At 70.8% G+C, this 50499-nt stretch carries 81 protein-coding genes and 2 pseudogenes (1 of these 83 only partly in view); 16 read left to right on the top strand and 67 right to left on the bottom strand.

What is annotated here, in order from left to right:
* The 38 genes and pseudogenes from M1P99_RS28010 to M1P99_RS27825 form a co-directional block, all read right to left on the bottom strand.
* Positions 1–96 (bottom strand): annotated as a pseudogene (locus M1P99_RS28010) (hypothetical protein); its annotated part reaches 443 nt to the left of the window's first position; the annotation flags it as partial.
* A 39-nt stretch (positions 97–135) separates the two neighbouring features.
* Positions 136–1857: pseudogene (locus M1P99_RS28005) on the bottom strand (NYN domain-containing protein).
* A gap of 159 nt (positions 1858–2016) precedes the next feature.
* Positions 2017–2322 carry a hypothetical protein gene (locus tag M1P99_RS28000; RefSeq protein ID WP_304455931.1) on the bottom strand — a complete coding sequence of 102 codons (306 nt, stop codon included), beginning with the start codon at positions 2320–2322 and terminating at the stop codon, positions 2017–2019.
* 156 nt (positions 2323–2478) lie between these two features.
* On the bottom strand, positions 2479–2958 hold the full coding sequence (locus M1P99_RS27995; RefSeq protein ID WP_304455930.1) for a hypothetical protein: 480 nt from the start codon (positions 2956–2958) through the stop codon (positions 2479–2481).
* Entirely contained in the window at positions 2955–3656 is a 702-nt protein-coding gene (locus M1P99_RS27990) for an ATP-binding protein (RefSeq protein ID WP_304455929.1), read from the bottom strand. Before M1P99_RS27990 ends, M1P99_RS27995 begins: the two co-directional genes overlap by 4 nt.
* A complete protein-coding gene (locus tag M1P99_RS27985) occupies positions 3649–4788 on the bottom strand; it encodes a hypothetical protein (protein ID WP_304455928.1) in 1140 nt (379 codons plus the stop codon). The genes M1P99_RS27990 and M1P99_RS27985 overlap by 8 nt, the downstream gene beginning before the upstream one ends.
* Positions 4788–5096, bottom strand: a complete 309-nt coding sequence (locus tag M1P99_RS27980; RefSeq protein WP_304455927.1) for a hypothetical protein — start codon at positions 5094–5096, stop codon at positions 4788–4790. Before M1P99_RS27980 ends, M1P99_RS27985 begins: the two co-directional genes overlap by 1 nt.
* A 77-nt stretch (positions 5097–5173) precedes the next feature.
* Positions 5174–5824, bottom strand: a complete 651-nt coding sequence (locus M1P99_RS27975) for a hypothetical protein (RefSeq protein ID WP_304455926.1) — start codon at positions 5822–5824, stop codon at positions 5174–5176.
* Positions 5825–5838: 14 nt separating this feature from the next.
* Positions 5839–6180: a hypothetical protein gene (locus tag M1P99_RS27970; RefSeq protein WP_304452863.1), complete on the bottom strand. Its 342-nt coding sequence runs from the start codon at positions 6178–6180 to the stop codon at positions 5839–5841.
* A gap of 49 nt (positions 6181–6229) precedes the next feature.
* A complete protein-coding gene (locus tag M1P99_RS27965) occupies positions 6230–6532 on the bottom strand; it encodes a hypothetical protein (RefSeq protein ID WP_304455925.1) in 303 nt (100 codons plus the stop codon).
* A gap of 16 nt (positions 6533–6548) precedes the next feature.
* Positions 6549–6734 carry a hypothetical protein gene (locus M1P99_RS27960; RefSeq protein ID WP_304455924.1) on the bottom strand — a complete coding sequence of 62 codons (186 nt, stop codon included), beginning with the start codon at positions 6732–6734 and terminating at the stop codon, positions 6549–6551.
* On the bottom strand, positions 6731–6991 hold the full coding sequence (locus M1P99_RS27955; RefSeq protein ID WP_304455923.1) for a hypothetical protein: 261 nt from the start codon (positions 6989–6991) through the stop codon (positions 6731–6733). The genes M1P99_RS27960 and M1P99_RS27955 overlap by 4 nt, the downstream gene beginning before the upstream one ends.
* Positions 6988–7299 (bottom strand): hypothetical protein, encoded by a 312-nt coding sequence (locus tag M1P99_RS27950; RefSeq protein WP_304455922.1) that lies wholly within the window; start codon positions 7297–7299, stop codon positions 6988–6990. Before M1P99_RS27950 ends, M1P99_RS27955 begins: the two co-directional genes overlap by 4 nt.
* Positions 7296–7439 carry a hypothetical protein gene (locus tag M1P99_RS27945; protein ID WP_304455921.1) on the bottom strand — a complete coding sequence of 48 codons (144 nt, stop codon included), beginning with the start codon at positions 7437–7439 and terminating at the stop codon, positions 7296–7298. The genes M1P99_RS27950 and M1P99_RS27945 overlap by 4 nt, the downstream gene beginning before the upstream one ends.
* Complete coding sequence (locus tag M1P99_RS27940; RefSeq protein WP_304455920.1) at positions 7436–8500, bottom strand: hypothetical protein; 1065 nt, start codon at positions 8498–8500, stop codon at positions 7436–7438. Before M1P99_RS27940 ends, M1P99_RS27945 begins: the two co-directional genes overlap by 4 nt.
* A complete protein-coding gene (locus M1P99_RS27935; protein WP_304455919.1) occupies positions 8493–9032 on the bottom strand; it encodes a hypothetical protein in 540 nt (179 codons plus the stop codon). The genes M1P99_RS27940 and M1P99_RS27935 overlap by 8 nt, the downstream gene beginning before the upstream one ends.
* Positions 9025–9411, bottom strand: a complete 387-nt coding sequence (locus tag M1P99_RS27930) for a hypothetical protein (protein ID WP_304455918.1) — start codon at positions 9409–9411, stop codon at positions 9025–9027. Before M1P99_RS27930 ends, M1P99_RS27935 begins: the two co-directional genes overlap by 8 nt.
* Positions 9408–9758, bottom strand: coding sequence for a hypothetical protein (locus M1P99_RS27925; RefSeq protein ID WP_304455917.1), 351 nt, complete (start codon positions 9756–9758; stop codon positions 9408–9410). The genes M1P99_RS27930 and M1P99_RS27925 overlap by 4 nt, the downstream gene beginning before the upstream one ends.
* Positions 9758–10279, bottom strand: coding sequence for a hypothetical protein (locus M1P99_RS27920; protein ID WP_304455916.1), 522 nt, complete (start codon positions 10277–10279; stop codon positions 9758–9760). Before M1P99_RS27920 ends, M1P99_RS27925 begins: the two co-directional genes overlap by 1 nt.
* The gene (locus M1P99_RS27915; RefSeq protein WP_304455915.1) at positions 10276–11253 is read right to left on the bottom strand and encodes a helix-turn-helix transcriptional regulator; all 978 of its coding nucleotides are present in this window, start codon (positions 11251–11253) and stop codon (positions 10276–10278) included. The genes M1P99_RS27920 and M1P99_RS27915 overlap by 4 nt, the downstream gene beginning before the upstream one ends.
* Positions 11237–11563: a hypothetical protein gene (locus M1P99_RS27910; RefSeq protein WP_304455914.1), complete on the bottom strand. Its 327-nt coding sequence runs from the start codon at positions 11561–11563 to the stop codon at positions 11237–11239. The genes M1P99_RS27915 and M1P99_RS27910 overlap by 17 nt, the downstream gene beginning before the upstream one ends.
* Positions 11560–11847 (bottom strand): WhiB family transcriptional regulator, encoded by a 288-nt coding sequence (locus tag M1P99_RS27905; protein ID WP_304455913.1) that lies wholly within the window; start codon positions 11845–11847, stop codon positions 11560–11562. The genes M1P99_RS27910 and M1P99_RS27905 overlap by 4 nt, the downstream gene beginning before the upstream one ends.
* Positions 11840–12406, bottom strand: a complete 567-nt coding sequence (locus tag M1P99_RS27900) for a hypothetical protein (RefSeq protein ID WP_304455912.1) — start codon at positions 12404–12406, stop codon at positions 11840–11842. Before M1P99_RS27900 ends, M1P99_RS27905 begins: the two co-directional genes overlap by 8 nt.
* Positions 12396–12944, bottom strand: coding sequence for a hypothetical protein (locus M1P99_RS27895; protein ID WP_304455911.1), 549 nt, complete (start codon positions 12942–12944; stop codon positions 12396–12398). The genes M1P99_RS27900 and M1P99_RS27895 overlap by 11 nt, the downstream gene beginning before the upstream one ends.
* Positions 12945–12946: 2 nt before the next feature.
* Positions 12947–13192, bottom strand: a complete 246-nt coding sequence (locus M1P99_RS27890; protein WP_304455910.1) for a hypothetical protein — start codon at positions 13190–13192, stop codon at positions 12947–12949.
* A complete protein-coding gene (locus M1P99_RS27885) occupies positions 13192–13635 on the bottom strand; it encodes a hypothetical protein (protein ID WP_304455909.1) in 444 nt (147 codons plus the stop codon). Before M1P99_RS27885 ends, M1P99_RS27890 begins: the two co-directional genes overlap by 1 nt.
* The gene (locus tag M1P99_RS27880; protein WP_304455908.1) at positions 13632–13856 is read right to left on the bottom strand and encodes a hypothetical protein; all 225 of its coding nucleotides are present in this window, start codon (positions 13854–13856) and stop codon (positions 13632–13634) included. The genes M1P99_RS27885 and M1P99_RS27880 overlap by 4 nt, the downstream gene beginning before the upstream one ends.
* Positions 13853–14494 (bottom strand): hypothetical protein, encoded by a 642-nt coding sequence (locus tag M1P99_RS27875; protein ID WP_304455907.1) that lies wholly within the window; start codon positions 14492–14494, stop codon positions 13853–13855. The genes M1P99_RS27880 and M1P99_RS27875 overlap by 4 nt, the downstream gene beginning before the upstream one ends.
* Complete coding sequence (locus M1P99_RS27870; protein ID WP_304455906.1) at positions 14487–15365, bottom strand: Rad52/Rad22 family DNA repair protein; 879 nt, start codon at positions 15363–15365, stop codon at positions 14487–14489. Before M1P99_RS27870 ends, M1P99_RS27875 begins: the two co-directional genes overlap by 8 nt.
* 92 nt (positions 15366–15457) lie before the next feature.
* A complete protein-coding gene (locus tag M1P99_RS27865; RefSeq protein ID WP_304455905.1) occupies positions 15458–16036 on the bottom strand; it encodes a hypothetical protein in 579 nt (192 codons plus the stop codon).
* A complete protein-coding gene (locus M1P99_RS27860) occupies positions 16033–16500 on the bottom strand; it encodes a hypothetical protein (RefSeq protein ID WP_304455904.1) in 468 nt (155 codons plus the stop codon). Before M1P99_RS27860 ends, M1P99_RS27865 begins: the two co-directional genes overlap by 4 nt.
* A gap of 5 nt (positions 16501–16505) precedes the next feature.
* Positions 16506–16850: a hypothetical protein gene (locus tag M1P99_RS27855; protein WP_304455903.1), complete on the bottom strand. Its 345-nt coding sequence runs from the start codon at positions 16848–16850 to the stop codon at positions 16506–16508.
* Positions 16847–17050, bottom strand: a complete 204-nt coding sequence (locus tag M1P99_RS27850; protein WP_304455902.1) for a hypothetical protein — start codon at positions 17048–17050, stop codon at positions 16847–16849. The genes M1P99_RS27855 and M1P99_RS27850 overlap by 4 nt, the downstream gene beginning before the upstream one ends.
* Positions 17047–17199, bottom strand: coding sequence for a hypothetical protein (locus M1P99_RS27845; RefSeq protein ID WP_304455901.1), 153 nt, complete (start codon positions 17197–17199; stop codon positions 17047–17049). The genes M1P99_RS27850 and M1P99_RS27845 overlap by 4 nt, the downstream gene beginning before the upstream one ends.
* Positions 17192–17656 carry a hypothetical protein gene (locus M1P99_RS27840; RefSeq protein WP_304455900.1) on the bottom strand — a complete coding sequence of 155 codons (465 nt, stop codon included), beginning with the start codon at positions 17654–17656 and terminating at the stop codon, positions 17192–17194. The genes M1P99_RS27845 and M1P99_RS27840 overlap by 8 nt, the downstream gene beginning before the upstream one ends.
* Before the next feature lie 72 nt (positions 17657–17728).
* Positions 17729–17944: a BldC family transcriptional regulator gene (locus M1P99_RS27835; RefSeq protein WP_304455899.1), complete on the bottom strand. Its 216-nt coding sequence runs from the start codon at positions 17942–17944 to the stop codon at positions 17729–17731.
* A 30-nt stretch (positions 17945–17974) separates the two neighbouring features.
* Positions 17975–18289 carry a helix-turn-helix domain-containing protein gene (locus M1P99_RS27830; RefSeq protein WP_304455898.1) on the bottom strand — a complete coding sequence of 105 codons (315 nt, stop codon included), beginning with the start codon at positions 18287–18289 and terminating at the stop codon, positions 17975–17977.
* Positions 18286–18531 (bottom strand): helix-turn-helix transcriptional regulator, encoded by a 246-nt coding sequence (locus M1P99_RS27825; RefSeq protein ID WP_304455897.1) that lies wholly within the window; start codon positions 18529–18531, stop codon positions 18286–18288. The genes M1P99_RS27830 and M1P99_RS27825 overlap by 4 nt, the downstream gene beginning before the upstream one ends.
* A gap of 152 nt (positions 18532–18683) precedes the next feature.
* Here M1P99_RS27825 and M1P99_RS27820 point away from each other — a divergent pair, with 152 nt between their 5' ends.
* The 6 genes from M1P99_RS27820 to M1P99_RS27795 all read left to right on the top strand — a co-directional run bounded on the left by M1P99_RS27820 (position 18684) and on the right by M1P99_RS27795 (position 22946).
* The gene (locus M1P99_RS27820) at positions 18684–19238 is read left to right on the top strand and encodes a hypothetical protein (protein WP_304455896.1); all 555 of its coding nucleotides are present in this window, start codon (positions 18684–18686) and stop codon (positions 19236–19238) included.
* 226 nt (positions 19239–19464) lie between these two features.
* Positions 19465–19773 carry a hypothetical protein gene (locus M1P99_RS27815; RefSeq protein WP_304455895.1) on the top strand — a complete coding sequence of 103 codons (309 nt, stop codon included), beginning with the start codon at positions 19465–19467 and terminating at the stop codon, positions 19771–19773.
* Complete coding sequence (locus tag M1P99_RS27810) at positions 19770–20108, top strand: hypothetical protein (protein WP_304455894.1); 339 nt, start codon at positions 19770–19772, stop codon at positions 20106–20108. The genes M1P99_RS27815 and M1P99_RS27810 overlap by 4 nt, the downstream gene beginning before the upstream one ends.
* A gap of 88 nt (positions 20109–20196) precedes the next feature.
* The gene (locus M1P99_RS27805) at positions 20197–21969 is read left to right on the top strand and encodes a hypothetical protein (protein ID WP_304455893.1); all 1773 of its coding nucleotides are present in this window, start codon (positions 20197–20199) and stop codon (positions 21967–21969) included.
* Positions 21970–22287: 318 nt separating this feature from the next.
* Positions 22288–22605 carry a hypothetical protein gene (locus tag M1P99_RS27800; RefSeq protein WP_304455892.1) on the top strand — a complete coding sequence of 106 codons (318 nt, stop codon included), beginning with the start codon at positions 22288–22290 and terminating at the stop codon, positions 22603–22605.
* A gap of 137 nt (positions 22606–22742) precedes the next feature.
* Complete coding sequence (locus M1P99_RS27795) at positions 22743–22946, top strand: DUF397 domain-containing protein (protein ID WP_304455891.1); 204 nt, start codon at positions 22743–22745, stop codon at positions 22944–22946.
* A gap of 69 nt (positions 22947–23015) precedes the next feature.
* Here M1P99_RS27795 and M1P99_RS27790 read toward each other — a convergent pair whose 3' ends face one another.
* From M1P99_RS27790 to M1P99_RS27780, 3 genes are all read right to left on the bottom strand, one after another.
* Positions 23016–23774 carry a PP2C family serine/threonine-protein phosphatase gene (locus M1P99_RS27790; RefSeq protein WP_304455890.1) on the bottom strand — a complete coding sequence of 253 codons (759 nt, stop codon included), beginning with the start codon at positions 23772–23774 and terminating at the stop codon, positions 23016–23018.
* A 222-nt stretch (positions 23775–23996) separates the two neighbouring features.
* Complete coding sequence (locus tag M1P99_RS27785) at positions 23997–24212, bottom strand: DUF397 domain-containing protein (protein WP_304455889.1); 216 nt, start codon at positions 24210–24212, stop codon at positions 23997–23999.
* A 12-nt stretch (positions 24213–24224) separates the two neighbouring features.
* A complete protein-coding gene (locus tag M1P99_RS27780; RefSeq protein WP_304455888.1) occupies positions 24225–25076 on the bottom strand; it encodes a helix-turn-helix transcriptional regulator in 852 nt (283 codons plus the stop codon).
* A gap of 195 nt (positions 25077–25271) precedes the next feature.
* Between M1P99_RS27780 and M1P99_RS27775 the strand changes: the two genes are divergently transcribed.
* From M1P99_RS27775 to M1P99_RS27755, 5 genes are read left to right on the top strand one after another with little or no spacing between them, the layout of a single operon-like run.
* Positions 25272–25556 (top strand): hypothetical protein, encoded by a 285-nt coding sequence (locus M1P99_RS27775; RefSeq protein WP_304455887.1) that lies wholly within the window; start codon positions 25272–25274, stop codon positions 25554–25556.
* Positions 25553–25723: a hypothetical protein gene (locus tag M1P99_RS27770; protein WP_304455886.1), complete on the top strand. Its 171-nt coding sequence runs from the start codon at positions 25553–25555 to the stop codon at positions 25721–25723. The genes M1P99_RS27775 and M1P99_RS27770 overlap by 4 nt, the downstream gene beginning before the upstream one ends.
* Positions 25723–25950 carry a hypothetical protein gene (locus M1P99_RS27765; RefSeq protein WP_304455885.1) on the top strand — a complete coding sequence of 76 codons (228 nt, stop codon included), beginning with the start codon at positions 25723–25725 and terminating at the stop codon, positions 25948–25950. The genes M1P99_RS27770 and M1P99_RS27765 overlap by 1 nt, the downstream gene beginning before the upstream one ends.
* Positions 25947–26219, top strand: a complete 273-nt coding sequence (locus M1P99_RS27760; RefSeq protein WP_304455884.1) for a hypothetical protein — start codon at positions 25947–25949, stop codon at positions 26217–26219. The genes M1P99_RS27765 and M1P99_RS27760 overlap by 4 nt, the downstream gene beginning before the upstream one ends.
* 5 nt (positions 26220–26224) lie before the next feature.
* Positions 26225–26488: a hypothetical protein gene (locus M1P99_RS27755; RefSeq protein ID WP_304455981.1), complete on the top strand. Its 264-nt coding sequence runs from the start codon at positions 26225–26227 to the stop codon at positions 26486–26488.
* Between the two features lie 71 nt (positions 26489–26559).
* Here M1P99_RS27755 and M1P99_RS27750 read toward each other — a convergent pair whose 3' ends face one another.
* Entirely contained in the window at positions 26560–27762 is a 1203-nt protein-coding gene (locus M1P99_RS27750; protein WP_304450835.1) for an IS110 family transposase, read from the bottom strand.
* Between the two features lie 206 nt (positions 27763–27968).
* Between M1P99_RS27750 and M1P99_RS27745 the strand changes: the two genes are divergently transcribed.
* The 4 genes from M1P99_RS27745 to M1P99_RS27730 all read left to right on the top strand — a co-directional run bounded on the left by M1P99_RS27745 (position 27969) and on the right by M1P99_RS27730 (position 30044).
* Positions 27969–28316, top strand: a complete 348-nt coding sequence (locus M1P99_RS27745) for a hypothetical protein (protein WP_304455883.1) — start codon at positions 27969–27971, stop codon at positions 28314–28316.
* Between the two features lie 305 nt (positions 28317–28621).
* Complete coding sequence (locus M1P99_RS27740; RefSeq protein WP_304455882.1) at positions 28622–29446, top strand: hypothetical protein; 825 nt, start codon at positions 28622–28624, stop codon at positions 29444–29446.
* Positions 29447–29514: 68 nt separating this feature from the next.
* Entirely contained in the window at positions 29515–29640 is a 126-nt protein-coding gene (locus M1P99_RS27735) for a hypothetical protein (protein WP_304455881.1), read from the top strand.
* Between the two features lie 17 nt (positions 29641–29657).
* Positions 29658–30044, top strand: coding sequence for a hypothetical protein (locus tag M1P99_RS27730; protein ID WP_304455880.1), 387 nt, complete (start codon positions 29658–29660; stop codon positions 30042–30044).
* Positions 30045–30056: 12 nt separating this feature from the next.
* On the opposite strand, the gene M1P99_RS27725 is transcribed toward M1P99_RS27730, so the two are convergent.
* From M1P99_RS27725 to M1P99_RS27700, 6 genes are all read right to left on the bottom strand, one after another.
* Positions 30057–30338, bottom strand: coding sequence for a hypothetical protein (locus tag M1P99_RS27725; protein ID WP_304455879.1), 282 nt, complete (start codon positions 30336–30338; stop codon positions 30057–30059).
* Positions 30339–30611: 273 nt separating this feature from the next.
* Entirely contained in the window at positions 30612–31748 is a 1137-nt protein-coding gene (locus M1P99_RS27720) for an IS30 family transposase (RefSeq protein WP_304455660.1), read from the bottom strand.
* Between the two features lie 536 nt (positions 31749–32284).
* Positions 32285–32533: a hypothetical protein gene (locus M1P99_RS27715; RefSeq protein WP_304455878.1), complete on the bottom strand. Its 249-nt coding sequence runs from the start codon at positions 32531–32533 to the stop codon at positions 32285–32287.
* Positions 32517–33038: a hypothetical protein gene (locus M1P99_RS27710; protein WP_304455877.1), complete on the bottom strand. Its 522-nt coding sequence runs from the start codon at positions 33036–33038 to the stop codon at positions 32517–32519. The genes M1P99_RS27715 and M1P99_RS27710 overlap by 17 nt, the downstream gene beginning before the upstream one ends.
* A gap of 83 nt (positions 33039–33121) precedes the next feature.
* Positions 33122–34126 (bottom strand): DUF932 domain-containing protein, encoded by a 1005-nt coding sequence (locus M1P99_RS27705; RefSeq protein ID WP_304455876.1) that lies wholly within the window; start codon positions 34124–34126, stop codon positions 33122–33124.
* Between the two features lie 151 nt (positions 34127–34277).
* Positions 34278–34763, bottom strand: a complete 486-nt coding sequence (locus tag M1P99_RS27700; protein ID WP_304455875.1) for a hypothetical protein — start codon at positions 34761–34763, stop codon at positions 34278–34280.
* Between the two features lie 173 nt (positions 34764–34936).
* Here M1P99_RS27700 and M1P99_RS27695 point away from each other — a divergent pair, with 173 nt between their 5' ends.
* Positions 34937–35851 (top strand): Ku protein, encoded by a 915-nt coding sequence (locus M1P99_RS27695; protein ID WP_304455874.1) that lies wholly within the window; start codon positions 34937–34939, stop codon positions 35849–35851.
* 69 nt (positions 35852–35920) lie between these two features.
* Here the strand turns inward: M1P99_RS27695 and M1P99_RS27690 are convergent, their stop codons facing one another.
* From M1P99_RS27690 to M1P99_RS27600, 19 genes are all read right to left on the bottom strand, one after another.
* Positions 35921–36931: an N-acetylmuramoyl-L-alanine amidase gene (locus M1P99_RS27690; RefSeq protein WP_304455873.1), complete on the bottom strand. Its 1011-nt coding sequence runs from the start codon at positions 36929–36931 to the stop codon at positions 35921–35923.
* A gap of 3 nt (positions 36932–36934) precedes the next feature.
* Positions 36935–37234, bottom strand: a complete 300-nt coding sequence (locus M1P99_RS27685; RefSeq protein ID WP_304455872.1) for a hypothetical protein — start codon at positions 37232–37234, stop codon at positions 36935–36937.
* A 93-nt stretch (positions 37235–37327) separates the two neighbouring features.
* On the bottom strand, positions 37328–37669 hold the full coding sequence (locus M1P99_RS27680) for a hypothetical protein (protein ID WP_304455871.1): 342 nt from the start codon (positions 37667–37669) through the stop codon (positions 37328–37330).
* Positions 37662–37895, bottom strand: a complete 234-nt coding sequence (locus M1P99_RS27675) for a hypothetical protein (protein WP_304455870.1) — start codon at positions 37893–37895, stop codon at positions 37662–37664. The genes M1P99_RS27680 and M1P99_RS27675 overlap by 8 nt, the downstream gene beginning before the upstream one ends.
* Entirely contained in the window at positions 37892–38212 is a 321-nt protein-coding gene (locus tag M1P99_RS27670; protein WP_304455869.1) for a hypothetical protein, read from the bottom strand. Before M1P99_RS27670 ends, M1P99_RS27675 begins: the two co-directional genes overlap by 4 nt.
* A 3-nt stretch (positions 38213–38215) precedes the next feature.
* Entirely contained in the window at positions 38216–39757 is a 1542-nt protein-coding gene (locus tag M1P99_RS27665) for an SGNH/GDSL hydrolase family protein (protein ID WP_304455868.1), read from the bottom strand.
* A 13-nt stretch (positions 39758–39770) separates the two neighbouring features.
* A complete protein-coding gene (locus M1P99_RS27660) occupies positions 39771–40697 on the bottom strand; it encodes a hypothetical protein (protein ID WP_304455867.1) in 927 nt (308 codons plus the stop codon).
* Positions 40698–40700: 3 nt separating this feature from the next.
* Complete coding sequence (locus tag M1P99_RS27655; protein WP_304455866.1) at positions 40701–41861, bottom strand: siphovirus ReqiPepy6 Gp37-like family protein; 1161 nt, start codon at positions 41859–41861, stop codon at positions 40701–40703.
* 1 nt (position 41862) lies between these two features.
* Positions 41863–43092, bottom strand: coding sequence for a hypothetical protein (locus M1P99_RS27650; protein WP_304455865.1), 1230 nt, complete (start codon positions 43090–43092; stop codon positions 41863–41865).
* Between the two features lie 12 nt (positions 43093–43104).
* Positions 43105–46836: a phage tail tape measure protein gene (locus tag M1P99_RS27645; protein WP_304455864.1), complete on the bottom strand. Its 3732-nt coding sequence runs from the start codon at positions 46834–46836 to the stop codon at positions 43105–43107.
* A gap of 116 nt (positions 46837–46952) precedes the next feature.
* Positions 46953–47276: a hypothetical protein gene (locus M1P99_RS27640; protein WP_304455863.1), complete on the bottom strand. Its 324-nt coding sequence runs from the start codon at positions 47274–47276 to the stop codon at positions 46953–46955.
* 15 nt (positions 47277–47291) lie between these two features.
* Positions 47292–47576, bottom strand: a complete 285-nt coding sequence (locus tag M1P99_RS27635; RefSeq protein ID WP_304455862.1) for a hypothetical protein — start codon at positions 47574–47576, stop codon at positions 47292–47294.
* A 2-nt stretch (positions 47577–47578) separates the two neighbouring features.
* Entirely contained in the window at positions 47579–47947 is a 369-nt protein-coding gene (locus M1P99_RS27630; RefSeq protein ID WP_304455861.1) for a hypothetical protein, read from the bottom strand.
* Between the two features lie 137 nt (positions 47948–48084).
* Positions 48085–48444, bottom strand: coding sequence for a hypothetical protein (locus tag M1P99_RS27625; protein WP_304455860.1), 360 nt, complete (start codon positions 48442–48444; stop codon positions 48085–48087).
* Positions 48445–48459: 15 nt separating this feature from the next.
* A complete protein-coding gene (locus M1P99_RS27620; RefSeq protein ID WP_304455859.1) occupies positions 48460–48789 on the bottom strand; it encodes a hypothetical protein in 330 nt (109 codons plus the stop codon).
* Positions 48790–48866: 77 nt separating this feature from the next.
* Positions 48867–49058, bottom strand: a complete 192-nt coding sequence (locus tag M1P99_RS27615; protein ID WP_304455858.1) for a hypothetical protein — start codon at positions 49056–49058, stop codon at positions 48867–48869.
* A gap of 2 nt (positions 49059–49060) precedes the next feature.
* Positions 49061–49708, bottom strand: coding sequence for a hypothetical protein (locus tag M1P99_RS27610; protein WP_304455857.1), 648 nt, complete (start codon positions 49706–49708; stop codon positions 49061–49063).
* A 69-nt stretch (positions 49709–49777) separates the two neighbouring features.
* The gene (locus M1P99_RS27605; RefSeq protein WP_304455856.1) at positions 49778–50158 is read right to left on the bottom strand and encodes a DUF3168 domain-containing protein; all 381 of its coding nucleotides are present in this window, start codon (positions 50156–50158) and stop codon (positions 49778–49780) included.
* A gap of 17 nt (positions 50159–50175) precedes the next feature.
* The coding region (locus tag M1P99_RS27600; RefSeq protein ID WP_304455855.1) for a hypothetical protein at positions 50176–50499 on the bottom strand (324 nt) is incomplete at its 5' end.

The following is a 50499-nucleotide window of genomic DNA, read 5'->3' as shown; positions in this document are numbered from 1 at the left end:
CAGCTCCAGTAGCTGGGCGGCGACTCCTCCGTGTTCGCCGGACCTGACGGCATGGAACTCCAGACGATCGAGCTCCGCCGTCGTCACGTGCGTCAACCCATCGCCGCCATCCCCTACTCGCACTCCCAGCGCCGCTCAGGGCCTGGCGCGCTCCAGTGCCTGCCAGAACCCCTGGCGCAGTCCGTCCCGGACCTCGTCGCGCAACAGGTGGTCGATCGGTAGCGAGGACCCCTGGAGCAGACGCGCCTCCAGATCGGAGGGCATCGGGGCCTACGCGCGAGACGGCCTCCACCCACAGGGCGGGCGCCTCGCGGGCGATCGACTCCGCGAAGTCGTTCCCTTCTTTGTGCGCGACATGCACCGCTTCGTCAACGGTATTCGCGCCGGGACCGCTCTGCTGGGGATATCCAGGACTTGAACGCGGTTCCTGATAACCGTCGGTACCGTACCGGACGGTGTCGTGGTCGGGACCAGTAGGCGGCCGCACCCCGTATCCGGGTGCCGGCCCGCCGCGTCGTGCGGCGTCAGTTTCCGTACTGGTCCCATAGGTAGGGTTTGTCTCGTGCCCACCCCGAAACCGGAGTCGTCCCCCGGGTCCGAACCGCTGTTCCGGCGGTGGCGCGCTTCTCTGCGGTGGCGCGTGTCCCGTCTGGGGGTCGGCGGCGAACGAGGGCTGTGGTCCCGTCCCCGACGCGAAGGACTGTTGTGGCCCGGTCCCACCGGCGAAGGACTGTTGCGGTCCGGTACCGCCGCGAAGGAGCGCTGCGGGCCCGTCCCCGGCGAGTACGGTCGCTGGGCCCCGGTCATCGGCTGCCCGTTGCCCATCGGCTGGCCGTTCCCCGTGGGGGCCTGTCTGCCCGGCAGGGTGTAGCCCTCCGGCCGGCCCAGACCGCCGTGGGAGCCCGTCTCGGGTAGTTCCCCTGGCCGTTGGGGTCGAGGGCGCCCCGCCCGCGGACGTGCCCGGATAGCGGCCGCCGCCCATGGCGGGCTGTCCCCCGGACGGAAACCCGTTGGCGTCGATCGGACCGGACGGCTGGGAGTCGGCAACCGCGCCGGCCAGGTGGTCCCCGCCGCCGCGCTGCTGTGCGAGCGACCTGCGCATGGCGCGCAGCTGGTCCATGGCGCTGCCCTGGGGCGCGGGCTGCCCGCCGGTTTCGGCGAACATCGCCTCCAGGCCCCCGCTGGACGTGTGTGGCCGGCTCGACCCGGCTCGCACCGGCTGGGCGACCACGGGCTGGCGGGGGGTCTCGGGCGCCGAGCGGGCGCGGCCGTTGGCGAACGGCGTGGTGTCTTGGAGGCGCTCTCCTGGGAGGCCTCACTGCCGGTGAGCAGGTTCACGTGCGGCCGGAGGTGGCCGGCGCCGATCTCGATGAGGTCGCGCATTCGCGGCGCAGCTGGCGGGAGATCGTCCAGTTCCTCGACGGAGATGTGCACGACGGTGACGCGCACGCCGGGTCCATGCACGTCCGCGACGACCGACGCCATGTCCTCGTCCCCGCTGACCAGGACGGCGTCGCACAGGACGCCGGTGCGGGCCAGGGTCGTGAGGTCCCGTTGGACGTAGCTCTCCACGCCCCGCGCCGTCCGGCCTGATCCGCGCCGCGCGGAACTTGATGCCCGGGATGTCGGCGATGCCGTCCTGTTCCTGCGTGCGGCGATCGTCGGCGACGGCCTCGTACCAGTAGCACCGCAGCAGCGGCAGGCCGGTGCGGTCGCGCGCGACCTCGTTGAGGAACTGGACGAGTCCGGAGTAGTCCCAGGAGACGGAGTCCCGGTTGCGGGTTCCGTGTACGGCCATCGGCCGTCAGCGAGAAGGTACCCCGCGTCGACGAACAACGCGCGCGGTCCACGTGACACCGCCCCCTTCCCTATCAACTCTGGCCATATCCATGGCCGGGGCACAGCCTAGCCAAAACTGTCTCGTTTTTGTGTGCCACCTTCAATACTGAGAGTTACTTACTAGGCACGCATAGTCGGATTTCGGCATCCGTCCCGGTGAGCCGGGTCCACGGAGCGTCACCGCGGCGGCACCGGCGGACCCGCTGTCAGGTCCGCATGGGCGCCGTCACCGCCACGACACCGATCAGCACGGCGTCCCCCTCCGAGGCGACGCGCAACTCCGACTCGCGCCCGAGCACCCGGCGCGGTCCGGAGCACGTCGGTTCCGAAGGCCATGGGGTCGCCGACCGCGCCGCGCGCCGACCCGACGAAGGCGTTGTCGCCGGTCGCGTACCCGTCCTGGGGGACCAGCACCCGGCCGTCCACGGTCACCCGGTCCCCGTGGAGCTCGTCGTCGCCCTCCCAGGCGACCACGTCGACCACGGCCGGAACCGAACGCCGGCAGCAGGCCCGACACCGGGAAACCGAGCCCGTCCGGGTCCTCCGGGTCGGCCCTGTCGGCCCAGGCGGCGTGGTCGCGCTCGGAGATGCGGCGGGCCATCAGCTCGATGGCCTCGGCGCGGGCCTGCTCCCTCGTGGTCACGTCGGACTCGCCTCCCCGGCGGTGTCGGTGGCGGTCAGCTCGATGGCGACCCAGTCGACGTCGTCGTCTCCGAGGAGCAGGCCAACCTCGGTCGGCTCGTACACGGCGCCGGTGCCGTCGGGGTCGGTGTCGGTGAGCACGACGGGCAGGTGCCCGTGGCCTTCGGCGAGGAGCACACCGAGTTCCTCGTGGAGGTCGGCGGCGGTCATGGCGGTTCCCTTCGTCGGGGCCGGCGCCTGGGCGGCGGGCTGGGTCCACCCGAGGGTGAGCAGGCGGCCGATGATCCGGCGGGCGGTGGACTCGGCCGTGGGCGTGGCCCCGTAGATGGGGCACGCGGCCGGGTCCTCCAGGCGGCTCACGGTGACCTCGTCGGCGACCTCGATCTCGATGGCCGCGCGGCGCACCGCGTGCTCGACGGGGTCCTCGCCCTGGGCGTAGGCGTGGCGGGCGATACCGTCCTCGATGTGCTCGGTCACGTCGTCCTCCGGTCGGGGCCGTCGAAGTGGTAGCGGACGGTCATGCCGAGCAGCCGGGAGGCGATGCGGTCGTCGCACACCTGGGCCAGGCCGCCCGGCGGGATGTTGCTGGTGAAGACGGTGGGCAGCATGTGGGTGTCGCGGTGGTTGACGATCCGGTAGGTGATCTCCTCGGTCCACACCGAGTCGCTCGCGGTGCCCAGGTCGTCCAGGAGCAGCAGCGGGATCGTCATGATGCGGCGCATCCGGCGCTCGCGCTCCAGGCCGTCGCCGGCCCCGGGGCGCAGGGCGGCGTACAGGTCAGGGAACGTCGACCCGATGAACCCGAACCGGGTCGGGCCGGACAGGGCGATCCGGCGGATCGCGGCGTAGGCGGCGTGGGTCTTGCCGGTGCCGGTGTTGCCCCACAGCAGCAGCGACGGCGCGGTCTTGGGTGAGGCAGCGACCTGGTCGGCCCACGCGAGCACGCCGGGGTGGTCGGTGGTGGCGCCCGTGTACCGGGGCGGGCAGGCGGCGTCGAACCGGCCGAGCGCGCTGAGGACGCGCTGCCGGTGGTGGTACTCGGGGTGGCCAGGCTCGTCCGGCGACGGGAAGTCAGCGACCGCGCCGGGCGTGGTGTCCTCGCCGCGCTCGGCGATGATCCGAGACAGGCGGGCGAACAGGTCGCCGCTGGCGGTCAGGGTGGTGGGTTCAGACATGGGTTCCTCCTCCGTGCATCGACCACGAGCCCGCCTGCGGGAACGGGTCGGGGTCGCCCTGGAAGGCCTGGTTGCGGTAGGGCTGGCGGCCGTTGCGGGCGGCCGACTGTGCGGGTTCGTCCTCGTCGTCCCAGCGGCCCTGGTGAAGCCAGGTCGCCGGGTGCGGGATGAACTTGGGGTCGGCGCGCGCCTGGGCTGCGGCGAACCGGTGGGCGGCGTCGATGATCACCTGCGGGTCGACGGTCTTCACGGCCGTCCGGAACTTCTGCTCCGCGGCCTTGCGTCCGACCTTGCGCGGGTAGGCGTCGTAGAACTCGGCGAAGCGGGCGTTGCGTTCCCGGGTGATGACGGCCTTGGTCGTGGGGTCGCTCTCGTGAGCGGAGCGGACGCCGGGGTCTTCCTGCGCGGCCGAGTCGACAGCGTGCGAGCCTCCCCCCGCACCCCCCTGCTCCCTGCCACCTGCCACCTGCCACCTGCTACCTGCAAAAGCGGCAGTCGTCCCGGACTCGTCCGCGCCGCGCGCAGACTCATCCGCGCCGATCTGCGCAGACCCGTTGACCTGCGTGTTCGCCTGGTCCAGGTCGGATTCGTCCGTGGGCGTCCCGCTGGTGGGCTCCGCGGCGGCCGCCTGGCCGCTCTGGGGCTGCTGCATGCCGGGCGCGGACCCCTCCCGAGCGCCCTCCGAGGCGTCGCGGGTGTTCGATTCGCGGCGCGCAGCCTCATCCGAGCCGCGCGCGGACTCGTGTGCGCGAGGCGCGGGCGGCTCCGAGTCGGGCTCGGGAGGATCGGCGTCCTCCGGAGCGGGCAGGCGCGACGGGACCTTCGCGGCCTCCAGACGCTGGTGCTTGGAGAGCTTGGGCAGGAACAGGTACGGGTCACCGTCCGCGACGTAGCGCACGATGCGCCCCGCGGCCGCCAGCTCCTCCAGCAGCTCCTCGACGGCTTCGTCGTCGAGGTCGTCCTCGTAGGGGAACACCCGGCCCTTGATGAGTCTGGCGTCGCCCTGCACCCGGGCGTGCTCGTCCGAGTGGTTCCACAGGCCGATGTACAGCAGACGGCCGTCCCGGGACACCGACCGCGCCAGCTTGCGGTCGTCCCAGAACTCCGGCTTCACCGAGCGAATGCGAGCCATCAGCGACCCCTGTGCCGGACGCGCTGCCAGAGGGTCGCCGGACGCCACCGCAGCCCGATCGTGCACACGCCCCGGTCGTGGTAGCCGTAGCGGTCGCACCAGTCGCAGGCGTCGCCGAGGCGCCACAGGGCGCGGCAGGTGTCGCACCTCCACAGGTCGCCCTGGTCGCCGTCGGCGAGGGTCTCGGTGTGGCTGTCCGGGAGCGTGCTGGCCGAGCCGTCGGCCGGCACGGGCAGCTTCCAGGTGACCTCACGCGTCGGCAGGTCGCACTCGTGCTTCTGGGATGGATCGCGGCGGCGTACCCACATCGCGGGCCTCCTCTCTACGGTTGGTCCGCGCCCGCCGGGGAGTCGGGCTCACCCAGCAGACGCGGGGGTCAGTGGGTTCAGGGCAGACGGGGCTCAACGTGGCCGTACCGGTAGTGCGGGATTGGGTCGGGCACTCGGAGCGGAACGCGCTGGTTGCGATCGAGCTCGTTGCCATCGGCGTCGTAGAACACTTCGGCGTCACACGCCTTGTCGTAGGCGGCTTCGTGAGCGTCGAACTGTTCCTCGGTGGGGTCCTCAGGCATGTCCGGGAAGTCGTCCATGCTCGAGGTGACGCCGAGCTTCTTGCGCTGGTCGTCGTCCAGATCTTCCACAATCACGAATTTGCAGGGGTGCACCTCGAAGCTCGGCGGGTGCTCGAGGTGGGAGTAGGCGGCGTGGAGCTGCTCGAGGCGGTTAACGAAGGCGAGCTGCCACCAGCGCGGCATGTGCTCGAGCAGCACCCGGTGGAGCACCAGGAAGTTGCTGTAGCTGAGCGAGAACCAGGTGCCGATGTCGTGGCCGACGTCGTGCACGGGGTCCTCGAGCCGCTCCGCCATCAGGTCGAGGTACTCGCTGACGGCCTCGGGGGCGTGGTGGGCGTCGTCAGGTTCGCCGCACTGGGTGGCGCCGTTGGTGACCTGGGCGCAGCAGTTGTCGTCCTCGTGCCCCTCGATGGGCAGGAACTCGTGGCCGAGCGGTGAGCGCAGTCGGTCGATGTCGATGAGCATGGGTTCTCCTTGTGTCAGGTCTGCGAGCGAGGGATGCGGCGCTGTGCCCGCACCACGGCGGAGGCCGCCGCCAGCCCGTCCGGGCCGGGGGCCTGGACGTTGACCACGTGCGTGGCCTCGCCCCACGTGCGCGACCGCGGGCTGGCGGCCATGTGGGCGGCGGCCAGCGCGAGGGTCGCGTGGATCTGGCCTTCCGCGGCCAGGGCGGCGCCGGTGACCGGGTCGCCGCCGTCGCCGTAGGTGTAGTGGTGGGCTCGGTCGGCGAGGCGCTCGGCCTCAGCGACGTGCTGCTCGTAGTCGCGGACGTGGGCGTCCCGCGGGTCCGGGCGCTTCTCGATCCTCTTGGCCTTGGCCATGTCGTCCTCCAGATGGTCAGGTTCGTCAGGTCAGTCGGGGCCGGCCGTGTCAGAACGGGAGCGTGTCCGCGGTCTCCCAGTCCGGGCAGTGGGTCTTCAGCCCGCCGGTGATGTCGATCCCCTGTCCGCAGGACTCGTCGGTGACGTTGCAGTCGCAGTCCTGTCCGGGGATGCAGCCGCCCCTCTTGCCTCCGGCGGGGGTGTGGAAAATGCAGGTCTTGCAGCCGTGGTTGTCGGGGTTCTTCCAGCACCGGCCGATGTGGACGGTGGCGGGGTACCGCTTGGCGTGGCCGCGAGAGCAGTAGGGGCACACGTACCGCGTGACCGTGATCTGTCGGGGCTCGGTGGCCATGTGGTCCTCCAGGTGGTCAGGCGCCGTGGTCGCGCAGGTAGCGGGACAGGCGGGCGGCACGGCGGTCGAGTCGCCGGCGGGCGACCGGGTTGTCCTCGCGGACGCGCTGCCGGTCGATGCGGGTGAGGAGCACGCGGGCGACCGCGATGCGGTCGGCCCGGCACTCCAGGTAGAAGGCCGGAGGCTCCAGGTCGCCAGTCACTGTCCGGCCTGCTTCCTCAGGGCGTCGCCGTGCTCGCGGAACGCCACGGACAGCTCGGTCGGCATGCCGTAGCCGTTGCCGCCGTTGGCCTGCATGTAGTCGCGGGCGACGCCCTTCATCTCGTCCATGGACGTGGTGGCGCGGACCTCGGCCACCCAGTCACGCTCAGCCGCGGCCGGAGGATCGAGCAGGGTTCCGCTCAGGAACGCGTCCATGGCGTCGGTGAAATGGCGGTGGTGCGCACGGTTGTCGGTCATGAGGTGGCCTTCTGCTTGGTCGGGATCATGGTGATGACCTCCACGGGCACGCCTTCGTAGGAGCCCTTGATGGACAGGTGGTCGTAGTCGCCCGCTGTGGAGTGGCGGACATGCCCGGCGCCGAGGACGCGCTGCCACGCGGCCAGACCTTCGAGCTGGGCGCGCTCGTCGTGGTCGGCGAACACGTGCCCGTACAGGCCCGGCTCGTCGGCGGACAGGGTCCACTCGGCGGGCGGGGCATCCTCGGTGACGAGCGCGAGCAGGGTGGTCGCCGCGAGCTTCTGGCGCAGGCGCTGGTTGACGGTCATGGGGTCACCACCAGGAGAAGGTCGACGGGTCCGCGCGGCCCGAGCGCGGCCTGGATGAGGGCCAGGGTGATCACGAACGAGCAGATGCCGGCGAGGACGGCCTGACCCCAGGACGGGGACCAGCGGCGGTATGGGGTCACTGTCCGTCACAGCCTTCGACAGGGTCGCGGTGCGGGCTGCATCGGCCGTCGTGGCCAACTCGGCGCGCGCACGCGTACTCGTCGCCGCTCGGCAGTTCGCTGGTCGCCCCGCAGTGCCGGTACTCGTCGTCATCGCCGGGCTCGCCGTCGACGCGCGTCCCGGCGGGCACCTTCTCCCCGCGGTCGGTGCTCTCCAGGACATCGAGGCGCTCGACTGCGGCGGCCAGCTGGCCGGCCAGCGCGTGCTCCCGGCACGGCTCGGACTCGATGGGCTGCCCGCAAATGCCGCTGGGTGTCGGGGCGGCGCACACGTACCCGCCGGGGGCAGCCTCGTCGGACCACACGACGGGCCCCAGGTCGGCCTCAGTGCTGCGGACGCGGCCGTCGAGTAGCGCGAGTCGGGCCTGGTCCTCGGCGCGGTCACGCTCCAGCCGCCCCACGTCCTTCTCAAGCTGAGCGACCCGATGCGCGGTTCCGTGTTGCTGCACAGTCAGGTGCTCGGCACGCTCGGCGGTCAACGCCTTGCCGAGCTCGCGCAGGGCCACGTCTCTCTCGCTCCTGAGCTTGTCCACCTGCTCGCCGCGCTCCACAGCGATCACCCGCAGGCACTCCACGCACGTGACCTCGGCGAGCAGGCCAGCGACGGTGACGTCGTGGTGTCCTTCCCCGCACGGGGTGATGCCTTCCGGGGTGGCCACGTGGACATCAGCGCCCCGGGCGGTGTCGCCGGACAGTAGGGGCAGGGCGCGAACCGGTTCGGTCGGGTCCTCGTCCCAGTTGCCAGCTCGGAGAGCCGCCACGGCCCGCTTGCGCATGGACCGGGCTGCGTCCTTGGCGGCCCGCTGCTCCCACGCCTGCCGGTCGGCCTCGGAGACGACGGTGTGCGAGACAACTCCACCGGCGAGCAGGGAGGCTTCGGCCAGGCCGACGGCGTCAGGGCCGTAGGGGGCGTTGAGGGCCGCGACTCGGTTGCCCTTGTGCAGGGAGATGAGCCCGGAGGCGACGATCATCTCGTCGCCGTCCTCGTCCTTGTAGCGGTACGGCAGCTTGACGTCAGCCACGGCCGGCCTCCTCGACTTCGGCGGCCTCGCGGGCCAGGTGGTAGGTGGACAGCGGGATCTCGCGCCAGACCGTGCCGTCGATGCGGCCCTGGATCTTCTCGGGCAGTTCCCGGGGCCAGCCCACGAACAGGTGCCCATCGAGGACCTCGACGGAGGGGTGCATGAGTACGTGGCCTGCGAGGCAGTGGTCCGGCATGCCGCCGGGCAAGAACTTGCGGCCGTTGGCGTGCGGAATCCCAGCCAGCTGTTCGTCGATCTTCTTGCCGTGCCTGGTGCGCAGGTTCGGGACGATGGCGTCAGAGTGCCGCCGGTCGACACGCCACCCATAGGGAGTCACGTCAGGGTGGCTGTTCCGGACGCCGACAACGCGGTCGGTTCCCTCGTCCCGGGCGTAGACCTCGGTGTCGAGGTGGAAGCCGTGGCGTTCGAGGAAGGCGGCGAGGGCGGCCTTGCGGTCCTCGATGGCCTGCCCGTAGGCGGTCGAGTAGACGGACGTCGCGGCGTTGGTAGCGCGGTAGACGACCTCAACCACGGCTGGCCTCCTTCTGACGGCGGTGCGCGCCGCGGCGACGGGGCGCGGGCGCAAGTTCGGGGTCGTCGTCCGCCCACGCGGTCTCGCCCGGCAGCAGCAGCGCGCCGATGAGCGCCTCGCGCCGGGCCGCGGTGAGGTTCAGCTCGGTGGGTCGGCCGTCGGCCGTAGCCAGGGAGACGACTGCGGACCCGTCCGGGTAGAAGGTGACCTCTTCCTCCCAGACCAGCTCCCGGCCGGTGACGCCGATCTCGGTCGGCCAGGACACCCCGCCGTGCGCGGAGGTGTAGTGGTTACCGGGCGGGTGGCCGGCCTCGCGGCCGCACACGACCTCGACGCCCTCGTGGGTGTGCGATGATCCGCACTCGCGCAGCCGGTTCATGGCGCACCTCCCATCTGCGCGAGACCGACCTCGGTCTTGCGCGCGGAGAAGATCGACCGGCCCACGTCCACGCGGGCATGCAGCGCCCGCAGGTGCGCCTTCTGAACGGCAACGGTCGACTCGGCGAGCGACCAGGTGCGCCACAGGGCATCGCACGTCTCGGTCGCCTGCTGCTTGCGGTCCTCCACGGACCCGGACGCGTTCCGGAACGCGCGGGAGTAGGCGAGCTTGTAGTCGCCCTCCGCGGCGATGCGGACGGCGTCGAGTTCGCCGAGCTTGGCGACGGCCTTGTCCAACTCCCGGGACAGGACAGCAAGGTTGTCGACGACGATCTGGGTCTCGGTCATCAGATGCCCGCCTCGTCGTCGAGGCTGTCGTCGCGGGCGTGGTCGAGCCCGGCGGTGAGGCCCTGGGCTACGGCGTCGAGCTCGTGCCGGACCTCGGTGATGGTGAGCTGCTCGGTGCGGTTGACCCTGCGGATGTATGCGGCCCAGTGCCGCAGCACCGCGGTGAGCCGGGCGGCCTCGACGGCGTGGAGCATCCCGGCGGTGAGTTCGAGGGTGCGCTCGTCGAGCTGCAGCTCCCCGTCCTCGTCGAGCGTCCCAGCCGCGGTGCGCTGGAGGAAGAGTGCGCGCTGGGCCTCACGGAGGGTCCCCTCCTGCTCAGGGGTGGCGATCTCCACGGAGGAGATGCGGGCCTTGACCCACAGTCCGGCCTCGCTGTCCGGGGCGGGCGCGTTCTTGTCGTCCTGCTTGAGCTCGACGACCGCCATCAGGCGCATGCCGGGCGTGGTGTAGAGCTTGGCGACGTAGGGCTGCAGGGCGGCCTCGGCGGCCGAGCCGAGCTTCGGGTCGATCTTGAGCTTCATGCGGCGGTGTCCTCGGTGGTGGTGTGGGCGGTGGGCTGGAGAACTACGTCGAGGCCGACGGCGGCGGCGTAGTCGTCGAGGTTGTCCAGGTTGGGAGCGGACTTGCCGGACTCCCAGGAGCGGATGGTCTGCTCGCTGTAGCCGCCGCGGGCGGCGAGCTTGGCGACGGACAGGCCCATGGCGGTGCGGGCCGCCTTGAGCTGGGTGATCAGTGGGTGCGGCTCGGACACGGGCCCTTCCTTCGGTGCGGGGACGGCGCGGACGGTGAGTGGCTGGCCGCCGAGGTGGCCGGTGAGGGTGATGTGGGACAGCCCGTCGGGGTAGCGGTAGGTCCGCTCGGGCCGGTCCTCGTCGAACCACAGCACCCACTCGGCGAGCCAGTCCTTGACCCACCGCAGGGGCGGGTGGCCGCGGCCGTGCAGGGCGGCGTCGACGAGGTCGCGCTCGCGTGCGCCGTGCGCGTAGGTGTAGGTGACCGTGGACCCGTCCGCCTCGACTCGGCCGGCGGCCAGGGACGGGCGGGCGGCGAGCACGGCGTCGATGGTGCGGTCCGGCCGCTCCGGCGTGCCGGACGGCCCGAGCAGCTGCTCGAAGTCGTCGAGGATCGCGACGGCCCGGTCGGCCATCTCCTGGTAGCCCATCGGGCGGATGCCGCTGGCGGGGTCGGGGCGGCGCGGGCATCCGGCGTGGTCGCGAGTGCACCAGTGCACGCCGAACGCATCGCAGGTTCCGTGGAGGTGGGCGGCCGCGGCCAGGCCACGCGCGAGCGCGTTGAAGGCGTGCGCGGTGGTCCGGCGTCCGGCCGTGGACTTCGCGGGGAACTGGAGGCTGTCGCCCTTGTGGCCGGCCTCCTGGCCCGCCCCGGCAGCGATGGCCAAGAGTTCGGCGCGCGAGTGTCCGGTGAGCTGCAGGATGTGCAGCGGCACCGCCACCCGCAGTCCCTCCACGAGGGCATCGTCAACGTCGGCTGCCACAGTGCCACCCCCCGTCGGGCATGGCGGGCAGGACACGGACCACGAGCGGCTTGCCACCCATGTGACCGCCGAGGGTGGCGTAGTCCAGGCCTTCCACCTTGGTGATGCGGTGGATCTGTCGGGCGCCGGCGTCCAGGGCCGCGCGCCACTCGGACAGCCACGCCTGGATGTCGTCCAGCGTGGGCAGGGTGTCGTCCGGGGCGGCGTCGTGCGTGTAGGAGTAGATGACGCACGCCCCCTCGCCCGTCGGCCGCACGGACCCACGGTTCAGGTACGGGCGGGCGGCGAGGAACTCGCGGATGGCGTTCATGCGGCGGCCCTCGCTCTCGCAGCCCGGATGCGGCGCCGACGGACTGCCCTCTGTTCGTCGCCGTTCAGGCCTCCGCGCACGCCGCACAGCTCAGTGGGGGAGCCTTCGAGCGCTTCGTCCAGGCACTCGACGCGCACCGGGCAGTCGGCGCACACGGTCTTGGCCTTCTCCTCGCGGCGCTCGCGCTGGTCACCGCGCTCACCCGGCGCCCCGAAGAAGACCCAGAGCGGCAGGTTCTTGCAGGCGGCGTCGTCGCGCCAGGCCTGGTCTCGCAGGTCACGCACGGCGCACCTCCGGCCATGCGATCTTGGCGAGCCCCTCGCGGTGACCCTTGGGCAGGTGCACCTCGGGGTGGCCGAGGGCATCGAGCCCCATGTATCGCAGCCACGCGGCGTCGACGGCGTTGTCGTCTCGCACGTCGTCGCCGGTGCGCTTGAACAGCTCCATGCGCATGTCCGGCTTGCCCGCGCCACCGCGCCCGGTGGCGTACTTCTTCAGGGACGAGGGCGGCACCAGGGCGTAGGGGATGCCGTTGTCCATGAGCAGGGCGCGGACGACGCCGTGCACCATGCCGAGCATCCCGATCGCCTTGGCCCGCACCGGTGGGATGTCCTCGATGACGACGAGGTCGACCCAGCGGTTGATGCCGCGGGTGCCAGGCGGGCAGCCGCCGACGACGATGCGCACGGCTTCGCGGATGTCGAGGATGCGCGCGTCGCCGTCGGCCTGGGGCCCGATGAAGTCCTGGGCGCCGTTGTCGAAGGCCACACCCGTCGCGGTGACGGACAGGTCGAGCCCGACCACGCGCGGGGGCCCCGCGGTCTTGACGTGGCTATGCGGCATCGGTCTTGGTCCTCTCAGCGGGATGCTGGCCGGCCTCCAGGACGGCGGTCAGCGTGGACTCGGGCATGTCGGCGAGTTCGGCGACGTCGTAGGCGCGCGCCTCGGGCTCGGGCTCGTCGGGCTTGTAGCCGACCTTGTGCTCGCAGGTGCGACAGGGCTTCTCGCGGTTCCTGATGTGCCGCTGGTAGGCGGCGAGGGTGCCGTGGCTCGGCGGCGCGGTCTGGCGCCGCTTCGGAGCGGGCTTCTCGTGGGCGGGCTCGGCCGGGGCCTCGTCGGCGATGTCGAGCATCGCGATCACGTCCAAGGCGGCGGCGACGTCGCGACGGTGCGCAACCCAGTCGCCGCACTGCTCGGCGGTCCCCGGGCAGTCGTGCCGGTTGGCCAGGCGGCGGACCATCCACCGCGCGGCGTCCTCCTCCTGCGCGGGGATGGGTGCGTCGGATCCGGCGCACAGCGCCCGCTCTCGACCCTGGAAGTCGGAGGTCCGGGCTGGCTTCTCCGGACGGTCAGCCATGCTGATCTGGTGTTCGAGTGCCATGGTCATCGCCCCCAGCCGGTGCGCATGATGAGATGGAACAGGTCCCGGTCCAGGGCCGCCATGACGATGTCGTCGAACTCGTCCTGGCCCTCGGGGTCGATGTCGGCGATGCGCTCGGGGTGGCCCGGCATGTCCTCGTGCAGGGCGGTACCGAGCAGGTGCCGCCGCCATCCCGCGGCGTACTCGTGCACGCTGATCTCGGCGTCGAGCAGGCGGCGCTGTACACGCCTCCAGGTGCGGCCGTTCATCACCGACCTCCCTGGGAGATCGAGCACGGCCAGTCCTCGCCGCAGCGGCGGCAGTGCTCGCCGCGAGCGGGGTCATCGTCGGGCAGGTACGCGGTCGGCCGGTGCTGGGCTCGGTCCACGTAGTCGGCGACCGACCACATCAGGTGCAGGACCGTAGAGTCCGCGCTGCGCTGGTGGGCGACGAGCACGGTGCCGACCTGGCTGGCCATCGCGAGCAGCACAGCGGTCACGTCATCGGGGTCCACGCCCGTGGTCTCGGTGATGGCTGCGGCGATCTCGTGCGCGTGCCCGTCCATGTGGGTGTCGGCGCGGCCCGTGGCGGCCTGGCGCGCACGCTGCTCGCGGACGATGTCGAGCATCCGCTCGGGCGTCCACTCGTCCCCGGTCAGGACGACCGCACCCCGCTCGGCGGCGAGAGCACGCAGTCGCTCTTCGGCACTCACAGGGCGCCTCCCGTCTGCCGGTCGGCGGGCACGGCCCGGCCGGTCCCGCAGTGGCCGCACCTCATGGACAGCTTGGTGTTGACCTCGCGCAGGTTCGCGAGGTGACGGCGGAGCTGGAAGACCTCGACCTGCTGGTCGTCGCCTCCCCGGTTCTTGACCCACCAGGCGGCGACCGCTCCGGTGGCGGCTCCGACCGTGAAGGTGATGGCGAGGGCGATCATCGGGTGCCTCCCGTGGGGAACGGCCCTACGACCTCGTCGGCCGGCTGGGGCTCGTCGGCCTGCTCGATCTGCGGCACCAGCGACTCGCCGACCCCGGCCAACTCGCCGCGGTGCCACGCCTCCAGCACCGCCTCCTCCGCGCGCGGCCCCGGGGTGAAGCTGAACGCTCCGGTGACCGGCGTGTAGTCGACGTCAGCGACCTTGACGATCTCGCCCGTGGTGTGGTCGGTGAGGGTTCCGTCGTCGGAGAGGACCTCGTCGAGCTTCTTGACGAATGCCTTCTTCACGGAGCGGCGGATCAGGTCCGGCCGGGCCTCCTTGAGCAGAGCGAGGAGGTCGCGGTCCTCCAAGGCGGCCGGGTCGATCTCCTCGTCCAGCTCGGCTGGAGCGGTCCGGTCGACCAGGTCGACGAGCGCCTCGGTGTGCCAGGTGACCTTGCGGCGCGGGCCGCTGATGTTCAGGGATCCGGCGGACTCGCCTGCGGGCATGAGCACGTCGAGGCTCTTGACCCCCATGGAGTTGCGCAGCTCCTTGAAGTGCTGCTCTGCTTCGGCGCGTGCGCCGTCGTACTCGACGGTGACCCGGTCCTTGAGGACGCGGAGCGCGGCGACGCGCGCGGGATGGGACAGGTCAGGCACGGCGGCCTCCTCGGCGGCTGGTGGTGGTGTTCTGCGGGGCCTCGGCTTCCGCGTCCTGCGCGGCGGCGATCTGCTCCGGTTCGGGCTTCTCGGTCATCTCGGCGAACCGGGCGTGCAGGGCGTCGTGCAGGCCTTCGGCGATGTCGCCGCTCAGGCCCTGCTCCTGCTCTTCGGTGACCGCCGACCAGATCTGGTTGAGCTGCTCGGGCGTGGTCGCACCGGCGATCCGGCCGCGGATGGTGGCGGCGAACTCGCCCTCGGGATCGGTGGCGCCGGGGCCGACCTCGCCCATGCGTTCCTGGGACTCGGGGTAGATGTGCGCGGCGGACCAGATCACGACGGGCGACAGGTCGCCCTTGCGGTAGAGCGACAGGCCCAACTGGTCGCCGAGGTTCGCGGCGCACCGCTTGAGCGCCTGGGTCACGGCGGACTTCGAGGCGAGGTCGTGGGCTTGCCCGGCCGTCACCTGCTTGGAGGCGTCACCGACAGCGGTGTCGTCCCACCAGGACAGGACCCGGCCGTCGGTGGTGCGGATGATGAGTCGGACCTGCGCGCGGTAGACCACCCACCAGCGGATATCGCCGTCGATCCGGTCGGCGTGCTCGCGGATGCAGGTCAGCTCAAGGGTCTGGTCGCTCCACCCGCCGAACCCGAAGATCCGCGTCAGGGTGCGGCGGACGTCCCAGCCCTCCAGGTGGCTGTTGTTCCGGTGGCGCTGGACACGGTCGGACTGGATGCCGGTGAGCAGGGTCTTGACCTGCTCTGGAGTGAGGTCGGCAGGGCCGGCCTCCACGTGTGGGGTGGCCGGACCGGAGGCGTGAGCGACGGTGGCCTCCGGTCCGGCCTGGGAACCGGACGCAGGACGCTTCACCGGGCGGCCCCCCTGGGCGCCCTCCCTGTCCTTGGCTCCCGGCGCGGGAATCCCCACTCGCGCACCGGGTGGCTTTGACGTCCGGGACATGGTCAGTGCTCCTTCTGGGTGATGAGGTTCAGGGCGGCGCGGTGCACGCCGGTGGCGATGGTGCGGATCCGCAGCGGGGCCTCCGGCCAGGCGAGGGCGGGGCCTTCGTCGGTGCGGGCGATCCGGTAGTCGGCGGTGTGTGCCCACACCTGGAAGAAGGTGTCCGAGGGGGCGCCCGCTCGGGCCGCCTGGTCAGGGGCGGGGACCAGCTGGCACCTGCAGCCGGGGTCCGGGCAGGACCGGGCGGACATGTCGACCGCGTGTGAGCGGTAGTGGTCCATGTCGCCGGTGAGCATCGGGCACGCCTTCGCGCTGTACGCGGCGCACTCGGGGTGCATGCCGGGCTCGATCACGTACCCCCGGGACCGGTCGGCCTCGCGGCCGAACAGGACGTACCGGTCCGCGTAGAGCCGCTCGCCGCAGATCTGGCAGAGCCTCTGCCGCAGCGCGCGCACGCGCCGAGCGTCGGACACCTGCCCGAGGTGGTGGCCCCGGTCCGATTCGAGCGACACCCACGGCACGACCAGTCCGCCGACGGTGGGCCGGTGCGCGAGGCGGGTCGGGATCGGCGGGGCGCTCATCGCAGGCCGTCCACGCGCACGAGCTGCATGGTCGGGGCCGGGGCGGTGCCGACCCATTCGGCGTACTCGCGCACGTCCGACTCCCACGCCAGGGTGCGCCCGTTGGGCGGCGGCCCGTCGGGGCGCTCGGCCTGCCCGAGGGCGACGAGCACGTCCCGGTGGATGCGCTCGATGAGGCCGGGGTCGGTGAGGCTGTGGATCTCACGAATCGGGTCCCAGCCGGTGAGGACCACCGGGCCCGCGTAGGGGAGGCCGGCGGCGCCGAGCGCGAGCAGGACACAGGAGCCGACGACGTTGCGCGGGTAGTCCTGCGCGTGGCCGTCGTCGTTGACCCAGGCGCACGCGAGGACGGAGGTGGCCAGGCGCACCCGCGCCGGGCCCTCGGGGCCGACCTCGGCCCGCAGGTCCAGGTCACGGTCATGCGCGGTCAGGGTGCCGTCGGTGGCGATCACGGTGTACTTCATGGCGATCACCGGTCCCCGGCGCGGCGGATCCGCCGCAGGTAGTCGGTACGGATCCAGGAGGTCCAGGTCACCCCGGCCTCGGTGAAGCTGACGTGTACCGCGATGCCCCAGCCGGGACGGCGGGCGTCCCCGCCAGCGGCGGTGGCGGACGGCAGGATCGACCACGCGGCGTCCTCGTCGGCGCCCGTGGTGCCGCACGGCACCCGGGCTGCGGTGTCGCGGGTGATGACGCCGCGCATGCCGGTGGCGGTGTGGACGACGTGCGAGGCGATCGGCCAGCGGGCGCGCGCGATGGCGACCCTGTCGGCGATCTCGGCCTCGCGTGAACGCAGGCGTGTGGTGGTGGTCATCGGGTCCCCCCGTGGTTGGCGACGGACACCCCGACCCCGGCGGCGGCTGGGTTCAGGCGCACCCAGGCGTGGGAGTCGTCGGTGGTCGTGTAGCGGATGAGGAGGCGTCCGTCGTGCTCGATGGCCTCGACGACGCCGGTGATGTGGGCGTCGACCTGGTCGCCGACTGCGGCGTCCGGGGCGTGGGTGTGGTGGATCACGAGACGGCCTCCTCAATCAGATCGAGGACGGCGTCCGTCTCATCGAGGACGGTGCGGGCGTGGTCGTCGACTTCGGCCGGGACGGGCGCCGGGGCGGTGTCGGGCTCGATACGGCGCGGCCGGGGTCGCACGTGGATGCGCTCAGCCATCGGACTTCGCCCCCTTAGGGGTCCGGTCGACGTGAGCCCAGATGCGGACGTCCACGCCGCCGGAGCTGGCGTTGGCCTCCACCTGGGTCCACCTGTCGTCCCGGCTGCGCTTCTCGGTCACCTCGCAGCCGAGCAGCTTCCCCCAGGCGGCGACGCCAGCACGGCGCCGCTCGTCGTCGGCTTCGGCGTAGATCTGGCCGTCGGTCTTTTCCGGGGTGTGGTCGCTGACGTGCCAGTCGACGGTGGGCATGTCCGGGTGGGAGGCCACCAGGCTCGCGATGGCGGCCAGGGTGCGCGCCTGCCGCTGGGAGACGGTCATCTCCTGCGGGGCGGCCGGGGCGGGGATCGTCGGTGCGGGAGCGAGGAGCTTTTCCAGCTCCGCTCCGGCCTGCACGACCAACTGGTGTGCGGCGCGCACGGTATCGGCGCGGGGGGTGTGGGTTACGCTGCTGTCCATGGGCCCTGTCTCCTGGGTTGGGGCCTGCGCCCCCGACCGGGTCAGCTCCGGCGGGGGCCTTTCTGTGTGCCGCTACTTGGCGGTGGTGTTGTGGCGGTTGAGCAGGTCGTGGACCTGGTCGGCGAAGTAGCGCCGGTGGCCGCCCGGGGTGCGGACGGAGTCGAGCCGTCCCGCCTTCGCCCAGCGGGTGACGGTCTTGGGGTCGACCCGGAACAGCGCGGCGACTTCGTGCGGCGCGAGCAGTCGGGCGGGTTCGTCGGTGGTGACGATGCGGATCTGTGTGGCCATGGCCCTCTCCTGGTGGGGCCGGGCCGCCGGTCACCCGGCGGCGGGGATGGTGAGGCGTCGTCGCGGCCGCAGCGGGGTGGCTCCCGGAGTGGTCGGCGGCGGGGTGGCGGCGGTGGGCCGCTTCTTGCGGGGCCCCGTCGCGCGGGCGGGCGGCGACGGTTCGGCCTCGGGGTGCTCAGCGGTGATGCGGATGATCTCGGCGAGGTCCTCGTCGGTGAACCGGTACTCGCCGGAGAGCTTGTGGAACGGGATCACCCGGTGCTTCGCCTTGTCCTTGAGCCAGGACTCCCGGCACTGGAGGATCTCGGCGGCCTGGGCTGGGGTGTACACCGTGGGGAGGCTCATCGGCTGGCCTCCGGTATGTCCTCGTCGGACTGGTGGGTCTCGGCCAGCAGGCTCTCGTCGGTGACGCTGAGGGTGTCCTTGAGGCGCTTGTAGAGCGCCGCGCTGGGGCGTCGGTCGCCCCACTCCAGCCGGTACATGTGCAGTGCCGTGACACCCATCTCCTGCGCGAGCGCGGGGACGGAGTACCCAGCGAGCTTGCGGTGGCGCTCCAGTGATGCTCTGTGGAGCTTGAGGTCTGTCATAGCTCAATAGTGAGCCTATGGTGAGTCTAGGTCAAGGTCCTACCGGCGGGTAACTTCAAGGAAAAGTCTATCTACATCGAGATTTAAGGTAAGCTTGACCTAACTAGATCAGATATAGACTCAACCTAGATCTAGTCCGCTATTCTGAGGCCATGCCTTCACCCGACTTCAGCTACCTCGCGGACGCCATGGACCGGCGCCGCGAGGAGCGAGATCTCAAAGTGGAAGAGGTGATCCAGCGTGCCCGCATCTCAACGCAGACGTACTATGACCTGCGCAAAGGCAAGGGCTACCCGAGGCGCAAGACGCGAGATGGCCTCGAATACGCGCTGAGCTGGGAGCCCGGCAGCGTCCGGGACGCCCTCGCCGGCAAGCCACCCCGCCCCCTCGCCAGAGAGCCGGACCCCACGCCGGCCACAACGACCCAGACCCTCCCCCAGGCCATCGCCCCCGCGATGCAGCCCGCCCCCCTCGGCCGAATCGCCGGCGAACCCCCATGCATGCCCAACGAGACCCTGGAGTGGCGGCCGTGGCCGATCCAGTCCGGCCGGCTCCACTACACCCTCAAGATCGTCTTCGTCCCCCCCACAGACGAAGACGATGGCGACTGGGAACAGACCTCCATGCCCGTCCCGGACGGCGTTCCGCGCGAGAAGGTTGTGGCCGAAATGCGCGACCACATCATGCGCATGCGTTTCGGAGGGTGATCGGATGACTGCTGTTTGCGCAGGTCAATTGCCCCAATTTTACTTTTCGCCCATCCGAACACCTGTCTAATGTGACCTGCGCCACATACAATGGTGCGACCTTCCCCGGCCATATCGGTTCGGACGAAAGGTCGCGATGGCTGCGTCCTCCCCAAGCGCAGACGTGACGGTCCCGCCCGCCGTCTACGTCCGCCCAGCGTCACTGTCCCTGTCCGCCCAAGCCGCTGTGACCGAGCGCCACGACGCCGTCTGCATCGACCTGCAGCGCGGCGCCTGGCCGGTCGACATCGTTGAGGAGGTGATCTACCAGGCTTCCGACGTTGTGCTGAAAGCCTGGGTCAACAGCTTCGGCGTGTGGGTGCCTGTCTCCCTTGTCCGGAGGGATCCCTGGACGTACCTCGGTCACCTGCGTGAGGTACGGGTCACTGACGCGCACGTCCCCGAGGCGCTGCGCGATCCCCGGTACACCTACGGCCAGCCACCCGCCTTCAGCCTCATCCGCACTACATCAGCGGCACGAGGGGGTCGCGCATGAGCGCCCTCCACTCCAGCACAGACGTGACGGTCCCGCCCACCGTCTACGTCCGCCCAGCATCACTACCCCTGTCCGCCCAAGCCGCTGTGACCGAGCGCCACGACGCGGTGTGCGTCGACCTGCAGCGCGGGGCCTGGCCGACGGAGTTCGTCCCGGAGGCCATGGCCCAGTGCTCGGATCCGGTCCTCACGGTCTGGATCAGGTCCTTCGGCATCTGGGTCCCGGTCCGTATCTTCCGCGCCGACCCCTGGCGCTACCTGCATCCGATCCGGTACATGCGCGCCGTCGGCCTGGTCATACCTCCGGAGCTGCGCGACCCGACCCACCAGTACTGATCAACCAACCGGCCCGAGCCGGACCACCATGAGACACGCCCCCCTCCAACGGAGGGGGGCGCTCTACTACCCCCAGGAGGAGAGGCCCATGGCCTACGCCGACCCGCGCAGGTCCAAGAAGGACGGCGCGTATTTCAGGGTCTTCTACCAGCAGGCGGACGGCAGCTACACCAGCGTCAGCCGAAACCCCGACACCGGCGAGCGCTTCCGATCCGAGACGGCCGCCGTGAAGTGGGGCCGTGAGAAGGAAGCGAAGATCCGCGCCGGCCTCGACGAGGAGTCAGCGCCGTCCGTCGTGGAGGCTGCCCGACGGGCCCGTGCCAGCAGCGGCGAGACCACACTCGGAGAGCTGGCCGGCCAGTGGTTCGTCCGACTGGAGCAAGCAGAGATCCCGCTCGCCGTCTCCACCATGTCCGGGTACCGCCGCAACCTGGAGCTGCACATCCTCCCGTACCGGCCTGCCGACGCCACCCGCGACTGGTACGACACCCCCGTCATCGACATCACCGAGGACGAGGTCATCGCGTGGCGGTCGGACCTGCGCGCCAGCGGGTACTCGGAGGGCAGCATCGGCGGGTACAACGGCGTCCTGTACTCGATCATGTCCGACGCGGTCGAGCAGGGGATCATCAGCCGGAACCCGGTGGCGCGCAAGCGCAACCGCGGGGCCCGTTCGGCTGCCGGTGCTCGCCGCGGCGGCCGCCGCGGCCCGGAGAGGGCCGCCATCGACCCGCTCGGTGCGCTGCTCCACGCCGAGCGCATGGCGCTGTTGGTCGGCCGCGACGACGAGTTCGTTCTCGGCATCACGAAGTGCTACACAGGGCTGCGGTCGGGCGAGCTGTTCGGGCTGGAGCGCGAGTACGTGCGGCCTGGCATGATCCGGGTCGAGCACCAGCTCTTCGAGCACGAGGGGGAGTGGCACCGGCAGCCACCGAAGGAGAACTCCTATCGGGACGTGCACATCCCGCCGTTCCTGGAGGACCTCCTTGCTCGGCAGATGGACGCGACCCGCGCCAGGCGCACGGCGGTGTGCTCGTGTCGCCGGCCCGCGCGGGTGCACCGTTACCTCGCCGCGGCGCTCAAGCGCCGGGGGGAGTGGGGCGAGGCGATGGAGGAGCGGCTTCTGGCGGCCTCCGAGCTCGGCGAGGTGATCGACGACGCCGAGCTCCTTGACCGGTTCGCGGACCGGTTCGTGCTCCGGCCGAAGGCGGCCCCGCACGCGGGCGGTGTGCACGTCTTCCCCGGTCGGTGGAAGCCGCACCACGACCGGGCCACTTTCAAGACGGCCATCTTCGAGGCGGCGGCCACCGGCCGCTTCCCCTCGCAGAGCAAGGCGGCGAAGGCCGAGTGGGGGCCGACCCGGCCCGTGCCGCTGAGCGGCGGAGCCTGGCCGGGCGTGCCCATCCTGGGCCGGTCCCGGTGGAAGGAACCGGAGGCGTCCTGGCTGCCCATCGCCCCGGGCCTGACGCCCCACGGCCAGCGGCACTCGCACATCCACTGGATGGACGAGGACGGCATCCCCGAGGTGCTCAAGCACGAGCGCGTCGGACACTCGATGGGCGGGATCTCCGCCGTCTACCGCCAGGTCACCCAGCCCATGGTCGACCAGCTCATGGAGGCGCTCGTCCGGCGGTGGGAGGAGTCCCTGCGCCAGCGCGCCGCCATGCACCCGCGCTCGCCGGTGTCCGTCCTCGACACCCTGCTGGAGCCGTACCGGACCCCGTACTCCGGCGTCGTCCCGCTGGACGGCCTCCTGCGCAAGTACGGGGCGGCCGAGCCCGAGCCCGAGATTTTATCCCAAAAGTCTCCCAAAAACACGGTCGTGGCACTCCGACCGAGGCAGAGCCGCAAAGCGTCCTAGCAGGTCAAGCAGCATCTTCACGGAAGATCGGACAGGCATCGAGAACACTCACGTGATGAACGTGGAAGGATTCGGCCAGGCTGCGTGAATGGCTCCGTTCCAGGTCAGGCATGGTGACCGTCGTGGGCTGGCGGGGTCTGGCGGGGCCTGGAGGGGTCTGCCGTCTCCCAAAAATCTCCCAACTCTGCGCCCTCCGGGTCCGCCCGGAGGGCGCCCTCATGTCCGAATCGCCCACCCGGACCGGGGCTGCGGCGTAGGATCTGGCCACGGCACCCGCTCCGCCGCCCACCCCCTGCACCCTCTCAGGAAGAGGCCGCGATGAAGACCCCCCTGCTCGTGCTCACCGCCTTGGCCACCGCGGCGACCGGATGCGGCAGCAGCGAACCCACCCCCGAAGGGATGGTGCTCGATGCCGAGGTGATGTGTGAGGAGTTCGTCGAGCGCGAGCTGGACACGCCCGTGGAGTTCTCCGACAGCGAGGCCGCGGTCGCCGACGCCGAGACGTGGACCTACGAGGCCACCGGCACGGCCGACTACGAGGACAGTTCCGGGCCGGCACGCACGTCCTACACGTGCACGCTGTCCACCGACTCCAGCGGCGAGGAGTGGACCCTGGAGGACCTCACGATGGAGTGAGCGCGCCGAGGAGCGGACCTACCCCGAGCCGCGCGGCAGAACCAGACCTGACCGGGTTCGGCCGGATTCCCTGATAGAAGGCGCACGCCGGGTTACGGTCAGGTGCGGGGTCAAGACGAACGAAGAGAGACACCACAGTGGACAAGACGTTCCCCGATTGCGTCGCCTGGCGCACCTCCTCCCGAAGCATGGACAACCCCATCCGGAAGAACTGCGTCGAGGTCGGCGCCGGCGCGGGTGCTCCCCGCGTGTTCATCCGCGACTCGCAGAACCGTGGGGATGGCGCCCTCGCCCTGGAGCGCCGTGAGATGACGGCTCTGCTCCGCGCGGTCGTCGCCTAGGTCGAGGTCGGCACTTCTGCAGCAGTGCGCCCCGGGGGCCAGTGGCTCCCGGGGCGTCGTTGTGCGGCGTCAGACCAGGCGGGCGAGCAGGATGCTGATGTTGTCCTTGCCGCCGGCCTCCATGGCGGCCTGCCACAGGGCGTAGACGGCGGCCTCGTCGCTGCCCGCCTCGGCGATGATCTTCTCCATGTCCCCATGGCGCACCAGGTCGGAGAGGCCGTCGCTGCACATCAGCCAGGCGGCGCCGATGCCCGCGTCATCGCGCCCGACGTGCGGGACCATCCGGCCCTTGGCGCTGCCGCCGAGCGACTGGGTGATGAAGTTGGTGGTGGCGGGGCGTCCGTCCTCCGAGGGGGGCAGGGGAGGCGAGTCGTCCTCGGAGAGCTGGATGAGGCTGCGCCCGTCCAGCCGGTAGGTCCGCGAGTCGCCGACGTTGAACCAGAAGATGCCCTCGCCGCTGAGCAGCACACCAGCGACCGTGGTCCCCATCCCGGTGAACTCGTCGAAGTGCTGGGCGTGCTCCTGCAGCTCCTCATCGACATTGACCAGGAGCTGGGTGATGTCCTCGGCGCCCTGCAGACGCGGCCTCTCCTCGGACATCCGCTGCACCAAGTGCTCGGAGGCGATCTCACCGGCGGCCTGGCCCCCGATCCCGTCGGCCACCCCCAAGATGATGGGCTCACTGGTCGAAAGGATGAGACGGGCTGGCAGGGTCATGTCCGCGCTCGCGCAGACCGACCCCATGACCAGGGCGTCCTCGTTGGCGGGGCGGACGGCGCCCCGGTGCGTGAGAGCCGTGACGATGACTTCTCCACCAGCGACGCCCATTGGTGGCCTTCCTCTCGCGTTCACTCGGTCCTGCGACCATACCGAGTCGTGCGCACGAGGGGGTAGCTCGGCTGGATGTGGCCACCCGTGGCCGTTTCCGTCTCGGGGCGTTCGTGACCGTTCGTGTGCTGTTCGGCGTAGGCGTCGGGCTGTAGAGTGGGAGCGTTCTGGTACACGAACAGGCCCCGGTTTGGTCACCGGGGCCTTTCGTGTTTGTCGGGTCTACAGGCTGGCGTGCTTGGCGGTGGACAGGAAGGCGGTCCACTCGGTCGAGCTGGCGATGGTGATGTGCCCGAGTTCGCGGTGCTGGGTGTCGCGCACAGCGGCCCCGGCGGGCAGGTCGGCGACCTCGACGCAGTCGTTCTGGGTCGCGCTGTAGCTGGACTTGCGGAAGGCCAGCTGCTGGTGCTGGTCGGTCTCGTTCTGGTTCTGGTACACGTTGGCTTCCTACTACTCGTACTTCTTGATGATCTGACCCATCAGGTCAGCACTGGCGTCCGGGTGAAGTGCCATCACTCGGATCTCGTCCCAGGCGCTGCGATGCACCTGGACTTCTTCGTCCTCCTCCAGGTAGAGGCCATCCGTCCGCGTCTCGATGTAGGCGATGGACGGATCCAGCGGGTTCGCGAAGTCCAGGATGGTGAAGCTGCCCGCGACGCCGGGATGCAGCCCCACGTCCAGGGGGAGGATCTGGATCTTGATGTGGTCGGCGGTCTCGACGTGCCTGATCAGACGGGCGATCTGATCGCGCATCACCTGCTTGTCACCTGCAGGGCGGTGAAGGACAGACTCGTCGAGGACACACCAGAGCTTGGGTGGGTCGTCCTGGTCCAGAATCTCCTGACGTTCCATTCTGGCCTGCACCACCCGGTCGATGGTCTCAGGTGAACGGGACCTGCCGATCCGGGTGGAAGCCGCGGCGTACTCGGGGGTCTGGAGCAGGCCGTGGACCACCATGGACTGATAGGTGTTCACTCCAGACGCCTCGGCCTCGAAGCCGACGTACGCGTCGGTGAACACGTCGCCGAAGCGCGTCCACCAGCCCTTCTCCCGTGACTGCCGGGCAAGGAGCACCAGGCCCTCGGTGACCTCAGGCGAGGCCTTGTAGAGCTGGGCCAGGGCCCGGATGATCACCGGGTCCGGCCGCCTCCACTTGTTCTGCTCCATGTTGGTCAGACGACCCCGTGACCAGCCCAGGTTGTCGCCGACCTGCTGAGCCGTCAGAGCAGCCTCTTCGCGCAATCTTCTCAATTCGGCCGAGAGGCGGCGGCGCCTCACGGTGGGGCTGTACCGGTCCGCCACAGCGCGCGCTCCCTTGCTCTTCCTGGTCTTTCGTCGTCCAGTGCCGATGGTAGATCACCCGATTCGCGAAACTTTTGAGGGTCGGATCAGAGCAATCCTAATCTTTGTATTGAAAGTTTGGGGGATCAGCGTCACTATAGGTTCACCAGAACTCACGCGGGCCGACCACCCGCACCTGATCAGAGGAGTCGCCTCGTGCGATACCTGACCTACTTCGCCCTGTTGACGCAGCGGCTCGCCCGCGCCGGCGCCGCCGAACTCCGCCGGCGCCGCGACCGCGACCGCTCCGAGCCCGGACCCGCGCCGGACTCCGGCCCCGTCCGCCTCATCCTGCCGAGCATGACGACCGGACGCCGCGCGCCGAACCTGCCGCCGCTGTCCCACACCGACCGCGCCCTGGCTGCCGCACAGCGCCGCGGCCTCGTCGTCCTGGCCGAGATCGGCCACCAGACGAGCGAGCGCGAGGTGACGGCGGCATGAGCACGATGACTCAGCGGCCTCGCCGCCCCCGCCGCAGCAGCAGAGTCCGCACCTACGCGCCGACCGAGATGCCCGGGAGTGTGACCGTCCCCGAGGACCTCTTCATGGCCGTGACGAACGGCGCCATCAGCCTGTACCGCGCGGCCATGGCGGTGAGGCTCCGATGATGAACATCGACTTGGTCGCCTTGCTCGGCACCGCCCGCGATGCGCTCCACGTGCTCCCGGCGAAGACCCCGGGCGGGCAGCAGCGTCGCAACGAGCTGGTGGCCGAACGCGCGGAGGCCGTCCGGGAAGCACTCGCCTACGCCGTCATCACGGAGGACCTGGCAGGGGCCGTCGAAATGGTCGAAGCCGCCACCAAGGAGCACCCCAGGGAGGCGAAGACCCGATGAGCGACCACATCTCCCCCGAGGCGGCGGAGCTGATCGACACGATCATCGCGGCCTTCACCCTGCCGCCAGCCGCCCCGGACGACTGGGAAGCCCGCGACGGGCTGCTCTCCGAGCGCGCGCTCTACGTCCGAGGAGTCCTCGGGTCAGCAGCCGCGCCAAGCGCCACGCTCACCGGCCTCGCGTCCGCGCTCCGGCAGATCGACACCGCACCGCTATGCATCGTCGACTACGAGATCGCCCGCACCGAAGACCAGGCGGTGACCCCGTGACGACGATGACCACCAAGGCCCAGCGGCGCCGGACGCATGTGCGCACCGTCGTCGAGGTGCACGAGGTCGCTGACATGGCCGACCTGCGGCAGTGGGCTTCGGCCCACGGCGCGAAGGTGCGCTACCTCGGGCCGACCCGGGACCACCAGGAGCTCTACGGCGCCCGGAGGGGGCCCCAGATCCGCGTCTGCCGCACCGAGTGGGAGGGCGCACGGCGCCACCCGTTCTCGTGGAAATCCCCGCTGGAGCACCTGCCGCCCGCCACCTGAACCGCCGCGCGCCGGGCCGTCCCCTTGACCCCGGCGCGCGGCCCCAACCCCCTGGAGTCTCAATGAAGTTGTCAAGCCGCCAGCGGGACCGGTGGGACGGGGGTGAACACCCGCCCGTCCCGCAACAAAGCCCACAGCACGCTCACCCTGCGCCGGGCCAGAGCGATCACCGCCTGGACGTGCTTGAGCCCCTCGCCCCGCTTCTTCTGATAGAACTCCCGGCTGGGCCCCTCGACCTTGAGCGCCGAGAGCGCGGACATGAAGAACACCCTGCGCAAAGCCCGGTTGTAGCGTTTGGGCCGGTGCAGATTACCGGTCCGTCTCCCGGAGTCCCGGGCCACCGGCACCAACCCGGCAGCCGAAGCCAGGTGCCCGGCGTCCCGGTAGGCGGTCAGGTCACCGGCGGCGGCGATGAACTCCGCCCCCAGGACGGGACCGAACCCGGGCACCGACTCGATGATCTTCGCGGCGTCCAGTTCGCGGAAGACCTCGCGAATCTGCTTCTCGGTGTCCTTGAGCCGGTCGTCCAGGTCCAAGACCTGGCGGGCCAAGTCCGCCACGATCGACGCGGTCACGGCCTCGCCGGGCACCTGCGTGCGCTGGGAAGCGGCCGCTTCCATCGCCTTGTCAGCGATCGACTCGGCGCTGCGCACACCCCGCTTGCGCAGCCAGGTCCCCAACCGTGCCCGGCCGATCTTGCGCAGAGCGCGAGGGGTCTGGAATCCGGTGAGCAGCACCAGCGGCCCCTTGGCGCCGGAGTAGTCGAAGGCGCGCTCCAAAGCGGGGAAGATCGAGCACAAAGCGTCGCGCAGCCGGTTGACGGCCCGCACCCGGTCGGCTGTCAGGTCGTTGCGGTAGCCGGTCAGCACGGCCAGGGACCGCACGGTCTCGGCGGGCACGTCGATGGGCGCGAAGTCGCAGCGGTGGCGCACCGTTTCGGCGATGACATAGGCGTCGCGGGCGTCGGTCTTGGCCTCGCCCCGGTAGGCGCCGGCCATCCGGTTGACGGTGCGTCCGGGCACGTACAGGGGTTGTTGGCCGTGCGCGGCCAGCAGCGCGAGCAGCAGAGCCGAGGCGGTGCCGCAGATGTCGATGCCCCACACGGCCTCGTCGGCCAGGGCCAGGATCTCGACGAGGGCGTCCAGGATCGAGTTCTCGTCGTTGGCGATCTTGCTCGACCACAGGGTGGTGCCGGTGTCGTCGACCACGGTGGCCCAGTGGTGGGCCTTGCCCGCGTCGATGCCGACCCAGACTCGTTGACGCGAGGGTTCCATCCGCTCCTCCAGGCGTTCGACGTCATGCCGTCGGCCCGTGGAACACCCCGTCGTCATCTCCGTAAACAGCGACTCGTGCGCAGATCTCAATCAGCGATCGGAGCGCCCCGGAGGGACGGGCGGCCACTCCTGGCAAGCCACTGAAGGCAAGCCCCCATCAGCCACACCCGGCCCTCCCGGGCCACTTAACAACTTACGGAGCCCCCATGCGTACCGCAGACGAATGCCCCCGCTGGTGCGAGGCAGACCACCTCGACGACCTGGGCCGGAAAGGACTGCGCCACCTCGCGCTCCTCCTCGACCTCGACGAGCGCATCGCGATCTGGGTGACCCGGTCCGATACCTGGGTCGGCCACGTCGGGCCAGAGCGCGTCGAGGTCGCCGTGACCAGGCGCGATGACTCCAAGCGTCACATCTACTGGGACGCCTCGACAGCGCGCGCGACCGCAGACCTGATGGAGCTCATCGGGGCGGACCAGATCAGCCAGGCCCTCCGGCGCGGCGCTGACCTCATCGGAACCAGCCCAACAGAACGCGTGCCTCAGGCACGCTAGAAGCTCCCGTGCCCAGGCAAGGCGGCCCTTTGGGGAAGGTACTGCTGCCGAGCCGGGGCACGGGCAGCCGCCCCGCACAGCGGGGCGGCGGGGGCCGCAGGAGCGATCCTGCGGCCCCTCCTTCCAGCTCCCGCACGATCCGATGACCCCGTGGTCGTGCGGGCGGCCGCACGGAGCGGCCGGGGGCCGCAGGATCCGTCCTGCGGCCCCTCCTCATTCTCTCGGACGCAGAAGGGCCCGGCCGGTGTGTCCTCACCGACCAGACCCGCGTCCGCCTCCAACAGCTCAGAACCCTGGAGACGAACGTGCCCAACACCGTACCCGCCCCTGCCCCCAGCCGCGGGGGCCCGACGATCACCATCAGCGGATCCCTGGCCATCGCCGTGGGCCTGGCCGCCGTCAGCTACGCCCACCTCCTGGAGGCAGTGATGGCCGGCGGCGCCGACCTGTGGGAGGCCATCATCATCGCGGGCACCGTGGACTCCCTGATCCTCATGGCGATCTGCACGATCGCCGACGCGCGCCGCCGCGGCGTCCCCGTGCCCGCTGTCGCTGTCGTCGCCCTCCTGGCGGGGATTGTCGCGACGACAGCCGCCAACCTGTACAGCGGTGTCGCGCACGGGTGGCTCGGTGTCGCCATCTCCCTGTGGGTGCCCGTCGCGGCACTGTTGGCGGAGCAGCTCGTGGCGTGGCTGTTCCGCCAGGGCCGGACGACATCGGCCGCCACCGAGGCGACACAGGCGACCGACAGCGACACTGCGTCAGGCGACACCCAGCCTTCGGCGCCGGACGACTCACGGCCGCCCACACGCCGCGACACGACACGACCGCCGAGCCGCCACGACGACGGACGTGTCGGCGACATCGCGCAGGTCGTCAGCCTCGGGCAGCTCTCGGACCGCGACCGGCAGGTGCTGGCCCTCATCGAGGAGCAGCCGGACATCACCGGTGTGGAGGTGGGCGAGCGTCTGGGCGTTCATGCCCGCACGGGCCAGCGGGCGCTGACCCGTGCGCAGGCGCTCGCCCGAAAGGCCGCGGAGCAGGCGACAGCGGCACCCGACACGGCGACACCGACGGTGTCGTGCGACACGACAGCCGACACGGACGGTCGTGTCGCAGCGGCCACCTGACTGTCGCCGTCCGCGTACCCGGCCTGTGGATAACCGCTCGGGCGACACGGGCTGGGTACGTCCACTGCATGGACGACCTGACTCCCGAAGACCGCGAGCTGCGCGCCTGGCTCGCCGAGCTCCTCGACGACACCGGCTCCACCGGCGCGCACCTCATTGCCGAGGCGCTCGGGCTCGATCCCGATGAACTCTGACCTGCGACAATGGCGGCGTGTCCCATCTTCCTTCGCCGCCCAGTCCCCGCGTGACCGGCTACCCGCGCCGTGCTGCGGCGTGGGTGTGCCTGCTGGTGGACACCACGCTGCTGCGCGCGTGCCCCGCGCTGGCGGCATACCCGCGGGCCGCCGGCCGCGTGGCGTGGGCGACGACGCGCGCGGTCGTCTCGGCCCGCGGCCTGGGCGAGACCGACGCGGTGCTGTCGATGAGCTCGGTCATCTCCCCCGAGCTCCTCGAAGGGTGGTTGCCCGAGGAGGACATCGCTGTCCTCCGCGGCCTGCAGCTGGACATCCGCGAGGTGCCGGACGAGGACGAGTTGAAGCAGCGGCTGATCCTGCTTCGGGAGGCCGGCCCCCGCCTGCCGCGGTACTTCCAGGACTGACCGCGCGCAGCGTCAGCCTCGGGGCCGGCCTCCGCCGGCGCCCTTCCCCGGCCGGGACCGCGCCCAGGCGTCGATGGTGTCGGGGAGCCACACCGGCGACCGGCCGTAGACCTCGTCCGGCGGCGGGAAGTCGCCGGGGCGTGGGGCGCCGTCGCGGCGCCGCTTGACGGCGTGGCGGTGGTAGCCCTCGACGGTCGCCGCCGAGAGCGGACCGCCGTCGCGGCCGGTGATCTTGTGGTGCTCCGCCAGATACCCAGGAAGGTCGGAGAGCGCTAGATACGTTGGCACGTTCACCGTGCCTACGTTACACGTAGGTGCGCGTGCGTCGATAGACGCGCGCGCCCGCCGGGCCGGGATAGCGTCGCGACGGCACCCCGGGACGCACCGAAGGAGGGTGTGCCATGGACGACGCCCACCGGAGCCTGACGTGCCCGAGCCGTGCGTCCGCGCATCGGCCGCAGGCGGTATCGGCCCACCTCGGAGCGCTCGGCGGCGAGCACCCCACTGAGCCGACACGAAGAAGCCCCCGGCGAAGGCGAATTCGAGGGGTCGTCGCAACACAGCTGATCAACTGGCCACGGCCAGGAGCTTAGCCAAACGCTCGGCTGGGGTCTCCCAGCCGAGCGTCTTGCGTGGGCGGGAGTTCAGTTCGGCAGCGACCTCCTTCAGGCGCTCACGGCCGTGCGCGGCCAGGTCAGTGCCCTTGGGGAAGTACTGCCGCAGCAGCCCGTTCGTGTTCTCGTTCGACCCCCGCTGCCAAGGGCTGGAAGGGTCGCAGAAGTAGACCGGCATGCCGGTGGCCATCGAGAACTCGTGGTGCAGCCCCATCTCCGAACCCTGGTCCCAGGTCAGTGACCTGCGCAGATGCTCGGGCAGGGTCGAGACGGTCTCGACCAGGGCGTCACGGACGCTCATCGTGTCGCGCGTTCCGGGCAGGTGGACGAGCATCACGTAGCGGCTGGACCGCTCGACCAGCGTGCCGATCGCCGAACCGTTCTCCTTGCCCACGATCAGATCGCCCTCCCAGTGCCCGGGAACCGCCCGGTCAGCGACCTCGGGCGGGCGCTCGCTGATCATGACCATCGGGTACGGGAAGCGCGGCGTGCGCTGGTCTGGGCGGCGGCGAGGCCGACGCAGGGTGCGGCCGGTGCGCAGCGCCTTGGCCAGCTCGCGGCGCAGCTCGCCGCGGCCCTGGACGTAGAGCGCCTGGTAGATCGTCTCGTGGCACACGTGCATCTCCGCTTGGTCGGGGAAGCTCAGCCTCAGGTGGTGGCTGATCTGCTCCGGACTCCACTTCATGCCCAGGCGGTGCTGGATGATCTCGCGCAGGAGCGGGTTGGCTCCGATCTTGCCGCCCTTGGGGCGGGCCCGCCGGGCTCGCGCTCGGGCGTGTGCGGCGTGGGGGCGGTAGTCGTGGTTGCCGGGGTGGCGGTTGCGGCGGATCTCCCGGCTGATCGTGGAGGGATTCCGGCCCAGCTCGGCGGCGATGGTGCGCACGGACGCCTTCTCACGCCACCGGTCAGCGATGTGGATGCGTTCGTCTTCGCCCAGGTAGCGGCCGGATCGGACCTCGATCTTGCGTGTGAAGCCGGGACCGGTCGAGGTCGCCGGTGCGTCCTTCGCCGGCAGCCTCGACCGCTTCCTACGGCCCTCGGGGCGCCCGTAGCGCCACTCCCGTCCGGTGCGTGGGTTGACGCCCACCATCCGGCTCGCCTGCGTGTTGCTGTAGCCCTGTTCCACCAGGGCAAGGTAGCGCTCACGCTCGATCAGGAGCTTCTTGCGCCCCTGTGGTTTCCGGCTCTCGCGGATCTCGAAGTCGTCCACCGCACCCCTTCAGAGATGGGGTGTTGCAACGACCTCTAGAACTCAAGGAAGCCGGGGGCTGATGAGGGCTCAGTGGATCAGGTGCTCGACGACGAGCACAGCGACGAGGTGGTAGCCGATACCGGCCAGGCAGATGTGCAGCACGGTGAGGGCTCGGCTGGCGATGGTGGGCTTCTTGTCGTCCATGGTGCGACCTCCGTAGGAGCGGAGCGGGTGTGACGGAGCAAGCGGCCATCCCGGCACAAGGGCGCGCGCAACCCGGCCCGACGAAGGAGGGCCGGGTCCCTGCTCTGTTCGCGTCCGCGCCTCGCGCATGGCGACGCCCCGGGGGGTTGTCACACCCGGTCCCCGGGGCGTCTGTCCCGCCAGCGGCGCGGGGAGGTCGCAACCATCGCGCGCGCGGCGGGGGTCTCATTCTACGAGCGCGTCCGCGCCTCGTAGAGGTCTGCGAGGCGTCCGATGTCGGCCGCCTCGGTCGCGCCGACGATCGAGCACGCGGCGCACAGCGCCCTGGTGCGTTCCATCGCCGCTGTCACGCCGGGGCCCCACCGGGTCACGTCAGTGTCCGGCCAGGACTCGCCCCGCTCAGCGAGGATCCCCACGACTACGCCCCACTCCTGCAGCGCCAGATCGGTCATGCGGGCGCGCTCATTCGCCGTACTCACGGATTCTCTCCTTGCTCGTGTCGTGGTGGGTGTCGCCCTCGTCGTCCTGCACCGCGTGGAAGTCGATCCACGTCCGCGCGGCGTCGGCCTCTCCGGCGGCCTCCAGCAGGATGGCCAAGGCCTTGACCTCCTCGCACTGGAGTTTGGGCCCGATCTCGTCGGCCATGTCTCCGGCTGCCCAGACGGTGGTGAACAGCGCCAGCGCCTTGCGCAGGGTCGGCGCCAGGGCGTCGGCCGGGTCCGGGGCGGGGTGCGAGTCGTCGCGTAGGTGGAAGTGCCGGTCGTCCTCCTCGTCGGAGCGCGCGTGCTCGACGAGCCACATCCTGGCGCCCTCGGAGTCGCCGAAGACGGCCAGCGTCTCCGCGAGCGAGTCGGCTTCCGAGCAGGTCAGGGCCGGGCCGACCTTGGCCGCCAGGTCGGCGTGCGACCAGAAGTAGGGGAAGTTGTCGACGGTGTCCTCGTCCACCAGGGCCACGCGCGGGGCGCGTGCGTAGTCGATTTCCATCAGTGAGTCCTTCCTGTGGGCGGCGGGGCCGGGAGCGGACCGGCCCCGCTGGGCCCCGGCTGGGTGCCGGGGCCCGTGGTGGTTCAGGCGGCGAGCCGGAAGGCGTCGAACGCCTTCGTCTTCAGCGCTGTGATGGCGGGCTGGACGAGGATGCGCTCGGCGCGGGCGACGGTCGCGGCGTCGCCGTGCTTGCCCTTGACCGGCGCGTAGTGGTCGAGGTATTCGACGACGGACTGGTATCCGGCCCACGCGGTGCCTCGGATGGACTCCTGGGTGTCGGCCTCGACGAACAGCTCGTTCACGTCCGCGAGGATCCGGGCACGGTTGGTGAGCTTGCGTTCGGTGGGGTCCTTGGGCTCGGGCCACAGCTCACGGCCGACGATGTCCATGAACCGGCCGTCGGTGAGCGCCTGGTCGAGCATGCGCTCGGCCTCGGTCTCGAACTCCTCCAGGTAGGTCCAGGTCATCCCGAGCGCCTCGCGGGCAGCAGCGATGCGACCCCGGGCGCCGGAGGTGTGCCGGATGGCGTAGACGCTCCGAGCGTCGGCCAGTGCGGCGGCCTGGGTGTTGGCGCACACGACCCTGACCGGGGAGACCAGCAACCGCATGGCGGCGGACCCGTCGTGACTGTTGAGCGCGGCCAGGTAGAGGTCGAGCTCGTCGGTCCCGGCGACCTTCATGCTCTGGGGTAGGCGCATGGTCACGAACACCTCGCGGCCCTCGCGCAGGGACCCGGCGGTCTCGAAGTGCGCGCCGGACTCGTCGGTGATGGTGTCGAGGACCTCGGTGAGCTCCTCGTTCTGGATCGGCTGGTAGCGGCCCTTGACGACGCCGAGGACGTCGGGGCGGCCGGTCTCGGGGTGGGTGCGGACGGTGGCGTAGGCGTCGGGCACGGCCAGCGTGGCGCCGCTCTCGGTGATGGACAGCGGGCTGGTGTGGACGTTCCATCTGTCCAGCCGCGCGGTGCGCAGGGCGGTGGCGGCGTCGAAGGTGTCGGGGAGGGTGACGCCGAGCTTGTGCCAGGCGTCGGTGTGGGCGGAGACGAAGGAAGCGGTGCCGTCGGAGAACCTCTCCAGTTCGTGAGCCATGGGGTGCGACCTCTCGTGAGAGCGAAACAGAAACCTTGACACGTTCACCGTGTCTATGTTAATAGTACCCGGTTATGTCCGAATTAACCACGCTTAGCGTGTCTAAGTTTTGGCCCCGCACGCCCGGACGGAAAGCGCGCGGGACCGGCCTTCAGGCCCCGGCGGCCTCAGCCTCCTGGCCGTAGACCCGGCGGTAGCCTCGGGCATCGAGCCGTCCCCGCAGGGCGTTAGCGCCGCTGGTAGTCATGCGCCGAGTGGTGGCCAGAGTCCGCGTGCGGCCGTCGCTGAAGTAGTGCTGCTCGCGCCACCCCCCAGCCAGGACCGGCTTGAGGATCACCGAGAAGGTCACGCCATCCGCCTCGCGGACGTAGACCTCGGTGACGCGCTCGGCATGGTCCGCCTTGGTGGGCAGGTTGCGGAACAGGATCACCGCGAGCCGGTGGTAGCAGCGCATCCCCTCCCCGAGCACGTAGGCCGGGCAGGTGCACACGTCGGGGGTGGTCATGTAGCAGGTCTCGCCGTCGGTCGACATGACCGAATACACGTCTTCGTGGATGGGGTGGATGGTGCCCCGGTCGAGCAGGGTAAGGGCCTTGCTCTGCTGGTCGGTGGTCCAGGTGATGTGCGTGCGCGTCATGGTTGCGACCTCCCGCGATGTAACCTTGACACGTTCACCGTGTCTATGTTTAAGTGTACCCGAGTGCGCCCAAATTATCCACGCTTACCGTGTCTAAGTTTTGGGTTCCCCGAGAGCTTCGTCTTTGCCGTGTCTTGCCAGGTCAGAGGCACCATGGAGAGGGGGTGATGGTCATGGCTGGCACGGTGTGGAAGGGTGCCCTCAGCGTGGGACTGCTGTCCATCGCGGTCCGGCTGTACAGCGCGCGTGAGCGGCACGGACCGACCATGCACCAGTTCGTGCGCGGCACCGACCACCGCGTGCGCAACCGGCGGGTCGACGAGGAGACCGGCGACGAGGTGCCACCGGACGGCATCGTCAAGGGCGCGCTCGTGGGCTACGACGAGTACGTCATCCTGGAGCCCCAGGAGCTCGCCGCCCTCATGCCGGGCAAGTCCCGGACATTGGAGATCTCCGCGTTCATCCCCTCCGGGGCCGTCGACCCCCTCTGGTACGCCAACGCCTACTTCATTTCGCCGGCCGACCGGGCGGGCGTGCGACCGTACCGGCTCCTGCACACGGTGCTGGAGGAGACCGGCCGGGTCGGCCTGGCCACGATGGTGATGCGCGAGCGCGAGCACCTGGTGCTCGTCGGTCCCCAGCTGGGCGTGCTCACCGCGGCCACGCTGTACTGGCCGGACGAGGTCCGCTCCCCTGCGGACGTCATGCCCGCGGTGCCGCGCGAGGCGGATCTACTGGAGCGCGATCTCGGCCTCGCGCGCCAGTTGGTGGACGTGATGGCGGACGACTGGCAGCCGGCGGAGTACGAGGACGTCTACGCGCGGCGGGTCGACGAGCTGATATCGGCGAAATCCGAGGGCAGGACCGTCAGCTACGGAGCGCCACCCGGGCCGAGCGGGAAGGTCGTCCAGATCACCGAGGCCTTGCGAGAGACGCTGGAGGCGCGCAGGGGAGGGCGCGCGCCTGCGCCGCGCTCGGAGCTCACGAAGAAGGAGCTGTTGCGCCGCGCTCAGGAGCTCGGCGTGCCGGGGCGGTCGAAGATGTCCCGGGACGAACTTGAGCAAGCGGTCCAACGCGCGTCCGCGTGACGGGCCCCAGACAGCACGAAGCCGCCCCGCCCACCGTGATGGTGGACGGGGCGTTCGCGTAGGCGTGGGTCAGCCGAACATGCGCCCCCACGTGTTCGGGCCGGTGAGCCCATCGACAGCGCGGCCGGTGAACCCGGCCTTGCGCTGCCACGCGGTCACGGCCGCCTTGGTCTTAGGCCCGTACCGGCCGTCCTTCTTCGCGCCGACCTTGCCCTGGATCTCCTTGATGTGTGGTCGGTCGGCCGGCCAGTAGTACCCGGAGTGGTTCCGGTCGTCCGAGGACGGTGGGCCGAACCAGTGTCCGCGTGCCAGTGGGAACGGCTTCGCCGGGGGCTTCGGTGCGCTGCCGCCGATCCGCTTCAGGTACGCGGCCTCGGTGACCTTGCCCCACAGCCCGTCGACCGTGACGCCGAGTTCCTCCTGCAGCCACTCCACGCCCTTGAGCGTGAGCGGCCCGAAGACGTCGTCGACATCCAGCTCGGGCTCATAGCCGAGTCGGTTGACGGCCTTCTGCTGCTCGTCGACCGGCCGCACCGTGGTCATGTGCGGGACGGTCACCGACCCTCCGCCGGGCGCTGGAGTGCCTGACCCGGATCCGGCCAGGGTGCCGTTGGCGATGAGCCGCTTGGTCGGCGTCCCAGGGCAGCTCGTGGACACGAACTGGTAGTGCCCGCGGATCGCTGCAGCGACGGCGCGCCGCTGCCGGATGTAGGTGCGGCAGTCCCGCCACGCCTGGATCTGCAGGTCGGTGGGCTGCTCGCCGCCGCCGACCATCATCTGGATGCTGTACCAGGTGCTGTTGCCGCCGGGCTGGGCGGCCTGCTGGTGGCTCAAGCCCCTGCCCTCGAACACATACCCATGAGGACAGGCCAGGAACGCGTAGCCGATTCCCGCCCAGCCCTGGTTCAGGTGCTGGCGGTGGACCCGGCGGACGTAGTCGTAGCAGGCGGCGTGGGGCTTGCCGGGCTTGATCAGCCCGATGGCGCCGCCGTTGTAGTGGGCCACGCACCCTCGGGTCGGGTTGGCGTACCCGCCGATGCTGGCCGGCCCGCCCCACATTCTGCGGGTGACGAGTTTCATCGGTCAGCCCTGCTCGTCGTCGGCGACCATGTCGGTGCCGAGGTGGACGTCGAGGAACGCCGTGTCCGCGGCCTTCACGGTGCGGGGCGAGTACACGCTGGCGCGGCCGAGCAGGGTGACCAGGACCGCGACGATGCCCTCGATGTAGTTCTCACCGAAGACCTCGGTGAAGGACTGGCCGTTGACGAGCATCTCGTAGCCGAGGAACAGCACGGCGACGCCGAAGGCGATGTAGGCGAGCGGCTCCTTGGTGGGGCGCAGGTGCTCGCGGACGGTGTCGAACAGGGTGTGCAGGGCGGACATGGTGATCTCCTTGCGGTTGCCGGGCGGGCCCCGGGCGTGCGAAAGCCCCGCTCGGTGGCGGGGCTTGCAGGGGTGGTCAGGTCTGGTCGGCGCTCAGGGTCGGCGCCGGCCTGGGGAAGGGGGAGGCTGGCCTGCGTCGTCGTCAGGACGGTCGCGGCTGCGGAAGCGCACCCGCCGGTACAGCGCCCACGTGGTCGCGATCGTGAGGGCGCCCGCCGAGTACACGGTCAGGCGCACGATGCTGCGGCCGGGGTAGTCGCCGGCGAAGAGGTGGATGGCCACCAGGGTGAGGAGCGCGGTGAGCACCACCAGCCCGGTGACGAACAGTCGGCCGCCACCGGAGCGGTGCCAGGTGCCGCCGCTGAGGTAGTCGATCAGGAATCCCCAGGTGAGCAGGGCGGCTAGGAGCGCCACCCAGTTCCCGAGCTCATACATCACCGCGGCCTCCTTCGAGGATGTGCAGGAACAGGTCTCCGAAGTGGTTGCGGCGCTGGTGCTCGTGGTGCCGTGCGATCACCTCCCGCACTTCGGGGTCCCGGGCGCGCGCGTCAGCGAGCGACGCCTCGGTGGCGGACTTCATCTGTTCCAGCTCGGTGTCGGTGACGGGCGGGTCCGGTGTGCGGTGGCGGTGGCACAGGCGGCGCAGGCGCTTCCACTTCATCGGTCATCGCCCTCCTCGGGCGGTGGGGAAGAGGTGGCCACGTCGCGTAGCGCGTCGATTGCGGAGGCGCTGGTCTTGGCGGCCTCGGTGAGCGACGCCGTCTGGGCCGCTAGCAGGTCACCGCGTTCCCGTTCCGCCAGGTACAGCTCACGCATCTGCTGCAGCTGGGCATCCCGGGAGGCCACGATCCGGTCATGGGTCGCGGCCGGCATGAGTCGTCCGGTGATCAGGGCGTAGAGGACGTAGGCGACCGCGCTGCCGAATATGCCGACGAGACCGATGTCAGCGAACGGCAGGAACGCCGCGAGCTCGGCCACACGTCACCTCGGGGACAGGATGTCGGCGAGCCTGTCGGCCAGGTAGGCGTAGCCCTTGCCGGACAGGTGCACCTGGTCGGCGTACAGGCCCCAGTTGGGGCTGTCGGCTTGGTCGGGCATCCGCGGCCCGAGCGTGAGGTCGGCGACGGTCACGAGCGGGTCCGTCCGCGCCAGGGAGTGTGCCTCGGCGACGTAGGCGTCCCAGGTGTGGGCGAAGGGGCCGTCACCGCGGGCGGCGTGCATCGCCAGCAGGATGGGCGGGAACGGCACCGGGACCGTGTTCGCGCCGCGCAGGGCGGCGATGAGCGCGGAGACGTTGGTGCGGAACGTCGACGGCGCGGTGCCCGCCCACTGGTCGTTCGCGCCGAGCATGATCACGATCAGGCCCGGGTTCAGGGCGCCGATCGCGGAGGGCCACTTGTCCGCGTCGGTCGGCGTCGACCAGGTGGTGCTCTCCCACCCGAAGTGGGAGGCGTCGTGGACGGTGACCCCGGCGGCCTCGTCGCCGTCGTACTCGATGACTCCGGACACGATCTGCTTGAACGCCGCGGTGACCGCCTCGATCTCCAGGGTGTGCGGGCCGGACGTTCCCAGGGTGACGCGGGTGAGCTGCCCGTCCTGGCTGGTGCCGGAGGTGTCCACGGATGTCCACGCCCCGCCGTCGACCCGGTACCGGAACGTCCCGGACAGGGAGGACCGGCCCCACAGGATGTCGACCGCGGTGCCCTGCAGGGCGCTGTACGTGATCAGGTCGGGGGTGCCGTCACCGTCCAGGAACGGCGTGTGCCTCTTCGGTCCCCACCCGGTGTCGTAGGTCGGGCCGCCGGTGACGGTGGCGGGCCAGGTGTAGGAGATGGAGCCCGTCGAGGCGGCGCCGATGAATCCGCGGCCGCCGGTTACCCCCGCGGTCGGGAACCGCGCGCGCAACAGCTCGCGCAGTCGGGCCGGCCAGGTGTGCGCGTAATCGGTGGCGCCCTGGCCCTCGGTGATGGAGTCGCCGACGCACACGACGTTGGCGCGCGCGAAGTGGCGGTTGGCCAGGGAGGCGTGCCAGCCCATGAGCGCGGTGGTGGACCCGTCGGGGCGCCACGTGGCCGTCTCGGTGTCGTAGGACAGCGAGCTGCCGCCCTTGACGTCGGAGGTCCCCGGGTCCGCCGCGGCGTCGGCGAGTGTGGCGACGCCGGTGCCGTGGGGGTTGGCTTCGGAGGTGTGCGTGGACAGGTCGTCGGAGACCATGGTCAGGTCTTCGCCGATGTCGATGGCGACCGCGCGCCGGCGCGGCCCCGCCCCGGCGTTGGCGTCGAGGTAGACCGAGCGCACCTCATCGGGTCCCATGAACTCCTGCACCGCGCCCACAGCGTCCGCGGTCAGTTCCCCGCCGGGGATTTCGGTGACGCCGTCGGTGTCGGTCAGGTCGGTGTACTGGGCGCCGCCGCTGGAGGCGTTCCACGCGGTGACGGCCGCTCCGGGTTGGAGCGTGGCGGCGTTGTCGGCGCCCAGGGTGATGACGTAGTCGGCGATGCCGCCGAACAGGTGCCGAGCCATGGCCACCGTCCTTTCAGGGCTTGAGGTAGGTGACAGTGGTGCGCAGGTGGTGGCCGATGGACACGTCTCTGTCGTGCCAGCGCACCCAGACCTCGCCGTCAGCGTTGACCTGCAGGCGTGCGCTGGCGCCGTTGCTGAACTGGCAGGGGAAGTACCGGTTTCCTGGAGGCCTCAACGTGGACGAGATTGCGTTGCAGATCTTCGACCCGTCGGTGTCCGAGGTCGGGAAGTTCAGGTTCGTGCGGCGCACGTTGATGACGAGCTGGACGAGGGCGCCGATCCGCCGGCCGAACCTTCCGCCGCTCGCGTCCTCCCACGTGGAGAATCCAGAGGGCAGGGTGATGTCGCCGGTGTCCTCATACAGCAGGCGCCGGGCGCCGCCGTCCCAGAACCGCATGCGTCCGGTGTCGCGCTCGTACTGGATCTCGCCCAGGCGCGGGAACGGGTTCGGCGTCGCCGAGTCGACCGGGCGGACGCGGGTGCCGACGTAGAGCTCGTCGCGGGTGACCGTCACCGACGACGCGCTGTCGGGGACCACGACGCGGGCCAGCGGAGTCTCGAACACCCCGGTGTCACCCGGGTCCTGCGTCAGGGCGGGCGCGCCGGCGCCGGGCGTGCCCTCCTTGACGACGGCGCGCACGTCCCAGGTGGACCGGTCCAGGCGCAGCACCACCCGGTCGGTACGGGTTGAACCGGAGGAGTTGCTGCTGATGGTGAGCGGGTCGTCGACGGTGCCGGACGTCCAGGCGTGCCCGCGCACCGAGGCGTACTTGCTCGCGCGGACCAGGACCTGCAGGCCGGTGCCCGCGGTGACGACGCCGGTCTCGCTGGGGTCGCCGAGCACACCGTCGTCGGAGAAGCGTGAGGCCAGCCGCTCGTACTCGGCGTCGGTGACGTTGCGGCTGTTGTAGTTCGGGGACGGCCACGAGTTCTGAGCCATCGTTCACCTGCTCGCTTCCAGTCGGCCCAGGCGGCGCCCGAGGTCGCGGATCAGTCGTACGGTCTGCGGGTCGGAGGTGGCCTCCGCGGACCCGATGAGGCTGGAGACGTACTCGCCGCCGTTGGGTGTGGCCTGCAGGTGGATGGAGCGGACCACGTCGGTCACCTCCAGCCCGGTGGGCAGCTCGACGGTGACCCGGTCGCCGAGGAAGAAGTCGTGCCCGGCCTTGAGGTCCTCGGTGTCGACGGTGACGGTGGCCAGCTCGACGGGCGCCGATCCGCCGGCCAACTCCTCGTTGCCGGCGTTGGTCAGCTCGCCGTTGGTGTCGTCGGCAATCGACGATTGGTCAACGAACTTCTCGACCCGCCACCAGCTGTCCGCGGCGGTGGTGTCGGCGACCTCGGTGTAGGTGCGTGCGGCGTCCTCGCCGCCGGCGACCAGGGCGTGGGTGACGCTGGGCGCGGACTGTTTGAACTGCACCGAGCGCAGGTTGCCGAGGCCGCGGGAGAACCGGGCAGTGCCGGTCAGGTCGGCGGGCTGGTAGACACCGAACACGATCTGCGTGCCGTCCTGGCGGGTGCGGAACCCGATCGCGCCGCCGTTGACCGCGGCCCGGCGGCAGGCGGCCAGCAGCCCCTCGAAGCGGGTGTTGACCGAGGTGTCGGTGCCGACCCCGGCGAGCGTGTCGAGCACCAGGTGGGGGATCTGCCGTGCGGCCAGAGCGCCGGGCCCGCAGTTCTCGTCGACCAGGGTGCGGATGATGGTCTCGGCGTTGGTGTTGAGGATCTGCCGGGAATCGGTGGTCGGCTGGCTGCCCCAGGCCAGGGCCGGGTCGGGCCAGGTGATGTACCCGGCGATCCGCGCCAGGTCGTCGGAGAAGCTGACCGACACCTTGCCGGGGTCGGGCTCGGAGGAGTCGCCGACGGACCAGGCGTAGTCCTGGGGGATCTCCAGGGGGCCGGCGCACCAGAAGGCCTGGTCGCGGATCACGACGATCCGGTTGCCGGGCTGGAGTTGGGCCATCACCTCGGGGTGCGCGGGCAGCTCGACGCTGCCGCTGGCGGGTTCGTTGAACCGCAGGGTGCTGTCGAGGTTGGTCCACCCGTCGATGGGGTCGCCCTGCACCACCAGGTCCTCGTCGGTGATGAGCAGCTGAATCGCCATGTCAGGCCGTCTCGTAGCGGGCCGACGCGGACAGGTCCACCGCGGACCCGGGGCTGGATCCGTCGAGCTGGAAGACGACCGGGTTGTCGCCGGGCTGCAGCGGCCACAGCTGCGCTCCGGGCCAGTCGAGGGCGCCGACCCAGTTGTCGGTCCCGCCCTGCACGGTGGTCGCGACGGTGACTGTGCCGCCGGTCAGCCCGGAGGGGGTGACCACGACCTCGTCGACGTCCACGCCCAGGTACCGGCCGGTGAAGGCCAGCGTGACGGTAGCGGGCAGCGGCCCGCCGGTCACCAGGACCTCGTCGGGGTCGATGGCGACCAGTCCTTCGAGGGCGGCCTGCACTGTTGCGGCGTCGGCGTCATGCGCAATGGGCACGGTGGTCTCCGAGCCCAGGGTGATGGTGATGGTCCCGGCAGTCGCGCCGCCGAGGTTGATGGTCTGCTGCTCGACGGACTTCTTGCGCACCCGCGGGGGGTCGGTGGTGACCACGACCTGCTCGTGTGCGAGCAGGCTGCCGCCGACCGAGGCAGGATCGAGGGTGAAGGACTCGCCGGTGTCGGACTGGGTGAACGTCACCAGGCTCGCCGGTCCGGTGATCGTCCATTCGGGCCAGGCCACCACGTCACCCGGGTTCATCAGGGTGGTGGAGCCGAGCACCTGCCCGGAGGACACCGACGGGTAGGGCTGGAGGAAGTCCTCGCCCGTGCCGTGCTCGCGGTGCTCGGTGAGCGGCACCGAGTCGATCCAGTACGGGTCCTCGCACATGAGCGACAGCACCGCGGAGTCGGAGACGATGCCGGTGCCCTGCGCGCCTTGCCCCTCATACCCCGCGGAGTAGTGCACGCGGATGTGCCGGCGGGTGCCGTCCGGGCGGGCGATCTCCAACGTGCCCGCACCGCGTCGCAGCGTGTCGGTGAAGGCGCGCGCGAGCGCCCGCCATCGGGACAGGAACTCCGTGTGCGTCTCGCCGTAGACGTGCAGCGGCCACACCACGGTGCGCTCCTGCGGCTGGGCGTGCCGCAGGCGCACCCCGCCGCGCGGGTGCGCGTCCGTGGTCAGGTCATACGGTGCGGCCCCCAGCCCCGACACGCCGTCGGCGAGTGTGAACCAGCCGCGCTGGCTGTCTGTGAGCTGCCACGACCGCCCGGTCGGGTCCGTGTACACGGCCGTCGCGAATCCGATCTCGGGCAGGACCACGCCACCGGAGTGTTCACCCGCGATGATCGGCACAGCTCGACCTCCTTACCGTGGGCGTCCGACTCGGGCGCGGGCCTCCTGGCGACGCTGCAGGACCTCCAGGTCGTGCACGCTCATGTCGAGGGTGCGCGGGTAGATGTTGTAGGTGTCCCGGCTGTCGGCGCCCCGCCCGGCCAGGGTGGAGATGTCCGACCACTGGCGCTGCGTCAAGACGGGCTCGGGCTTCCTCGTGCCGTTGATGAGCGAGGTGGCGCCGGGCTGGGCGTAGCCGCCGGAGTCGTAGAAGAAGCTGGGGCCTCCTCCGGCGGTGGAGTCCGACGCGACGGGCCGGAACCCGTATTTGGTCGAGAAGAGGCGGTCGTTGGCGCCGCGGGCGGAACGGCCCACGACGACACCTCGGCCGCCCCGGGACTCAACATTGACCCCCATCAATGTTCCGGCCGTGTGGCCTACGCCACTGTGCGTGATGCCAACCTGGTAGGGGGAGCGCAGGCCGCGCACCCATCCGGGCGGGGCGTTGCCGCCCTGGAAGGCATGCGTCGAGTAGCGGCGGAAGTACGGTCCGACGCCCCTGATGGAGTTTTCGATGCTCCCCGTGAAACCGCTGCAGTCGAATCCGTGCGGTCCCGCACCGCCCCACACGTAGGGGTCGCCGTGCTGGGAGCGCGCGAACCGGGCGGCCCGGCGCAGGCGCGCCGACGCCGAGTCCAGGCCGGCCCAGTCGTCAGCACCTCCGGCCATCGACGCGGCGTAGTCGGAGTCGGCCCTGCCGAAACGGCTGAGCATCTTGTCGCGGATCCCGACGACCATCCTGTACGGGATCCCGGCGAAGTCCTGCTTGGAACCGAACCGGTCCTTGACCCGGTCCCGCAGCCGGTTCAGCGGCGCGGTGGCCCAGTCCTTGAGCTTGCCGACGACGCTGTCCCACTTGGAGGCGATCCACTCGCCGACGATGCCTCCGCGGGCGAAGCCGTCGATGGGCGGCTGGCCGCGCTTGATGGCCATCGGTGTGGCGGCCACACGGGCGCGGCGCTCCTGGGCGTACCGGCGCAGCGCGCCCACGCCGCCCCGGACGCCGACGGAGTTCCACGTCAACAATTCCCGCCGGAGCGCGGGAACGCGCATCGCCTCGGAAATCGCGACGCCCTCACCCTTGCGGGCGCGGATCACCTGGTCGTCACCCTGGCGCCAGGTCGAGTACCCGGGAAGCACACCACCGCGCGCGAATCCGCGCGGCAGGCTCATTGTAGAAAGGCGGTTAATTCCAGGAACCTTGTCGGCCACCTTATTCCAAAGGCCGACAATTCCACGGTTGTACACCGTCTGAATTACGAATCGAACGGGCGCCTTTGCGACGTCCTGCAATTTCGTCCAGGCCGTTTTCACGCCTTCGCGGGCCCGCTCGAAAGCTGAAATGACCTTTGATCGCAGCGTGTCGACCGCTCCGGCGACCCGGTCACGGAGCTGCTGGGCACGGCTGACCACCCAGTCGCGCAGCGCCGCGGCGATGGCCACACCCCGGTCCCTCAGGGCGGTCAGGATGGCCACGGCCCGATCGCGCAGGCCGGTCACGCGCGCCACGGCGCGGTCACGAAGCTCGGTCGCCCGCGCGACGATCCAGTCCCGGGCCTTGGCCACCAGAGCGGTGGCCCGGTCGCGCAGGCCGGTCACGGCCCCCACGGTGCGGTCTCGCAGGCTGATGGCGCGGCGGACGACCCAGTCGACCAGGGCCTGCCAGAGCGCGGACACCTTGGTGCGGATCCACTGCCAGGCCGCGGCCGTCTTGGCGCGCAGGGTGTCCCAGTGGCGGATGATCAGCCCGACCGGATGGAATTTGAAGAACAGCCCGATCAGGAAATTGACGGCTGTGACGATCGCGTTCTTCACGAAGTTGAACGCCGCGAGCGTGGCCGCCTTGATCTGGTCCCAGTAGCGGATCACCAGACCGATCGCGATTCCGATCGGGCCGGTGATGATCGCGAGCAGCAGCGGCCAGTTCGACTTCACCCATTCCCACACGAACTTGATGGCGCCCCAGACCGCATCAAAAGCGGCGGTCACGATCGTGCGGAAGGTCTCCGAATTCCGCCACAAAAGAACAATGGCTGCAATGACGGCAATGATCGCGATAACGATGAGCCCTAATGGGTTGGCCGACATCGCCAAATTCAGCGCCCATTGTGCTGCCGTCCAGATTCCCGTCGCGATGGCGACGGCGCGCTGGACAACGGCCTGGCCCAGGATCGCGGCGCGCGCGGCGACCGCGCGGACGGCGATCTTGGTGTACTCGACCGCGACCAGGCCCAGGGTGCGCAGGAAGCCGCCGGCCGCGGCGGCCTTCTGGGCAGCGCCGACCGCGAGGATGCGCGCCCGCGCCACTCCGGCCTTCACGCCGATCTTGGTGTACTCGACCGCGACGAGGCCGAGCGTGCGCATGAATCCGGCCATGCTGCCGATCTGGCGGCCAGCCGCGCCGCCGAAGGTGCGCACGGCCGCCCCCGCGCGGGAGGCGCGCGAGGCGTTCTCTCCCAGCGCGGCCGACCCGCGGATGAGGCCGCCGGTGAAGCGGGCCGTACCGGCGACCGCGCCGATGGCGGCCCCGCCGACGCGGGTGATGCCGCCGGCCACGAAGGACAGCGGGCCGGCCGCGATGGCCACGGCCGCGATGCCCAGCGCCAGGCGCTGGGTGGCGGGCTCGGCGTCGTTGAACAGGGTGACGGCGCTGCCGAGGGCGGTGACCAGATCGCCCTGCAGGGACCGCTTGAACAGCTCCAGCTCGTGCGCCGGCCCGTTGCGGACGGTGTCCCCGACCTGCTCGGCTGCCCCGCTGAACTCGCCCAGCTCGCCGGCGGCCGTGGAGGGGTCCATGGCGAACAGGGCGTCGCCCAAATCTTCGGCTTGGGTGCCGAAGAGGGCGGTCGCGGCCTCCGCTCGCGCGACCGGGTCCTCGATGTCGCGGAGCCGGTCCAGGGTGGTGTCCAGGGCGGCCGTCGCCGACGCGCCGCCCTCGCCGAAATCGGCCGCCATGTCCGAAGCGCTCAGGCCCAGGGCCTCGAACCCCGCCTGAGTGGTGTCCGACCCGTCGACAGCCCGGATCGAGAATTCCTTGATGGCGTCCGCAGCGATGTCGGCGTCACGGGCTCCGGCCTGGATGGCCTGGTTCATCAGGCCGACCGAGGTGGCCCCGTCCAGACCCGCCTTGCGGAACTGGGTGCCGTACTCGTTGATGACTTCCAGGAAGTCGCCGCCCTTGTCGACGCCGCCCTGGAATCCAGCGGTGATGAGGTCGAACGCCTCGTCGGCGCTGTCCGCGAGCCCGGTCCTGAGGAGCTGGGAGACCGCGTTGGTGACGCCGCCCAAATCCTGCTCGAAGGTGGTCGCGACATCGGACGCCTTGGTGGCCAGCTCTTCCAACTGGGCATTTGTGGCGTCCGGCGGGGCGAGCCCGGACTGCATCACCGTGCGGATCGCAGCCGCGGCGTCCTCGAAGGTGGCCGTGACGCCATCGGCGTACAGCTCACCGGCGATCCTGCCGTGCCGCTCCGCGACGGGCCCGGTCGTGCCGAGCTGCGCCTGCAGCAGGTTGCCGGCCTTCATCCGGCCGAGGGCGTCGGTGATGCCCGTGACGAGCACCGCTCCGGCGACGACACCGGCCGCGGCGGCGCCTGCCTTGATGCGGTCCTTCAGGCCACTGCCCGCCGCCTTGCCGGCGCGCTCGCCTGCGTCAGCGGCGGGCTGGACGAGCTGCTGGCGGAGCTCGTCGGAGACGCCCCGCATGGACGGGATGACCTGGAGCGAGGCGTATCCGACGTTGGCCACGGCGAAGCACCCCCCGTCCGGTCGTCATGTGTTGGTGTGCTGGCCGGGCGGGCTGTGCACGGTGTGGCGGAGTCTCAGGCGGTGTCGAGGTCCTCGTCGGGCGCCGGTTCGGCCGCGCTGCAGTGCGCGAGCCAGGCCTTCCAGAGGGGGCGCACCTTGTACTGGGGCAGGCCCAGCGCGCGGAACTCGGCGTACTGCTCGCCCAGGGCGACGCGCAGTGAGCCGGTCATGGCTCGGGAGTCGCCGCCCTCGGCGGTGGCGTCGACGAGTTCCCAGGCGTCCAGGTCCTGGAGGTGGGCGAGCTGGAAGGACTTGCCGCACCACTTGACGCGGAACGGTGTCAGGTCGACGTGCGGTGGGACGGCGTCGAGGTCGAACACCTCGGGGTTGTCAGGCATGGGCGGGCCTCACTCTCATTCGGTTTCGGTGGCCGGTGCTTCTTCGGTGACCTCCAGGCCGGCGGACCGCGCGGCCTGGTACAGCTCCTCGCTGCGGTCCTCGGAGGACAGGACGGTGACGGAGGCGGCCCTGCGGTCGGTGGTGTAGCCCTTGTAGACAACCCGCTCGCCCTTGCCCACACGGGACCGGGTGGCCGCGGCCACCTGCACCGCGGTGCCGTTCATGACGTCGCGCATCTCCGGGGACTTCAGCACCTCGGCGATGCCTTCCTCGTCCAGCTCGAAGTCGATCAGGGCCACGGCTACTCCTCCGGTTGTGCGGCGGGTGTGCGGATGCGCTGGGCGGTGTAGCGCTCATCGGGCGCGAGCGCCGTGTCGGCCATGGAGGGCCGCCGCTCCTCGCGGGCACGCCCGAGCTCGGCGAGCAGGTGGGCCCGTTTGCGCTGGCGGTCCCTGCGCTTGACTCGGTCCTGCGCGGTGACCGGCCGCTTGAGCGGCTTGGGCGGCTTGGCCTTACCGCCCGCCGAGTTGATCACCGCGGCGATCATCTCCCCGAGCCGGTCGACGGCAAGGGTGAGCCGCTCCACCTCGGGCGACCACTCGGTCAGCGGCGGCGCGCTCGAACCGGTGGGCTCCGGGGCGTCCTCCGCGAGCTCGTCGTCGTTGGCCATCGCCGCGGCCAGGTGGGAGGTGCGCGGCAGGTGGTCGACGATGTTGAGTAGGAACCGCCACCTGCGGGAGGTCCACAGTGCGGCGAGGTCCCACCCGATGAGGGCGAGGTCAGCCTCGATCTGGTTCCGGTAGCGGGTCAGGAGCCAGACGAGGCGTTGCCTTCCCCCCGGGTGCCGTAGTACTGGCTGTAGTGGGCTTCCATCCGGTCGTTGAGGATCTTCATCTTCCACATGGGCATGCGGATCTTCTTGAACTCGGCGTACTGGTCGCCCAAGAGCGGCTTCAGGGACCCCTCGATGTCGTGCATGTCGATGAGGACCTGGTCCTGCCAGTCCTCATCCATGGGGTCAGACAGGGTGAAGACCTTGCCACCGAGGCGGACCGCGAAGGGCTTGACCTCGCCGTCCTTCTCCAGGGCGTCGAGGTCGAACACGTCTCGGGGACGGACGGCGGGCTTGCGCTGCGGTGGGCGCTGGCTACTGCTGCGTGCGGCCATGGGCGGGCTCCACTCCTACTCGGTGTCGGTGTCGGCGGCGCGGGTGCGGCGCCGGGGTGGTGTGTTCGGCCGGTCCGGCTGATCCGGTCGGCTGGGGCGGCCCTGTGGCGGGCCGGACTCGGCTGAGCGGCCGTGGATGCGGGCCTTGCGTTCCTCGACGCGCTGCTTGGCCTCGGCGTCGGCGGCACGCGCCCGCTCCAGGCGCTCGGCGGCGGCCTTGTTGTGCTCTGCGGCCGACTCCAGTTCGGGGCGGGGCCGCCAGCCGTGGGTGCGCAGCCGCACCTCGACGACCGGGTCGTCCGTGAACTGGGTGGCGCCGTCGGGCGAGACGTACTCCGTGGACATGGACGCTCCTCACTGGAACGGGCAGAAGTGGGGCCGCGGCGGCCGGCGCCCGCCCGGCATACCGGCCGCCGCGGCGATCAGGGGGACGGCGCGATGTCGCAGCCGTCGGTGGTGCAGGCGGTGATCGTGCCGATGGGGGTGACGCCGTCGGCGTGGACCCACAGCACGTCCGCGCGCACGAGCGCGGGCAGGTGGCAGTCCTGGCACAGCTCGTCGACGGGCTCGGGCGTGCCCACGTCGATGCGCAGGCGCATGGCGCAGGCGGCCACGGTCAGAACCCCATCGCGGACAGCAGGGCTTCCCAGCCGGGACCGCCGAAGTAGAACCGCTCGCTGTATCCCACGGACGAGTCCATGTAGGCGGTGAGGGTGACCGGCCAGCCCAGCGCCGAGTCGTCGGAGCTCTGAAATGCCTGGTCGTCCTTGTCGGACACGCTGGCCCGGGGCAGGAAACGGGCGATGTAGATCTCTCCCGCGTCGGCCAGGTCCACGCCGATGGTCAGCACCCGCCAGAACCGGAGCGGAGGCCGGTCCGGCTTGGAGATCGCGACCTCACCCGAGGTGGGGTCGGGGACGACGGCGGTCATGTCGGCGCCGGTGTACAACCCGAGGGTGTGCTTGTTGGTTTCCTGCAGGTTGACCTGCAGGGTGGTGACGTCGCTGGTGATGTCGCGACGGGTGGGCTCGACCGCGCCCCACGACGTGATGTCGCTGGAGCTGACGTCCGCGGAGAACTGCGGCCCATCGTCCGACATCCAGCCCAGGTCGTTGTATCCGGCCGGGAGCGCGTTGAGGCTCTTGTCGGCACCGGTCAGCGAAGCGATGGCGCTGGAGGTGATCGGCGCGATGAACGTGCCGCCCTCCAACGCCTTCCGGATGAGCTGGTTCTGGTGGTTCTTGAGGCTTTCCCATGCGGCCACGGGCCCGGCTCCTCTCGTGGGAGTCCATGCGGATACCCCGCCGGTTGGCGGGGCGAAGGCGGGCGGGCCTTAGCGGCGGGCGCTCACGCGGTACGTGGCGAGGACCCGTCGGATGGTCTGGTCGGTGTGCGGGGCACGGCGCGGCCCCAGCTCGGTGCGGGCCCGGTCGATGAGACCGACCCCGATGACCCTGGTGGGTCCGGTGATGAGCCGCTGCTGGACGGCGCGGGCGATGCGCCACGCTTCGGCGCGGGTGGGGGCGAACACGTCGACGTCCACGCGGGAGACGTCGGTGCGCCGGTCGTCGGACCCGCCGATCCGGGTCGGACGGATCCACGGCAGGTGGTCCTGCAGGTCGTGCGGGGTCTCGCTGCCGGTCTCGGCCAGGTCGGCGAGCGCCTCGCACAGCAGGTCCTCGATGTCCGGGAACGGCGGCAGGTCGACGGCCACGGCGCGATCCCCTCCGCTCAGCCGCGGACGCGGCGGAGCTGCATCTCGATGTGGTGCGGTTGGCCCCGCTCATCCGGCCACGGCTCGGGCCTGCCCTCGACCTGGTACTCCAGGCCGCGCCAGCGCACCCGGTCCGTGGCGCGCACGTCGGCGCCGGGCGGACCGATCGCGGTCCACTCCTCCTCGACGGTGTCGCCGCCCTCGGTGTCCTCCGAGGTGGAGGCGGGCTGGATGTCCCAGCCGGGCGAGTCCGTCTCGGCCGGGTCGCCGGGGAGCGGGTCCCCGTGCCGGTCGGTGCCGACCGGCCGCAGGACGGTGACGGTCTCGTTGCCGAACTTCAT

Origin of the sequence: Nocardiopsis sp. YSL2, from assembly GCF_030555055.1 — a bacterium.
Classification (GTDB): domain Bacteria; phylum Actinomycetota; class Actinomycetes; order Streptosporangiales; family Streptosporangiaceae; genus Nocardiopsis.
Note: the sequence above shows the minus strand (reverse complement) of the source record. Positions and strands in the feature narration are given on the sequence as shown.

What these genes read in the sequence shown, in the direction of transcription:
- M1P99_RS27765 (WP_304455885.1), top strand. Translation starts at nt 25,723, where the DNA reads ATGAACATCGACTTGGTCGCCTTGCTCGGCACCGCCCGCGATGCGCTC.
- M1P99_RS27950 (WP_304455922.1), bottom strand. Translation starts at nt 7,299, where the DNA reads ATGACCGTCAACCAGCGCCTGCGCCAGAAGCTCGCGGCGACCACCCTG.
- M1P99_RS27955 (WP_304455923.1), bottom strand. Translation starts at nt 6,991, where the DNA reads ATGACCGACAACCGTGCGCACCACCGCCATTTCACCGACGCCATGGAC.
- M1P99_RS27710 (WP_304455877.1), bottom strand. Translation starts at nt 33,038, where the DNA reads ATGGAAATCGACTACGCACGCGCCCCGCGCGTGGCCCTGGTGGACGAG.
- M1P99_RS27900 (WP_304455912.1), bottom strand. Translation starts at nt 12,406, where the DNA reads ATGCCGCATAGCCACGTCAAGACCGCGGGGCCCCCGCGCGTGGTCGGG.
- M1P99_RS27895 (WP_304455911.1), bottom strand. Translation starts at nt 12,944, where the DNA reads ATGGCACTCGAACACCAGATCAGCATGGCTGACCGTCCGGAGAAGCCA.
- M1P99_RS27660 (WP_304455867.1), bottom strand. Translation starts at nt 40,697, where the DNA reads ATGGCTCAGAACTCGTGGCCGTCCCCGAACTACAACAGCCGCAACGTC.
- M1P99_RS27985 (WP_304455928.1), bottom strand. Translation starts at nt 4,788, where the DNA reads ATGGCTCGCATTCGCTCGGTGAAGCCGGAGTTCTGGGACGACCGCAAG.
- M1P99_RS27820 (WP_304455896.1), top strand. Translation starts at nt 18,684, where the DNA reads ATGCCTTCACCCGACTTCAGCTACCTCGCGGACGCCATGGACCGGCGC.
- M1P99_RS27965 (WP_304455925.1), bottom strand. Translation starts at nt 6,532, where the DNA reads ATGGCCACCGAGCCCCGACAGATCACGGTCACGCGGTACGTGTGCCCC.
- M1P99_RS27690 (WP_304455873.1), bottom strand. Translation starts at nt 36,931, where the DNA reads ATGAAACTCGTCACCCGCAGAATGTGGGGCGGGCCGGCCAGCATCGGC.
- M1P99_RS27620 (WP_304455859.1), bottom strand. Translation starts at nt 48,789, where the DNA reads ATGTCCACGGAGTACGTCTCGCCCGACGGCGCCACCCAGTTCACGGAC.
- M1P99_RS27680 (WP_304455871.1), bottom strand. Translation starts at nt 37,669, where the DNA reads ATGTATGAGCTCGGGAACTGGGTGGCGCTCCTAGCCGCCCTGCTCACC.
- M1P99_RS27990 (WP_304455929.1), bottom strand. Translation starts at nt 3,656, where the DNA reads ATGTCTGAACCCACCACCCTGACCGCCAGCGGCGACCTGTTCGCCCGC.
- M1P99_RS27665 (WP_304455868.1), bottom strand. Translation starts at nt 39,757, where the DNA reads ATGGCTCGGCACCTGTTCGGCGGCATCGCCGACTACGTCATCACCCTG.
- M1P99_RS27880 (WP_304455908.1), bottom strand. Translation starts at nt 13,856, where the DNA reads ATGATCGCCCTCGCCATCACCTTCACGGTCGGAGCCGCCACCGGAGCG.
- M1P99_RS27705 (WP_304455876.1), bottom strand. Translation starts at nt 34,126, where the DNA reads ATGGCTCACGAACTGGAGAGGTTCTCCGACGGCACCGCTTCCTTCGTC.
- M1P99_RS27695 (WP_304455874.1), top strand. Translation starts at nt 34,937, where the DNA reads ATGGCTGGCACGGTGTGGAAGGGTGCCCTCAGCGTGGGACTGCTGTCC.
- M1P99_RS27980 (WP_304455927.1), bottom strand. Translation starts at nt 5,096, where the DNA reads ATGTGGGTACGCCGCCGCGATCCATCCCAGAAGCACGAGTGCGACCTG.
- M1P99_RS27835 (WP_304455899.1), bottom strand. Translation starts at nt 17,944, where the DNA reads ATGGCCACACAGATCCGCATCGTCACCACCGACGAACCCGCCCGACTG.
- M1P99_RS27700 (WP_304455875.1), bottom strand. Translation starts at nt 34,763, where the DNA reads ATGACGCGCACGCACATCACCTGGACCACCGACCAGCAGAGCAAGGCC.
- M1P99_RS27805 (WP_304455893.1), top strand. Translation starts at nt 20,197, where the DNA reads ATGGCCTACGCCGACCCGCGCAGGTCCAAGAAGGACGGCGCGTATTTC.
- M1P99_RS27910 (WP_304455914.1), bottom strand. Translation starts at nt 11,563, where the DNA reads ATGAACGCCATCCGCGAGTTCCTCGCCGCCCGCCCGTACCTGAACCGT.
- M1P99_RS27830 (WP_304455898.1), bottom strand. Translation starts at nt 18,289, where the DNA reads ATGAGCCTCCCCACGGTGTACACCCCAGCCCAGGCCGCCGAGATCCTC.
- M1P99_RS27685 (WP_304455872.1), bottom strand. Translation starts at nt 37,234, where the DNA reads ATGTCCGCCCTGCACACCCTGTTCGACACCGTCCGCGAGCACCTGCGC.
- M1P99_RS27840 (WP_304455900.1), bottom strand. Translation starts at nt 17,656, where the DNA reads ATGGACAGCAGCGTAACCCACACCCCCCGCGCCGATACCGTGCGCGCC.
- M1P99_RS27645 (WP_304455864.1), bottom strand. Translation starts at nt 46,836, where the DNA reads ATGCGGGGCGTCTCCGACGAGCTCCGCCAGCAGCTCGTCCAGCCCGCC.
- M1P99_RS27865 (WP_304455905.1), bottom strand. Translation starts at nt 16,036, where the DNA reads ATGAGCGCCCCGCCGATCCCGACCCGCCTCGCGCACCGGCCCACCGTC.
- M1P99_RS27770 (WP_304455886.1), top strand. Translation starts at nt 25,553, where the DNA reads ATGAGCACGATGACTCAGCGGCCTCGCCGCCCCCGCCGCAGCAGCAGA.
- M1P99_RS27735 (WP_304455881.1), top strand. Translation starts at nt 29,515, where the DNA reads ATGGACGACCTGACTCCCGAAGACCGCGAGCTGCGCGCCTGGCTCGCC.
- M1P99_RS27845 (WP_304455901.1), bottom strand. Translation starts at nt 17,199, where the DNA reads ATGGCTGAGCGCATCCACGTGCGACCCCGGCCGCGCCGTATCGAGCCC.
- M1P99_RS27925 (WP_304455917.1), bottom strand. Translation starts at nt 9,758, where the DNA reads ATGACCGAGACCCAGATCGTCGTCGACAACCTTGCTGTCCTGTCCCGG.
- M1P99_RS27855 (WP_304455903.1), bottom strand. Translation starts at nt 16,850, where the DNA reads ATGACCACCACCACACGCCTGCGTTCACGCGAGGCCGAGATCGCCGAC.
- M1P99_RS27720 (WP_304455660.1), bottom strand. Translation starts at nt 31,748, where the DNA reads ATGGTGGGCGTCAACCCACGCACCGGACGGGAGTGGCGCTACGGGCGC.
- M1P99_RS27630 (WP_304455861.1), bottom strand. Translation starts at nt 47,947, where the DNA reads ATGGCCAACGACGACGAGCTCGCGGAGGACGCCCCGGAGCCCACCGGT.
- M1P99_RS27810 (WP_304455894.1), top strand. Translation starts at nt 19,770, where the DNA reads ATGAGCGCCCTCCACTCCAGCACAGACGTGACGGTCCCGCCCACCGTC.
- M1P99_RS27860 (WP_304455904.1), bottom strand. Translation starts at nt 16,500, where the DNA reads ATGAAGTACACCGTGATCGCCACCGACGGCACCCTGACCGCGCATGAC.
- M1P99_RS27890 (WP_304455910.1), bottom strand. Translation starts at nt 13,192, where the DNA reads ATGAACGGCCGCACCTGGAGGCGTGTACAGCGCCGCCTGCTCGACGCC.
- M1P99_RS27975 (WP_304455926.1), bottom strand. Translation starts at nt 5,824, where the DNA reads ATGCTCATCGACATCGACCGACTGCGCTCACCGCTCGGCCACGAGTTC.
- M1P99_RS27970 (WP_304452863.1), bottom strand. Translation starts at nt 6,180, where the DNA reads ATGGCCAAGGCCAAGAGGATCGAGAAGCGCCCGGACCCGCGGGACGCC.
- M1P99_RS27930 (WP_304455918.1), bottom strand. Translation starts at nt 9,411, where the DNA reads ATGAACCGGCTGCGCGAGTGCGGATCATCGCACACCCACGAGGGCGTC.
- M1P99_RS27825 (WP_304455897.1), bottom strand. Translation starts at nt 18,531, where the DNA reads ATGACAGACCTCAAGCTCCACAGAGCATCACTGGAGCGCCACCGCAAG.
- M1P99_RS27655 (WP_304455866.1), bottom strand. Translation starts at nt 41,861, where the DNA reads ATGGCGATTCAGCTGCTCATCACCGACGAGGACCTGGTGGTGCAGGGC.
- M1P99_RS27755 (WP_304455981.1), top strand. Translation starts at nt 26,225, where the DNA reads ATGACCACCAAGGCCCAGCGGCGCCGGACGCATGTGCGCACCGTCGTC.
- M1P99_RS27625 (WP_304455860.1), bottom strand. Translation starts at nt 48,444, where the DNA reads ATGGCCGCACGCAGCAGTAGCCAGCGCCCACCGCAGCGCAAGCCCGCC.
- M1P99_RS27640 (WP_304455863.1), bottom strand. Translation starts at nt 47,276, where the DNA reads ATGCCTGACAACCCCGAGGTGTTCGACCTCGACGCCGTCCCACCGCAC.
- M1P99_RS27675 (WP_304455870.1), bottom strand. Translation starts at nt 37,895, where the DNA reads ATGAAGTGGAAGCGCCTGCGCCGCCTGTGCCACCGCCACCGCACACCG.
- M1P99_RS27790 (WP_304455890.1), bottom strand. Translation starts at nt 23,774, where the DNA reads ATGGGCGTCGCTGGTGGAGAAGTCATCGTCACGGCTCTCACGCACCGG.
- M1P99_RS27750 (WP_304450835.1), bottom strand. Translation starts at nt 27,762, where the DNA reads ATGGAACCCTCGCGTCAACGAGTCTGGGTCGGCATCGACGCGGGCAAG.
- M1P99_RS27760 (WP_304455884.1), top strand. Translation starts at nt 25,947, where the DNA reads ATGAGCGACCACATCTCCCCCGAGGCGGCGGAGCTGATCGACACGATC.
- M1P99_RS27920 (WP_304455916.1), bottom strand. Translation starts at nt 10,279, where the DNA reads ATGAAGCTCAAGATCGACCCGAAGCTCGGCTCGGCCGCCGAGGCCGCC.
- M1P99_RS27745 (WP_304455883.1), top strand. Translation starts at nt 27,969, where the DNA reads ATGCGTACCGCAGACGAATGCCCCCGCTGGTGCGAGGCAGACCACCTC.
- M1P99_RS27800 (WP_304455892.1), top strand. Translation starts at nt 22,288, where the DNA reads ATGAAGACCCCCCTGCTCGTGCTCACCGCCTTGGCCACCGCGGCGACC.